This window comes from Pseudomonas taeanensis MS-3, assembly GCF_000498575.2.
Lineage (GTDB): Bacteria > Pseudomonadota > Gammaproteobacteria > Pseudomonadales > Pseudomonadaceae > Aquipseudomonas > Aquipseudomonas taeanensis.
The window spans coordinates 113875-171545 of record NZ_AWSQ01000001.1; the positions used below are offsets into that span (position 1 = coordinate 113875).

Consider the following 57671-nt stretch of genomic DNA (forward strand, 5'->3'; position numbering starts at 1 on the left):
GTCGGCGCCGGTGGCCATGCCGTTGAGGATCGGGTGCACACCCTTGCTGGCGACGTAATATTCGCTGGTGGAGCCGGCCCGGGTCCAGATGGCGATGCCGATGTACAGCGCGAAGGTCGCGCCGACGAACAGATAGATCAGAGTTTGGGTATCCATGTTCGCCGCCTTATTCTTCGTGGACGTCGTGTTTGCGGTCGTACTGATTCATCTTCCAGACGTAGAAGAAAATCATTAGGACAAACACATAGATTGACCCCTGCTGAGCAAACCAGAAGCCCAGAGGGAACCCGAAGAACTGAATATGGTTGAGCTGCTCGACGAACAGAATTCCGGCGCCGAATGACACTGCGAACCAGATGGCCAGCAGCGTCAACATCAGCCGCAGGTTATCTTTCCAGTAGGCTTTTGCAGCCTCTTGCTTGGAAGCGGACATGTGAGGGACTCCTCATTGTTTTTGTAGTTTTGACCATTGGAACTTAGCAGTCCCACGCTCAACTACCAGTGCGACCTTGGTCGAATGCAGCTCTATGAGGCTCCCGCGAAGTCAGGCTATAGCGCAGAAACAGGGGCCTGCAGGCGCTAGTTCCTGAAGCCGCGCAGAACGCCGCCCTCGACCAAGGTCGAATGCGCAAACCGCGATCACAGGGAAATCGTCGGCGCCGCCGACATTACATCCCTGGGTGACTATGCTGAATATCCGGACCAGCCCTTCGTCATCAGCCCCCTGCCCGGTTGTGGAGACCGCTCATGAGCCACCCTCTCGCCCTCTGTCTAACCTTGCTGCTCAGCCTTACGGGCCTGCCGACCCTGGCCGCTCAGGTGCAGTACTACCCACTGCCGCCGGGCTCTGGCCCGCATGACGTGGCTCCGGCAGCCGATGGCCGGGTGTGGTACACCGCCCAGCGCCAGGGCGCACTGGGCCGCCTCGACCCACAGACCGGCCAGGCCGAACAGGTGCCACTGGGTACCGGCTCGGCGCCGCATGGCGTGATAGTCGGTCCGCAAGGCGCGGCCTGGGTCACCGACAGCGGCCTCAACGCCCTGGTCCGGGTGGACGCCGATAGTCTCGAAGTCACGCGTTTCCCGCTGCCCGCCCATGCCGCCAATGCCAACCTGAATACCGCAGTATTCGACCCTCACGGCCAGCTGTGGTTTACCGGGCAGAACGGCGTCTACGGGCGCCTCGACCCCGCCACACAGCTGGTCGAAACCTGGGCGGCGCCGCTCGGACGCGGCCCCTACGGAATTGCCGTGACCCCGGACGGCGCAGTCTGGTACGCCTCGCTGGCCTCCAGCCACATCGCCCGGATCGACCCCATCAGCGGCGCGGCCACGGTGATCCACCCCCCCACTGCCGACCAGGGCGCACGACGCATCTGGAGCGACTCGCACGGCGCGCTCTGGGTCAGCGAATGGAACAGCGGTCAGCTCAGCCGCTACCACCCTAGTGAACAGCGCTGGCAAAGCTGGTCGCTGCCCGGTGAGCGGCCAAGCCCCTATGCGCTCTATGTCGACGAGCAGGATCAAGTCTGGCTGTCGGATTTCTCGAGCAACGCCATCCTGCGTTTCGACCCTGAGCGCGAGCAGTTCGAGCGCTTTCCCAGTGACCGGAGCAATGCCAATGTGCGGCAGATCCTCGGCCGCCGCGGCGAGCTCTGGGGCGCCGAGTCGGGGACTGATAGGCTGGTGGTCATTCGTTACTGAGGAGGCACTATGCCCAGCGCCAGCATGACCCTGTTCCACTCCCCCATGTCGCCCTTCGCCCGCAAGGTCCGGGTGCTGCTGCACGAGACCGGGCAGCTCGACCGCGTCGCCCTCAAGGAGGTGCAGCTGACGCCCGTCAACCCGAGCGCCGAGCTGAACGCGCAGAATCCTGCCGGCAAAATCCCCGCCCTGCGTCTGGCCGACGGCAATGTGTTGTTCGACAGCCGGGTGATTCTCGACTATCTCGACCAGCAGCACGTCGGCGAGCCGCTGATCCCCGCGAGCGGTAGCCCACGCTGGCGACGCCTGACCCTGGCCGCGTTGGCCGATGCGATTCTCGATGCCGCCGTATCGATGCGCTACGAGTCTGCACTACGCCCCGAGGACAAGCGCTGGCCTGAGTGGCAGCACGCCCAGCGGGAGAAGATCGAGCGCAGCCTGCAACAGTTCGAGGAGCAGGCCATCGCCGAGCTGAGTTGCCACTTCGATATCGCCGCCATCGGCCTGGCCTGCGCCCTCGGCTACCTGGATTTGCGCCAGGCCGAACTGGGCTGGCGCCAGCGCTACCCGCAACTGGCCGGCTGGTATGCCGAGGTCAGCCAGCGGCCGTCGATGCTCAGCACCCAGCCGCCGGTTTAAGCGCAGCGCTCAGGCCACCTGCAGACGTGTGGGCGGGCCGGGCTTGCTCACGCTGGCGCGGGAACAGTCGGGCAATCCGCAACGCCAGCCGCGCACCGGTCCGGGCGTCCTCGCGCAGTCCGACATGCCCGCTCATCGCCGATACCACAGACGATAGAAGCCCGCCGCCAACAGCAGCGCGCACTGCCCCAGGCCGGCGCACAGCGACAGGAAGGAATGCAGCGCAGCACTCTGCGCTGCATCCGCCAGGCCGCTCAGCGCGACCCAGAAGGGCTCCGGCAACAGGATCAGGCTGAGGTGTGCCAACGGCTTACCGCTGAGCAGCAGGCCGTCGATCACGTCGAACAGGCCGAAAAACATCAGGGCAATCAGGGCCAACACGGCGACCACCAGGCCCAAGGCGAAGCAGGCACCAAACCGCAGTAATACTCGCATCCTCTTCCCCTCCAGAGCGGGCGTGCTGGCCACGCCCGCTACTCTCATGTGTGGACTCACTGACTGTCGCTGACTGGCATGACGCCGGGCTTGCCGACGCCGTACCAGTCGAGTTTGCGGGTCAGCACCATCACACTGCCGAGCACGCCGAAGACCAGCAGCGAGCCCATCAGCAAGGCGTAGTCCTCGGCGCTGAGCAGGCCGAACAGCAGACCGTAGAGCGCTGCCAACAAGGCGCCGAAAGCGCTGCCGCGCAGCCAGCTGTGCAACACATGGCTGACGTAGAAGCCGATCAGCGCCACGCTGGCGAGCGCCGAGATGGCATAGGCCGTGGCAAAATCCAGGTGTTCGGACAGCGACAGCAACAGCAGGTAGAACAGCGCCAGCGACATCCCCACCAGGCCGTACTGCACCGGGTGCACCGCCAGGCGTTTGAGTACCTCGAAAAGGAAGAACACCGCGAAGGTCAGGCCGATAAACAGCAATGCATATTTGATCGCCCGTTCGGTCTTCAGGTACTGATCCACCGGGTCGACGAAACTCACCCCGAAGTTACGCGCCGTCAGCCCCTGGCAACTGTTCTTGCGCACGCAGTCCTGCAGCGCCTGTTCCAGGTTGGTAGCGAAGAAGCTGGTCTGCCAGTGCGCCTTGAACCCTTGCGCGCTGACTTCACGCTGGCTCGGCAGGTATTCACCGACGAAGCTGGGGTGCGGCCAGTCGGAGCTCAACTCGACGCGGCTGTCGCGGCCCACCGGGGTCACGCTGAGCTGCTCGGTGCCCTGCAACTTGAGGTCGAAGGCGAACTCCAGCACTTGTCCGCCCTGGCTATCCAGCGCCGGCAGAGGCGCATGCACGCCGCTGCCGAAACGTTCATCGCCCGAGCCCGGAGCGAAGCTCAGGGTCGTGCCATTCAGGCGCAACTGCAGGTCATTGCTGATGCCACGCACATCGCTGATGCCCACCGAGAGAAAAGGCGCCTGAAAACGGTAAAAACCCAGGTCATCGCCCAGGCCCAGGCGCGCGGGCAACTTGAACGCGCCACTGACCTGGTTATCGCTGCGATAGAGCAACGCCTGGTAAATCCCGCGCGCACGCAACTCGGTCGCGACCTTGCCATTGAGCACGAAGCGCTCCGGCAAGAAGTACAGGCGCCCGCGAGACTGCCGCTCCTCCTGATAACGTTCGCCGGTCTTGTCGTGGGTTTTCCATTCATGCCAGACCTTGGTGTAAGGCATCACCAGAATCGGCCCGGTGAGCTGCTGGCGATAGCTGGAGCTGCGGGCAATATCCTGCAGCACGCCCTCACGCTGAGACTGCCGCTCGCTGACCAGGCCACCGATCATCGACAGGGGAATCAGCAACAACAGAATCAACAAGGCAATAGCGCCCAACTTGAAAACCAGGATGCGGTTCATGGGATGACTCTCCATTTCGACTGAACATGGCAAGAGTCTGCGCGGCCGCCATGGGGACTTGATGGAGGGACTGTGGGAATTGGATGGAGATTGAGCGCTGCGCCAGACGGGCCGCCCGCTCGGAGCAGCCGTTACTCAGCCCAGAGGCGCCACGGCCATGCACGAACACCGAGTGGCGGACCGGGGCTCAACCGACAGGATGGCCGGGCGCCCCTGGCGCCGCAGCAGCGGCCTGCCCCTGAGCTACTCGCCGCGGATGTACTGTTCCAGTTGCTGGATCAGGCCAGCCTGCTCGGCGATGGTTTCCTTGACCAGGTCGCCGATCGACAACAGGCCGATCAACTCGCCCTCGGCCAGTACCGGCAGGTGGCGCAGATGGCGGTCGGTCATCAGTTGCAGGCAATGCTGGGAAGTGTCACGCGGGCCGATGGTGATCACTTCAGCGGTCATAATGTCGCTGACCTTGGCGCTGAAGGCCGAGCGCTCCAGCAGCTCTACTTTGCGTACGTAGTCACGCTCACTGACGATGCCCGCCAGACGATTGCCGTCCAGCACCACCAGCGCCCCGATACCCTTTTCGGCCATCAGGCTAATCGCATCGAGTACCGATGCGGAGGGGCTGACACTGTAGACGGCGGCGTGCTGCTTGGATCTCAGGATCTCGGCGACTGTTTTCATGCAATGGCTCCTGCGCTGGTGATTCGGACTAAGGTGGACACGTCGCACTACAGCATCATTGAGGATAGCCGAGGGGGCATGAATTTCTGGCTAACCGGCCAATTGGCGGGCAACTGCCCACTTGACCGCAGCCCCCCGGACTCGCAGGCTGGCAGCAGCACAACGAACTGAGTCGATGCGCACAACCTGCGTCAGCCTCGCCTGGCTCCTGAGTCTGTTGTAACCCACCCTGTCTCTTGCACTACCCTGGCCACTATGAATTCGACCGACCCTGACGCTCGCCACACCGAAGACGCCCGTTCCCGCACCGACAGCGAACAGATCATCCAGGCGATCCAAACCGGGAAAAACAAGCGCGCGCGCAAACTGCTGAGCCGCATGCATCCGGCCAAGATCTCCGCCATGCTCGAGTTGCTCGACGTCGAACAGCGCATGGCGCTATGGCAACAGATTGATCCGGCACTCGAAGGGCGCATCCTGCCACACCTGAACGTCCGGCTGATTGGCCAACTGGTGGGCGATTCGGCGGAGATAGCGCAACCCCAGCCAGAGCCCGGACAGGAGCCAGGCCTGAGCAATCTCAATCACCTGGAAGCCATCCGCATCGCCCTGAGCCACAAGAAGCTCAAGCGCGTGGGTAAAATTCTGCACCGCATGCACCCGGCCAAGGTCGCCGGCCTGCTCGAGGCACTGCCGCCGGTGGAGCGCCTGAGCGTCTGGAGCATGGTCGAGACCGAGCGCGCCGGCAGAATCCTGACCTATCTTCACGATGAGATCCGGGTCGCCCTGGCGCTCGAGCTTGATCTCGAAGACCTGATCGCCTCGGCCCAGCACCTGGAGTTGGATGACCGCGTCGACCTGATCCAGACCTTACCCAGTGACCTGGGCAATAAACTGTTGCGCGCCAGCAGCGCCAGCCAGCGCAAACAACTTGAGTCGATGCTGGCCTACCCGGAGGACTCGGCCGGCGGCTTGATGGACGCCGACGCCATCCAGATCCGTGCCGACGTCAAAGTCAGCACCGTGCTGCGCTATCTGCGCTTGCTGGAAACGCTGCCGGCGCACACCGACATGCTCATGGTGGTCGACCGCAAAGGCCATTATCAGGGCGGACTACGCCTGAGCACCCTGGTCACCGCCGACCTGGATCGCGCCGTCGCCGACGTGCTGGATGCCGATATCGCCGGCATTGCGGTCACCACCGAGGGCAGCGATGTAGCCCGGCTGTTCCAGGACCACGACCTGCTCTCCGCCCCGGTGGTGGATGAACACAACCGGGTGATTGGCCGTATCACCGTGGATGACGTGGTCGACCTGATTCGCGAAGACTCGGATCGCGCCCTGATGCACATGGCCGGTCTCGATGACGAAGCCGACATGTTCGCCCCCGTGCTGGTCAGCTCACGCCGGCGCGCGGTATGGCTGGGCATCAACCTGATCACCGCCTTCAGCGCCGCCTGGGTGATCGGCCTGTTCCAGGCCACCCTCGAGCAACTGGTCGCGCTCGCCGTGCTGATGCCCATAGTGGCGAGCATGGGCGGCATCGCCGGCAGCCAGACCCTGACCCTGGTCATCCGTGGCCTGGCCCTGGGTCAGGTGCAGAAAGGCAACATCCGCATCCTGCTCAACCGCGAGCTGGGGGTTTCTATCCTCAATGGCCTGTTGTGGGCCGTGGTCATCGCCTTGCTGGCCGTGGCCTGGTTCGGCAACTGGGGATTGGGCGCAGTGCTGGGCAGCGCGATTCTGATCAACCTGCTCTGCGCCGCACTCGCGGGCTGGGCCATCCCGCTGATTCTCGACCGCATGGGCATCGACCCGGCCCTGGCCGGCAGCGTGATTCTCACCACGGTGACCGATATCGTCGGTTTCTTCGCCTTCCTCGGCCTGGCCAGCGTGTTGCTGCTGTAAGGCCTGAGTGAGGCGCCGACTTGGGCAAGCCGCAGCCAAGCGTCGTGGCCCTGCTCAAGCGCTGCAGTGTCGGCCGCAGTGCTTGCCAAACAACATCGCCGCGCGGCACATTCGCACCCAGCACAACCATGGACGGTACTATGAAAAAAATCGCACTCCCGCTGATCACATTGATCGCCTTCTGCGCCTACACCCTCCACGTCATGCTGCAGGCCGAACAGTCCCTGCTGCAGTTCGGCCTGCAGCTGATGGCCAGCGCCGATACCGCCCAGGTAGTGATCGACCTGTACATTATGGCGACCCTGGCCTGCGTCTGGATGTATGCCGATGCCAAGGCGCGCGGCAAGTCGCTGACCTACCTGCTGCCGTTCCTGCTGCTGACCGCGGTGTTCGTGTCCGTCGGCCCGCTGCTCTATCTGGTGGTCAAAGCCCTGAGCAAGGACGGCCCTGTCCCCGTCAGCTCGGCCGCCACTGCGAAAACACCATGAGCACTGCCAGCTTGCTGACTTCCCTGCTGCACTACAACGCCTGGGCCAACCGGGAGTTGCTCAGCGAACTGCAACGGCTCGATCCGCACGCCCAGCAAGCCGAACTGCATGCTGCCCTGCGCATCCTCAACCATATCCATGTGGTCGAGCGCATCTTCGTCGCCAACCTGCAGGGCCTGCCGCACGCGTACACGGCCACCAATACCGAGCAAACACCAACCCTCGAGGCGCTGCAGCAGGCGGTGCAGAGCACCGACCGCTGGTATCTGGACTATGTCGCCGGCTTGAGCGCCGAGCAGCTAGGCGAAATCATTGCCTTCACCTTTGTCGACGGCGACAGCGGGCGCATGAGCCGCGAGGAGATGCTGATGCATATAGTCACCCACAGTGGTTACCACCGCGGCGCGGTAGGCAGGATCATGGCGCAGCTGTCACTGGCGCCACCGCGAGATATCTACAGCCGCTTTGTGCATGAGGTCGAACCTGAACGCCATCAACCGGCCTGAGCACCCGCGCATCCGACGCCGCACACCAAGGCGTTGGAAGCCGGCATACGCGAAAAACGACCCCGGACGGCTCAACATTTGGAGTGTCAGCCATGCGCATTGCTGCCGCACAGTCACCCTCGGTTCCCGGCGACCTCGCCACCAACCTCGAGATTCACTGCCGCTTTATCCAGGCGGCGGCCGAGGCCGCTGTCGATATTCTGGTGTTTCCCGAGCTATCGCTCAGCGGCTATGAGCTGGCGCAACTAAGCAATTGCACGGTGCAACCTGACGATGGGCTGCTAGCCCCGATTCGCCACCTTGCCCGCGCCCACAGCATGACGGTGGTGCTCGGCGCGCCCATCATCAGCGACTCGCCGCTACCCTATATCGGCGCCATCAGCTGCTTCCCCGATGGCCGCGTAACGGTTTATTGCAAGCAGTACCTGGACGCCAGCGAAGTTGCCTTCGCGACTCAAGGAGACCGCGGAGCCAAACTCCATCGAGTGAAGGGCGAGTCGTTCAGTTTGGCGATCTGCGCCGACACCACCCACGAACAGCACGCCCGTGATGCTGCCAACGCGGGCGCCTCCCTGTATCTGGCTGGCGTGTTGCTGTCCCAGGCCGGCTATCCGCAGGACTCCGCCAACCTGCAGCGTTATGCAGCCCGCTACTGCATGACCACGCTGATGGCCAACCACGCCGGGCCTGCCGGGCCTTACGTGTCGGCAGGACGAAGTGCGATCTGGTCCGCCGATGGGTCGCTGGTAGTTGAAGCTCCCGGTGCGGGCAGTTATCTGGTGATGGCGACAAAAGACCCGCACGGCTGGACAGGGCAACTGATGGCCGTCGAAGCCTGATGCATCAACTCAGTGAGATGCCGGAAAAATCAAATCACACCTGCGGCGGCCGATCGATAAAACGGCTATACCGATTACCCATCAGCCACTACCCCACCCGGAAATTCACCACTCTGGCACTCTGAGTGGCTGTGGCTGAGGCAAATTCAAAGGCCGCCGAACCCTGACTAGCAGTCTAACCCGCGTGATGCACTACGCAGTAACGGCTCAACTCGAGTACTTGCCCAGATGAACGTCGAAATACAAGCCATTGAATTCAACCACCAAGCGCAGCAGTTACTCGCGGCCTGTCACTTGCCAACAGAAGATCTTCAGGCCCCTGTGACCTCCCTGCACCTGTTTGGCTGTCAGGTTGACGGCCGCCTTGCAGGTCTCGTGGGTGTCGAAATGCATGGGCCGGATGCACTGTTGCGTTCTCTCGCCGTGGCCGACTTCGCGCGGGGTAAGGCGCTGGGCGACGCATTGCTGGTGTATGCCGAACAGTTTGCCGTGGCTCATGGCGTGCAAGCCGTCTACCTACTGACAACAACGGCCGAGGGCTTTTTTGCACAACGCGGCTACTGCCTCGCCGAACGCGAAGCGGCCCCAGCCGCGATCGCCGCGACCCAACAGTTTTCCGGGCTTTGCCCGGCGACCGCAGCGTTTATGCTCAAGCGACTAAATGAACCCGCAGGGTAGGCATGCCGCAGGTCTATCTGGCAGTTGCCAGCCCGGATGCAGTCCGGGACCTGGCAGCGCCTGGCCTACTTCCCCGGATTGCATCCGGGCTACTTTGATTAAGCGCGCGGTAGGCTGAGGCGCACTTCAACGCCGCCCTCGACATTACTCAGCGCCAACTCGCCGCTGTGCAACAGGGCCACCTCCCGGACGAAGTTCAGCCCCAGGCCAGTGCTCTTGCGCCCACTGGCCGGACGCGGCAGCGAGTAGAAGCGCTCGCACAGGCGGCCCAGGGCGTAGTCGGGAATCGGCTCGCCCTGGTTGAATACTCGAACGTCGATCAGCTCGCCGCTGGCATTGGCAGCAAGGCGGATCAGGCCGCCACGCGGGGTGAAGTCGAGGGCGTTATCCAGCAGGTTGCTCAGGGCCTGACGCAGCAGGAAGCGTTCGCCACGAACGGATAAAGTTTGAGGAATCAGGTTCTCGACCCGTAGCCCGGCGCGCTCGATACGCGCCATTTGCCCCTGCAAGAGAGACTCGACCAGCGGCTGCAGCGCTACAGCCACCTGCTCGTCCAGGCCCTGGCGCTGCTCGACCTGGGCCAGGTGCAGCAGGCGCTCGATCAGCTGCTGCAGACGCGCGCTTTCCTGCTCGATATTGCCGACGAAACGCTGCCGCTGCTCTTCCGGCATGTCGCCGCCGAGCAGTTCGGCGGCGCCGCGAATAGCCGCCAGCGGGCTCTTCAGCTCATGGGTCAGGGTGTGTACGTAGCGCTCGACATAGGCCTTGCCCTCCAGCTCGGTGCGCATGCGTTCGACCGCCTCGGCCAGGTGCGTCAGCTCGCCGCCACTCAGGGCCGGCAATTCGGCGCGCTGCCCGGCACTTACCGCCTGGGCATAGCGGGTCAGGCGCCGCAACGAGGCGCTGAGCCACCAGGACAAAACGCCGCCGAGCAGCAGGCCGAGGCCGATCAGGCCGCCACCGAGCCAGCCCAGGCGTTGCTGCGAACGTTCGATATAGGGCTGCAGGGTGCGGTTCGGCTTGGCCACCGAGACCACGCCGATGATCTGCTGGCCCTGCATGATCGGCGCCGCCACGTACATCACAGAGGAGTCCTCATCGTTCGGGTCCTCGCGGGTCGATCGCGCGCCGTACTCACCGCGCAGGGTGCGGTAGACGTCGTTCCAACGTGAGTAGTCCTGGCCCACGGCGCCACCGCTGGAGTCGAGCAGGACGATGCCCTCGGCATCGGTGACATAGATGCGATGGTTGACCTGGGTCTTCTGCACGCCCCAGATATCGGCCTGCGGCTGGCGTTGGCCATAGGCCTTGAGCAGCTCGGGCAGACGACTCTGTGCCAGGCGGCCGTCCCTGAGATCGTCACGGAGGATTTCCGCCAGCAGGTTGGCGGTATCCACCAGGGTTTCCTCGGTGGACTGGCGCACGCCGGGGCGGATCTCATCCATCACCGTGCTCAGCACGAACCAGCCGGCCAGGCCGACGAAGAGGAAATACACCAGGAAAATACGAATGCCGAGCGGCATTAAACCAGCCTCAGGCTGTAGCCCAGGCCGCGATGGGTCTGGATCGGCTCGGCATCGACGGCCACCGCGCGCAACTTGGCGCGCAAGCTCTTGATATGGCTGTCGATATTGCGCTCATAACCGACATCGGCGGCCACCCCCAGACCGTCCAGCAATTGCTCGCGGCTGAACACGCGTTCGGGCTGGGCGAGCAGGGTCTGCAACAAACGAAACTCATGGCGGGTGAGGCCGAGCAACTGGCCGTGGTAGTGAATCTGTACCCGCTCGCCATCCAGCTGGAAAGGCCCACTCGGCTCGGCCACGAGGGCGGCGCGCGGCACTACGCGCTTGAGGATGGCCTTGACCCGCGCCGCCACTTCGCGCGGGCTGAACGGCTTGACCACATAGTCGTCGGCGCCGATCTCCAAGCCCACTACCCGGTCGATCTCAGCATCGCGCGCGGTGAGGAAGATCACCGGTACCTCGGAAAAACGGCGCAGGCGTTTACAGGCCTCGAACCCGCTGATATCCGGCAGGCCGACATCGAGAATCAGCAGGTCCACCGGCTGCTGCTGCAGATAATCCAGACCGGCTTGCGCCAGACCCAACCAGTGGGTGCTGAACCCCTCGGCCTGCAGGGCGTAGATCAGGGTGTCGGCAATCGCGGCTTCGTCTTCGACGATCAATATATGAGGCATGGGCATCCTGCAGGTGAGCGGCTCGCCGAGGAGCCTGCGGCAGGGCACTCGTAGCGTCAAGGGCGCTTAGCTCAGAGGATGAGGCCTGCAAAACGTAGCCTGGATGAAATCCAGGAATTCACTCGCACGGTGGACGTCCGCCCCGGATTGCATCCGGGCTACGGATGCCCTCGGGGGCTTCATCAGGCCATCAACCCAACTGGAAGCGCCCGGTGTTTTGCGTCAGTCCCTCACTGCCTCGGCGCAGTTGCTCGGCGGCGGCGCTGACCGCCTGGGCGCCATCGAGCAGATGACCGGCGCTCTGGTCGACCTGCTGGATATTGCCGCTGACCTCATCGGCGGTCGCCGCCTGTTGCTCGGCAGCGGTGGCGATCTGTGCCAGGCGATCGCTGACCCGCTGCACCGACTCGACGATGCCCGCCAGGTCTTCGCCCATCGCCAGTACGCTGCCGACATCGCCCTCGGCTTGACTGACCGCCTCTTCCATCAGGCTGACGGACTGGCCGACCACCTTGTGCAGATCGGCGACGGTCTGGGCGATTTCCGCGGTGGAGTTCTGCGTGCGCTGCGACAGGCTACGCACTTCGTCGGCGACCACGGCAAAGCCGCGGCCCTGCTCGCCGGCACGCGCTGCCTCGATGGCCGCATTGAGTGCCAACAGGTTGGTTTGCTCGGCGATGCCCTTGATCACATCGACCACCCGGGTGATCTGTTCGGTCTGCACGCGCAGCTGCTGCAAGGTGGCCGCGCTGTCGCCCAAGCGACTGCTCAGCTGACGCATGCTGGCGCTGGTGCGCACGCTGCGCTGGTTGCTCTGCGTGGCGATTTCACGGGTTTGCCCGGCCTCCACCGCCGCCTGCTCGCAGCTTTGCGCGACGCTCTGCGCGGTGGCGGCCATTTGCGTCGCCGCAGTGGCGATCTGGCTCATCTGCGCCTGCTGCTGTTCCACTTCATTCAGCGCCTCGCTGGCCTGAGCACTGAGGGTTTGCACGGTACCGTCGAGCTGCTGGCTCTCCTGATTGACCCCGAGCATGGAGCCGCGCAGCTGCTCGACCGCAGCGTTCAGGGCGCTGGCGATAGCCGCCAGATCATCCTCGCCATGCACCTGCATGCGCACCCGCAGGTCGCCATCGCGCAGGCCTTGGGCCGCTGCAATGATGCCGGCGGTGCTGCGACTGATCGAAGCGTTGAGACACAGCAGCACATACAGCGCCAACAGGGTGAGCACGGCAAAGGCGCCGATTACCTCGGTCATATCGAGTACCCGGCTCTGCCGATAGGCGCCCAGGCTCAAGGCGAACTGTTGGTAAAGCGCTTGCTGCAGCGCGCGCAATTTTCCACCTAGAGCGTCAGTGCGCTGAATCAGTTGTTCTGTACTGACTGTCATCGGGCTAGCCTCGAACATGTCGCGATCGATCTCGGCCAGCGACAGTTCAAGGCCCTTCCTGGCCTCGGCGAAGGGCCCCTGCAGCTGCACCATCACCTGCGGCGACTCTTGCGCCAAGGTGGTTTGCGCCTTAATCAATTGATTGAGCGACTCCTCCAGGCCACGGCGTAACTCGCCGATTTGCAAGCGGCTTTGCAAGGTAAACCGCTGGGATAACACGGCGCCATAGCCATGCGCGACAAAGCTACCGAGGCGCTCCAGCATCAGCGGCAGGGTAACGCTCAGATTCTCTACGAGCAGCGAGGTGTCGAGGTGCGAGTCGAGGGTCAAGCCGCTGTCGGTGACCAGCTGCTCACGCAACACCGTCAACTGCATCAGGGATTTTTGGTAACGCTGCACGGCATCCGGTAACGCCAGCTGACCGACCGAGGCCACACTCAACTCAGGACGTAACGCTTGCAAGGCAGTGAATTTTTCCACCGCCATAGGGCTCGACGAGCTATTTTTCAGCACCGCACCGGCCCGTTTCAGCGCCTCGTCCAGGCCTGCAGCACGTTGATGCAAGAGTTTTTCGGCCTGCTCGTCGGTGCCTTTCCAACGCGCGATCAAGGTCTGCTGCTCAAGCAGTTCCTGTTGCACCGCCCCCAGCGCCTGCACCCCGCGCATACCCTCAAGCTCTCGGTCTATCAGGCTCAACCGCGACAATTGATCAGCGGTGATCATCCACAGTGCATAGCCCAGCGGCAGCACGAACAACACGAACAACAGCTGAAACTTACGCGCGAAGCTGAATCGCTCCAATACACGTACACCCGGTTTGAGTACTCCAGTCATAGCGACACCTCAACGAGTCCAGCGCGCCCCCTGAGAGGGGCGGCAAAGAACATCATCAAGCAATAACTACGCCGACTACTCGCGCGGCCCGCTGCCGGTCATTCCAGCAACGGCGCGCAGATAACACCGGAGGTTTCAGCACTGCGGACGAGCAACGCTGTAGCGGTCCGCCGGATCAATCGCCGCATCGAAATCGCGCAAGGCACTGGCACCGATCAACAGCGGGTAGTTGAAGTGACTGCGGTCGGTGAGGTTGACCTCGATGGTGCGCGCCTGATTGCCCAGACAGACCTCCATGTCGACCACCGGGCGCTTGGCCACGGTCGCGCTGCTGGCCGAGCCGCCCTCTTCGGCACGCGACTTGATCTCACCGATGCGCGCGATGGGTTGCTCGAACAAGGTGTCGCTGGCGTTCTCGGTGGCCAGGCGAAAACGCACCCAGTCCTCACCGTTGCGCTCGAAGCGCTCGATATCCTTGGCCGACAGCGACGCGGTCATCGCGCCGGTGTCCATCTTGGCTTTCAGGGTCTGGCCGATTTGCGGCAGGTGGATGTATTCGTAACGTCCGTAGAGGGTCGGTTGATTGGCCATCGCCGGCAGGGCAACCAGAGCCAATAAAGCAGCAATAATCTTCACGTCGAGCGTTCCTCCGTCAAAAAACTCACGGACTAGGACTGGCTCGGCTGCCGATGGTTCAGCAAAAAAGGTTGGGCGCTAGCGAGCGGGCTGCCCGCTCCACATCTCGTCCAGATTGCGAAAACCCCAGGTGGCGGCGGATTCCCGCGCGACGATCTTGTCACGGCCAACCCATTTGGCCAGGTCGATGATCTCCTGGGCAATCGGCACCTTGCTAGTGGCCGAAAAGAACACCTTGACCCTCGGCGTCAGCAGCGACTGCCCATGCTGTTCCAGGACCACGCCGAGCCGGCCGCTCTGCAGGCGTACCAGCGAACCGGTGGGGTAGATGCCGATAGCCCTGACGAAGGCCTGGAACACGGCCTCGTCGAAGTGCCCCTTGCTCCACTCGGCCATCTTGCGGATCGACTCGGCGGGCTCCCAGCCGGCCTTGTAGGGACGATTGGAGGTGATCGCGTCATACACGTCACAGACCGCGCCCATCTTCGCGAACAGGCTGATTTGTTTACCACTGAGTCGGTGCGGATAACCTGTGCCGTCGACCTTTTCATGGTGATGCAGACACACGTCCAGCACCAGCGCACTGACCTGATGACAGTCCAGGAGAATCTTGCCCCCGGCTTCCGGGTGGCCGCGGACCAGCTCGAACTCAGCGTCACTGAGTTTGCCTGGCTTGTTCAGCACTTCCTGCGGCACTGCCATCTTGCCGATGTCGTGCAGCAAGCCCGCCATGCCCGCCTCGCGGACCTGTTCATCGCTCAACTCGAGCTGACGCGCCAGGGCGATCATCAAGGCGCAGACCGCGACCGAGTGCATGTAAGTGTACTCGTCCGCGTGTTTGAGCCGCGCCAGGCTGATCAAGGCATTCGGCTGGCGTAGGATCGAGGCGGATATCTCGTCGACCAGTTCGGCCACGTGCGCTACGTCGATCGCCCGGCCCATGCGCGCATCGCCGAACATCGTCATCACCGCGGCCTTGGAGCTGTCGCAGAGCTTGGCCGCGCGCTCGATTTCCTCATCCAGCGCCAGTCGCTCGACTTTCTTCGTCGACTCGGCGGCGAGCAGCAGCGTCTCGGTCTCGACATTCACTTGCTCGACCGTCTGCCCGCTCGGCACATTCAGGCCTTTGTCGATATCGATCCACACCTCGCGAATACCGCTGTCGCGAATGCGTTGCAGATCCTTGGGATTGTCCAGCAGGAACCGGGTTTTCCAGAACGGATGCTCCATCCACGAACCGCACAGCTCATGGATGTACATGCCCTGGAGCAACTCGGAGACGGGAATGCGTTTAAGCACGAAGGTGACCACAGCGGCGACGGATGAACGCTCTAAGCATAATCCATCCATCGCCGGTGACCGTTTCACTTCAGACAAATATTTACCTGGCCCCGCCCTATCAGACGCTGACGTTGAGGCAGCGGAGCAACCCTACCTGAGCACCACTTGACGCACGCTCTCAGCCAGCGCTTGAACCCTGGATAGTGGCCGTAACAGGATCAAGTGGGTAGATATCGCTCAGCCCACTGCTCCGCCGCCACGCCCTGCTCGATCATCTGCTCGATGTCCGCGGCAGCACAGCCCAACTGCTGGAGCACTGCTCGAGTGTGGCTCCCATATTTGGGCATGACGCTCGGCAGCTTGACGCGAGCCCGTTGCAGACGGATCGAGTTGGGCGCGATCAGCGCCACACTGTGACCACAGGGATGCTCGGGGTACTCAATGAAGGCCACGGTCTTGGCTCCGTGCAGATCGATACCGCTGGCCTCATTCATCAGCGACGCTTCGCGCAACTGGCTCATGCGGCCCAACGGCTGGCAGCCTATGTCGAGCGGAGCCAGCAGCGCCTGCCAGTGATTCATTGTCTGGCTGGCGAAAAGCCTCTCGAGACGCTGCTCGGCCGCCGAGTTGTCGGCGGACTCGAGCCCGGACAGGTCCAGTACCCGCCCCAGGGCAGCCTGCTGAGTCTGTCGATTCAGCGCCAGGAACAGCCAACCATCCAGCGTCTGGTAGCAGCGATAGAACGCATTAGCCCCCTTAACCTCCCGCCCACTGGGCTCATCGAAGGGGCCGCGTCCGGCGTAGTCGTACATGAATGGCACCTGAATCAACTGCCCCGCAGCCACCAGCGAGCTACGCGCCAGTGAACCTCCATGGCCATGCGCACGCTTGACCAGCGCGACCCCGATGGCCTGCGCGGCACAATACCCGCCCAGCACATCAATCGTACCGAAGTGTGCATGCTCCTCGGGTGTCTGCATGCCGCCACCGAAGCGCGCCATGATGCCGGTGGTGGCTTGAACCAGATCGTCATAGCCCGGCTGGTCACTGCGCGGCCCCCTCTTTGGCCCACCGTAGGCATCGAACTGACAGAGGATCAGCTCGGGGTTTATCCGCTGCAGTCGTTCGACCGACAGGCCCAGCCGCGCCAACTGGGTATCACTGCCGTTGATCGTGATGACGTCGACGTGCATCAGCAACTTGTCCAGCACCGCTTGGCCCTGCTGGCTTTGAAGATCCAGCAAGACACTCTGCTTGCCCTGATTGGCCTGCATGCCGAACACCGACGTGTTCCAAGGATCCAGCGCCGGTTTTGCTGGATCGATACTGATAATTTCGGCGCCAAAGCGGGCCAGGGTACAGGCAATGGTAGGCCCGGCAATCACATTGGTCAGGTCGAGAATCTTAATACCGTCAAGCCAGCCTCTGGCTGCCGGTGCCTCACCGGCTGCTGGCTGTGGAACGGCCCGCTCACGCCAACTGGCCAATAGCTTCAGCACGCCAGCTCGATCGGTGGTGGGTGACTGCGCCGGCTGTTTCTCGGTAACAGCCTCATCACCTTGCAGCCAACAGATATTGCCCAGCTGGCGCATGGTTCCGAAACGCGGGTCTTCAACCTCCAGCACACTTGCCGACTGCAAGGCATGCTCGCTGGCCAGCCATTCGCTGGTTAGCTGGTGCGCACAACCCGGCACACCGGCCTCGCCGAATAGACGCTGCCATTCGTAGGCAGGCTTGGTTTGGAATGCCGCTTTCATCTTGCTGGAAACCAGCTCTGCCCATTCCCGCGACAGCGGATAGGACAAGAGCGTGCAGTCGGCGCCATCCGGCCAATCCGCGACATCCAGGTAGGGACTGTGGGTCGGTATGCCCGCCGCTCTGACTTCGTCCCAGAGCCCCAATACCTTCAGGCAGCCGATCGGATGGCGGCTGTGGGAACAGCAGACGGCGTAGAAAGGACGGCCGTCCTGGCAAACATAGGTGCGGTAGAAGGGGTCGAGGAACTCCTGCAGATCTGCATAGTGCAGGTTCAGCGGCAGGTCATTGGTACGACGACGCTCGATCTCGCGCTCACGCAGCGACTTGTAGCGCTCGGGCAGCCCCTCAATGTGCATGGAGTTGTAGGCCAGGCCTTCCATGAGCGCAGCGGCGATCGGCACTTCGATCCTTTCACCCTGCCCCGTTTTGACCCTATCAAACAGTGCCAAGGTCACCGCGGTAGCGCCGAGCACCGAGGCATAAGCGGATGCCAGGGGCAGCGGTGAGAACGACGGGCTGATCCCCATCAACACTCGGCTAAGGCCCATGTCGGTGAACTGCCCGACTGCCGCGGCGATAATCCCTTCCCAGGCAGGTAGCGCTGCATGTTCTGCGTCTTTCTCGGCAAACCCTGGCAGGGACAGGTAGACCAGCGACGGATTGATCACCTTCACCTGCTCGGGCCCCAGACCCAGCCGGGCCATCACCCCTGGGCGGAAATTCTCGATCAGCACATCGGCGTTTCTGATCAGCTCCAGCGCCAGCTTCCGGTCTTGCTCGCCGTGCAGGTCCAGGCTGATCCGCTGCTTGCCCCGATTGAGTATCGCGTCCGCCGGGTTATCCCAACGCGGGCCCTGGGGCGGGTCTATGTGGACCACCTCGGCCCCCTGGTCGGCCAACATCATCGCCACGGCCGGCCCGGCAATGTACTGACCGAAGTCGACAACCCGGTATCCGCTCAATGGGCGCTGCTGAATCGCTTTCATATACACCTGCCGCTATTGATGAATTGAATAGCTGCGAGCCTAAGAAATCGCTGCCGGGAGGCATATCGGATAGTTTCGGACTGAGTGTTCGATTTTTTTGTACACTCCAACACAGCCAATTTCGCAGACCAGCAAGCAGTCGATACCAGGGGGCTCCGTTGGACCTGCAAGCAATCAAGACCTTCCTCACCCTGGCCGACCTGAAACGCTTGAGTCTGTGCGCCGAACAACTCTGCCTGACCAAGTCGGCAGTCAGTTCGCGGATCAAGCAGCTTGAAGAACAGCTGGATCAAGCGTTATTCGTCCGCAGCAATGAAGGCATGTCATTAACCCCGGCCGGGCGCCAGTTCTATCAACATGCCATCGCCATGCAGCAGCGCTGGCAACGTGCCAAGCGCGAACTCGCCCAGCAGCAAACCAGCAGCGGTCGACTGCGCCTCGGTGCGCACCCCAGCCTGGCCGGCGATCTACTGTTTCGTTGGGGCAGCGTCCTGCACCAATACGACCCACACCTGAACATCCACCTGGAGGCCGATTATTCGGGAGCCATCGTCCGCCAGATCGCCGCGGGAGCGTTGGATATCGGCATTATCTTCGTCGCCGACACTACGGCCGGCCTAGTGGTCGAGCAGGCTGCAGAAGACCGGTTGCTGATGGTGTCCAGCCGCGCCACGTCGCTGGACCAAGTAACCGCCGACAACTACCTGTATATCGACTGGGGCTGGGGCTATAACGCGGCGCACTCGGAGCGCTTGCCGCAGCTGCAGAGCAGCAGACTGACCTGCGGCTTTGCTGCGCTGGGATTGCCCTGGCTGCAGCGCAACGGGGGGTGCGCCTACCTGCCTGAGCGTCAGGTGACGCCACTCCTGAATTCAGGCGAGCTGCACCGGGTGGCGGATGCGCCGGAGTTCCGACGGCCCATCTACGTCACCTATGCCAGCGATGCGCAGAACCCACGGCTACTGCAGGTGGCCCTGAGCAGCTTGAGCGAGGTTCTGGCGCAGCCCTGAAACGGCACGGGCCTCCCAAAGGAGGCCCGTGCCTTGCAGCGCAGCGCTAAGGACGCTTAGGCGTTATCCGTCTGGACCTTGACGTCTGCGCCTGCGACTTCGCCCGAGTCCATGATCAGCGACTTGAGCACGCCAAGGGTCATCAGCAGTATCACCACACTGAGCGGTAGTGCCGCTGCGATATTGGCGGTCTGCAGCGCACTGAGGCCGCCGGCGACCAGCAATACCCCGGCGACGAAACCGATCACTGTGCCCCAGAAGATGCGGAAGATCTTCGGCGGCTCCTCGTTACCCAGGGACAGGATGGTGGTCAGCACCAGGGTGCCGGAGTCGGACGAGGTGACGAACCAGCTGAGCAGCAGGAACACCAGCATGGCCGACAGCAGCCAACCCATGACGCCGGTACCGGCGATGCCGTCTGCCGCGGTGAACAGCGCGGCAGGCAGGTTCCAGGCGTTCACCAACTGGACCAACTCGCCGGTGCCGGCGCCGCCCGCGGCGTTCAACTCCTGATACAGCGCCGAACCGCCGAAGATGCCCAGCCAGACGAAGATGATGAAGGTCGGCACAAACAGCACGCCGAGGACGAACTCACGCAGGGTGCGGCCGCGCGAGATGCGCGCGATGAACAGGCCGACAAACGGAGCCCAGGCCAGCCACCAGCCCCAGTAGAACACGGTCCAGCCGTTCTGCCAGGCCGCCGGGCCTTCCTCTTTCGGGAACCACAACCCCATCGGCATGAAATTGGCCAGGTAGCTGCCGAGCGACTCACCAAACATGCTCAGCAGCCAGGTAGTCGGCCCGCCGAACAGGAAGAAGGCCACCACCAGAGCGGAGATGATGATGTTCCATTCAGAAATGATCTTGATGCCGCGACCCACACCGGACAGGGCGGACATGATCGATACGATGGAGATCAGACCGATCAGCACCAGTTGCGTGGTGGTGCCCGGATCGACACCGATCAGGCGCTCCAGTCCCACGGCCATCTGGCTGACGCCCAGGCCCAGGGAGGTGGCGATGCCGAACACGCAGCCGAGCACGCCGAACAGGTCGACGACATGACCGATCGGACCGTAGATGCGATCGCCGATGAAGGGATGCAGCGCCGAGCGCAGGGCCAGCGGCAGCTTCTTGCGGTAGGCGAAATAGGCCAGCGACAGGCCGACGATGGCGTACACCGCCCAGCCATGAAAGCCCCAGTGAAAATAGGTGACCCGCAGGGCATCCACCGCCCGTGCATGACCAATGGCAGTGGCGCCAGCCAGGTCGGCATAGGGGTTGTTCGGGTAGCCGAAGGCGCCGCTGTTATCCAGGTAGAAGATCGGCTCGGCGACACCGAAGAACAGGATGCCGATGCCGATGCCGGCGGAGAACAGCATGGAGAACCAGGCAAAATTGCTGAACTCCGGCCTACTGTCATCGTCGCCGAGGCGCACGCTGCCGTAGCGGGTGAACACCAGCACGAAGCAGACCGCGATGAAGAACACCATAGCCACCAGGTAGTACCAGCCGAAAATCCCTTCGATCCAGCTGCGAGTGGCGCCGAACAGCTTCCCGGCCAATTCGGTATTGAATCCGGCAAACAGCACGAACGCCAAAACCATGACTGCGGACACAATAGTCATGCCCTTGTGCATGCCTTTGAACAGGCCGGTTTTACACAGCAAATCTTCTTTGAACACGGTAGTGCCAGGGGCGCCACCGAACTTATCTTTTATTGTCGACATTTACGTGTTCTCCACGGGGAGCTACGGCTAATTTTTGTACTTCTTATGCGTGTCGCTATTTCTCCAATTCACTGGAGAAACTCTTCTCGCGCCAGCTGATCTGCCTGGCACCAAACTTTCGCCTCACAAATTGTTCATCGTTCAGCAGTCCCTGGCGCCGATCGACGCGTTCCACTGCAGTTTGAACAATCACTCATCACTTACGAGGCATAGGCGCTAGTCACGCTTGTGCGTGGTTTGCGTAATCCGATTCTCAAGTCAGCGGCTTCAGCTGAAGCGGCCGCATCACGAAAAATTCGGCAAAACCGATACGAAAAGCATTGTCATGAAGAGGAAAAGTCAGCGACAGCAATAAAAACACTGCCTTTGCCCTCGGTATATTTATGCGTTTCTGCCCAGTTTCATAAACGGGCGGCGTTATGTCTGACTGGCGCGTTATCGCCCTAGCGTTGCAGCACATGAATCCGCGAGAGCAGTTCGTCCCGATCGACATAGCAGCCCTTGAAATGCCGCGCCCCGCTGGCCGGGTCAAATTCAGTGCGAGCATGCAGGGTGCGGCGGTTGTCGAAGCACCAGAGTTGTCCCGCATCCAGCCTGCGCTGCACACGGAAACGCGGTTCGCGGGTCATGGCGATAAAGCGGCGGTAGGCGCTATACAGCGCTGGCATGCGCTCGACCGGTGCATCGAAGGCGCCCCGCAGGAAGTTGCCCATGCGGATCTCACTGACCACGCCATAAGCATCCAGGGCGATGATCGGTGCCAGACGGTGGTAATCGCTGTTGCGGCTCCTGTTGCGGAACTCGATGGGCGTTTCACACAGGGTATGGAACAGCTCAGGCGCCTCCTGATGTAAGGCCTCGGCAATCGCGAAGCCGTCGACGAAGACACTCTCGCCGCCCGTGGCATCGTTGACCAGGCAATGCAGAAACTGCAGGCCCGGCTGCAGCTCGCGGGTCGGCAGGTCGGTGTGCAGCGGCAGGTTGAAGGAGGTGTAGGCATTGCTGTCGGCGTCGGCCTTGGACTGCACGTCGAACAGCACGCCGAAGTTGCTCTCGCGGATAAAGGAGATGCGCTTGGCGAGCGCCGGCAACACGTCCTCGGTGGTCGGCACACCGCGTAGCTGGGTCAGGCCGATGTCGCGCACCGCAAGCAGCCACTGCAGCAGCGCATCGTCATCCGCCATCACCGCCTGGTAGTCGAACTGCGGCAGCTGCTCGCTCATCTCGGCGCCCCACAGCTGGCTCTGCGGACGCTGCGCGCGGCGCTCGGCGCGCGAAACCTCATCGTAGGCGTGGGCGCGCAGCCAACCGGGGTGAAAGCGGCTGTGATGGCCGTCCTGCCAATCGATCAGTAGATGGCCTTGCTCGTCGATGCGGGTGCGCTGGGGATGCAGCTGCTCCGGCACATCGACGATCTCGAACAGCTGCTCGCGGGTCACGCTGTACACGCACTGGCCGCAGGCGCAGTTGTCGCGCAACCACTGATAGTGGAAGGGACTGACCCGCCCGTCGCTCCAGTGCGTGTCCAGCGCATCGCTCGCAGGGACCAGATTGACCAGGTCGGCGCTAATCGGATAACTGCGCCAATCGGCGATAGGCGCAGCGTCTAGGGAGGAATCTACAGCGTTCATGGCGATCTCCTTATTATTGCTTGCGGAAACACACAACGCGTCAGCCAACCAGCCAATCAGCCGCGCATACAGCCTATCCACTTCAGCCACCCGCCCCAGACCGCGCAGGCAGCCATGCACCAACCCATGCCCAGGCTCAAACAGCACCGCAACGCCATCAGCGGCCAGACGTTCGGCATAGAGCACGCCATCGTCACGCAACGGATCGAACTCCGCGACAGCGACAAAGGCCGCCGGTAAGCCAGAGAAATTATCTGAAGCCAGCGGTAGGGCGAGAGGGTTCCAACGCTGGTGCTGGTCTGCCAGATACATATCCAGGCAGGCCTGCAGATCATCCTGCGAAAGCAGGGGCGCATCAGCGCAACTCAGGTGCGAAGCCAGGAGCTGCGGACTCAGGCCTGGATAGATCAGCACCTGGGCGCAGGGCTGGCGCTGACCCGTCTCGCGTAATGCCAGACACAGCGCGACAGCGAGATTACCGCCGGCACTGTCGCCCGCCACAGCCAACAATTCCTGGTTCAATGGCACGCCGAGCAGGCCGGAGCGCAACGCCTGCCAAACGCTGCGGCAATCGTCGAGCGCTGCGGGAAAAGGCTGCTCCGGGGCCAGGCGGTAAGCGACTGCAACCACGACCACGCCAAGCTGCTGCGCCAAGTAGGCGCAGATGAAGTCGTGGGAATCAAGATCGCCAAGCACCCAGCCGCCACCATGCAGATAGAGCAGTCCAGGCCAACCTTCAGGCGGCGCTGTCCGCGCCGGTACATAGCGGCGTGTCGCCACCCCGGCGATAGGCGCATCGATGACTTCGAGTTCAGTCGGACGCTCCGGGGTAAACGCCGCGCACAACGCCCGATAAACCTCGCGCTGTGCGGCCAGCGAGTTGTCCGGCGAGTTAAACGCCAGGCAGTCGGCAACGAAATCCTTCATCTGTGCAGAAAGCGGGTAGTTACCAGACATCGACACTCCAGAGGGCCGAGCAGACCCGTTGTTCAACACATAAGTGACAAGCGTCCAGGGCCTGTTGGCAACGCCACGCATTGCCAGCGCGAGCGCCCGCTTAACTCGCGCGAGCAGGCAGGCCGATCAATCGGCCAACATAGGCTGAGGGGGGCAGGAGCCTATGTGCTTCGCCCAGCTGAACCACACGTGACTCCACCTCGGCGGCAAATACTGCGGGACGCCCCGTTTGGCTATCCATATTCATCAGCATCTGCTCGCTAGCGGCCAGTAGTTCATCTCCCCCGGGGTAATAAAGACCGTGGTGGATGTGCAGACGCTTGCGATCGTGGGCCAGCACCTGAGTACGCACTTCCACCTCGGCACCGAGCTTTACCTCGGCCAGGTAATTCAGATGGCACTCCAGGGTGTACAGGGTGTGCCCGGTGCGAGCGCGACCCGCCTCATCCAGGCCGAGGTGATCCATCAGCGAATCGGTGGCGAAACTGAAAATCAGCAGGTAGAAGGCATCGCGCAGATGGCCGTTGTAGTCCACCCATTCGGGCAGGACCGGGGTCTGGTAGGTAGTGAGGGCTGTCGGCGTGGGCATGGGGCAATACCTGCAATCATCTGTTCTGGAAGGCCTACGCCCCAACCTTACCGTTCGCACGGCAAAGCTGGGCGAGTGTCCACGTTAGCAATAGCTCAGTCGGCGAAGTCGAAGCCGTGCTTGGCCTTGGTTGCCTTGATCGCGTCCATCACCGCCATCAGGCAATCGTCACGGTAGCGTTCCAGCTCGGCGATGCTGCGCTCGCCCTGTTGCTCTGTAGTGCCGTCCACCACGCTGTCGATCAGGCCGTCGGTGAGTTCCGGCGCCTCGAGGTAGGTCCAGGGCAGTTTCAGCGCCGGGCCGAACTGCGACATGAAGTGGCGCATGCCGGCATTGCCGCCCGCCAGGGTATAGGTCAGGAAGCTGCCCATGAACGACCAGCGCAAGCCGGCACCGAAGCGGATCGCATCGTCGATCTCACCGGTGGTGGCCACACCGTCATTGACCAGGTGCAGCGACTCGCGCCACAGCGCCTCGAGCAGGCGGTCGGCGATGAAGCCCGGTACTTCCTTGCGCACGTGCAGCGGGCGCATGCCCAGGGAGGTATAGACCTGAATGGCTGCCTGCACCGCTTCCGGCGCGGTCTTCTCGCCACCCACAACTTCCACCAACGGCAACAGGTACACCGGGTTGAACGGGTGACCGACCACGCAGCGCTCGGGGTGCACGGCGTCGGCGTAGAACTCGCTGGGCAGCAGGCCCGAGGTGCTCGAACCGATCAGCACGTTGGGACGCGCCGCGGCGCTGATCTTGGCATGCAGGTCGAGCTTGAGCTCCAGGCGCTCGGGAGCGCTTTCCTGGATGAAGTCGGCGTCCTTCACACAGCCCTCGATGGTCGCCTCGAAACGCAGCCTTTGTTGCGATGCGCCGGGCGCCAAACCCTGCTGTTCCAAAGCCGGCCAGGCGTTGGCGATGCGCTCACGCAGCGCCGCTTCGGCGCCAGGTGCCGGGTCCCAGGCCACTACGTCGAGGCCATGGGCCAGGGCGCGGGCGATCCAGCCAGCGCCAATCACGCCTGTGCCGAGGGCGGCGAAAGTTTTTAGTTCGGTGATAAAGGCCATGGCGGCTCCTGCTTGGGTAGCCCGGATGTCATCCGGGCTGGTCATTCGATCTGTCCCGGATTGCATCCGGGCTACCGACGGCTTGAGTAGGGGTGAACGCTCAGCCGCGGGGCTTGAGGTTCATCTTGGCGCGGCCTTCGGCCGGGGTCAGGACGCGACCGCCGAGGCGCTCGATGATCTCCACCGCGCGCTGGACCAGGCTGCCATTGGTGGCCGGTACGCCCTTGTCCAGCCAGATGTTGTCTTCCAGACCGACCCGCACGTGACCGCCGAGCAGCATGGCCTGGGCAAGCATCGGCATCTGCAGACGACCGATGCCGAAGCCGGCCCAGGTGGCGCCAGCCGGCAGGTTGTCGGCCATGGCCTTCATGGTGGTGGTGTCGGCCGGGGCGCCCCATGGGATGCCCAGGCAGATCTGGAAGATCGGATCGTCGAGCAGGCCTTCCTTCATCATCTGTTTGGCGAACCACAGGTGACCGGTGTCGAAGATTTCCAGTTCGGCCTTAACGCCCAGCTCGGTGATGCGCTTGGCACCGGCACGCAGCTGCGCCGGAGTGGCGACGTAGATGTAGTCACCGTCACCGAAGTTCAGGGTGCCGCAGTCCAGGGTGCAGATTTCCGGGCGCAGTTCCTCGATATGCGCCAGGCGGGTCAACGGGCCGACCAGGTCGGAACCGGTGCCAAACTCCATGGGCTGCTCGCCCGGGCCGATCTCCAGATCGCCGCCCATGCCGGCGGTGAGGTTGATGATCACGTCGGTGTCGCTCTCGCGGATGCGCTCGACCACCTCGCGGTACAGCGCCACGTCACGGCTGCCCTTGCCAGTCTTGGGGTCGCGCACATGGCAGTGGGCGACGGTGGCACCGGCCTTGGCGGCTTCGATGGCGGCGTCGGCGATCTGCTTGGGGGTCACCGGAATAGCCGGATGACGGCCCACAGTGTCGCCTGCACCGGTCACAGCACAGGTGACGATGATTTCGTAGTTCATGGATGTCTCTTCCTTAATCAGGGCGAGTGGGTGCCGTACGCCTGCATGGGCGTACGGCAGAGTTTGGGTTCGGGAAATCAGAAGGCGCGGAGTGGCTTACTTGAGCGCGGCCTGCACGGCAGCAGCGCCATCCTTGCCATCGAAGGTGGTCACTCCAGCCAGAAACCGACTCAGCTCCTGAGGGTTGTCCTTCAGCCATTGGCGTGCCACGTCCTTTGGCTCCTTGCGGTCCATAATCGGCTTCATCATCTCGCTTTCCTGAGCGGAGCTGAAACTCAGATTGCCTAGCAGGCGGTCGACATTCGGGCAGCGCTCGGCGTAGGTTGGTGCTGCAACAGTCCAGACGGTGGCGGCACCCTCATTCGCGCCGAATACATCCTGGCTGCCGGTCAGGTAGGTCAGCTCCATTTGAAGATTCATCGGGTGCGGCTTCCAGCCGACAAACACAATCGGACGTTCACGCTTAACCGCACGACTGACGGCAGCCAGCATTGCCGCCTCACTGGACTCAATCAGCTTGAAACCACCGAGGCCGAACTGGTTGCTGTCGATCATCTTCTGGATGTTAGTGTTGGCACCAGTGCCTGGCTCAATACCGTAGATCTTGCCGTCCAGCTGATCCTTGAACTTGGCGATATCGGCGAAAGTCTTCAGCCCTGCTTCAGCGGCATAGCTGGGTACCGCCAGCGTGGCGATGGCATCTGCAAGGCTGGGCTCGGCCGAGACTTTAACCACGCCCTTGTCGAGGAACGGTTTGATATTGTCGTCCATCGCCGGCTTCCAGTAGCCGAGGAAGAAGTCGATCTGGTTCTTGCTGATACCGGAAAACACGATTTGCTGCGAAGCGGTGGTCTGGGTGGTTGTATAGCCCAGGCCATCGAGTAGAGTGCTGGCCACGGCGGTGGTAGCGACCACGTCAGTCCAGCCAACCAGGCCGATACGTGCCTTTTGGCAGCTGGCATCCTCTGCTGCCAGGAGCGACGAGCTGAACAAACCGAGCAAACAGCAACCGGCGACTAGCTTTAGACTTTTCATCAATACGCCCTCGTGTGGCATTTGGATTTTCCTTGTTGTTGTCCCAGAGCGCGAGGCCCCATCGCATACTCGGGCCTCAGTTCACTCGCTGGAGTAACATTACTAAGCGCCGCCAGGCGACAATCAAACTAAAGCGACCTTCTGTTGACCTGCCCCGACCTCATTGATCAGGATGACCGCCAGCGCATCCATCAGCCGCTCAGTACTCATTTCCGCTCACGGCCAGAGCGAATTGTTCCCAGGATGTTCGCGCCCGAGCCAGGAGCGAGGCTGCCATGCCCCAAGACGTGTTTTTTTTGCTGCTACCCAAGTTCTCCATGATGGGCTTCCTCTCCGCCGTGGAGCCGCTGCGCGTGGCCAACCGCTTCGGTGGCGAGCTCTATCGCTGGCATGTACTGAGCCTGGACGGCGGGCCGGTGCAGGCCAGTAACGGTATGTCGTTGAACGTCGACGCAGGCCTGGACACCCCCGGCGCCAATAGCCTGCTGTTCGTGGTCGCCGGTTTCGAGCCGCTGGCCAGTTACGACGCCCGGCTGGCGGCCTGGCTGCACCGCGCCGAACGCCAGGGCGCGACGCTCGGCGGCATCGACACCGGCAGCTTCGTCCTGGCCGAGGCGGGGCTATTCGGTGAACAACGCCTGACCCTGCACTGGGAGGCCATCGAAGCCTTCAAGGAGCGCTACCCACGGCTGCAGGTGACCCAGGAACTGTTCGAGATCGATGGGCGGCGCATCACCAGCGCCGGCGGCACCGCGAGCCTCGACCTGATGCTCAGCCTGGTTGGCAACGCTCACGGCGAGGAGCTGGCCGTGGCCGCCTCCGAGCAGTTCGTGCTGGGGCGCATCCGTACCCGCCAGGACCACCAACGCATGCAGATCGCCAGCCGCTTCGGCATCCACAACAAGAAGCTGGTGCAGGTGATTGGCGAGATGGAGCGGCACTGCGAGCAACCGCTCGGCTCGCAGCAACTGGCCGAAGCGATCAACGTCACCCCGCGCCAACTGGAGCGGCTGTTTCGCCAGCACCTGCAGGAAACCCCGTCGAACTTCTACCTGGCCCTGCGCCTGGACAAGGCCCGCCAGTTGCTGCGGCAGACCGACATGAGCGTGCTCGAAGTGGGCCTGGCCTGCGGCTTCGAGTCGGCCTCCTACTTCTCGCGCTGCTACCGCAGCCGCTTCGCCCTGTGCCCCAGCGCCGACCGTCACGAAGCCAGCCCCTCGACCACTGCGGTCTAGCGGGCCGTTAAAAACACCTGCTCTCGGCTATGCGGCGTCGATCGCCCCGCGCGCTGCCTCGCCCGCAGAAAAACCATAAAAAAAGGGAGCCCAGAGGCTCCCAATCGAGGGTAACGCTACCTCCGCTGCACCAGGGCAGCGGAGGCATGAGATGCATCAAGCAGCGCTGAACAGCTTGTGCGGGTCGATGACGAATTTCTTCGGTACGCCGGCGTCGAACTCGTGGTAGCCATTCGGCGCGTCGTCCAGGCTGATCACCTGTACGCCAACCACTTCGGCGATGTTGATGCGGTCCCACATGATCGCCTGCATCAGCTGGCGGTTGTACTTCATCACCGGAGTCTGGCCGGTGTGGAAGCTGTGCGACTTGGCCCAGCCGAGGCCGAAGCGGATGCTCAGTGCACCCTTCTTGGCTGCCGCGTCGACCGCACCTGGATCGTCGGTGACGTACAGGCCGGGGATGCCGATCTTGCCGGCGACGCGGACCACGCCCATCAGCGAGTTGAGCACGGTGGCCGGAGCCTCGTGCTGCACGCCTTCGTGACCATGACCGCGGGCTTCGAAGCCCACCGCGTCGATGGCGCAATCGACTTCCGGCTCACCCAGCAGGGCGGCAATCTGTTCGTGCAGCGGGGTGTCCAGCGACAGGTCGGCGATCTCGAAGCCCTGANNGCGGCCAGACCGACCGGACCGGCACCGGCGATGTACACCGAGGTACCTGGGCCGACGCCTGCGGTGACGGCACCGTGGTAGCCAGTCGGCAGGATGTCGGACAGGCAAGTCAGGTCGCGGATCTTCTCCATCGCCTTGTCGCGATTCGGCAGCTTGAGCAGGTTGAAGTCGGCGTACGGCACCATGGCGTACTCGGCCTGGCCACCGGTCCAGTCGCCCATGTCGACGTAGCCGTAGGCGCCGCCGGGACGAGCCGGGTTGACCGACAGGCAGACGCCGGTGTGTTGTTCCTTGCAGCTGCGGCAGCGGCCGCAAGCGACGTTGAACGGTACCGAGACCAGGTCGCCGATCTGCAGGTTCTCGACGTCGCGACCCTTCTCGATCACTTCACCGGTGATTTCGTGGCCTAGCACCAGACCGGTTTGTGCGGTAGTACGGCCGCGCACCATGTGCTGGTCCGAACCACAGATGTTGGTCGATACCACGCGCAGAATGACCGCGTGCTCGATCTTCTTGCCGCGCGGATCCTGCATTTTCGGATAGTCAATTTTCTGTACCTCGACCTTACCCGCGCCGAGATATACGACACCACGATTACCAGACATGCGTTGTTCTCCTTTGTTGTTGAAATACAAAGGCGCAGCCAGCGGCCACGCGGCCTTGCATTGGAGCTGTATACGTCTGTTGCTAAAACCGGCGAGGCGCGCCAATTGGCAGAGCGCTACTGCCCTCACCGGCTGGTTTGGTGCTACGCGTGCAGCACCACGGTTCGATTGGCGTTGAGGAACACCCGCCGCTCGATGTGATAGCCGATCGCCTTGGCCAGGGTCAGGCACTCGATGTCGCGGCCCTTGGCGATCAGGTCTTCCGGATAATGGGCATGGTCCACCGACTCCACGCCCTGGGCGATGATCGGCCCCTCATCCAGATCGTTGTTGATGTAGTGGGCGGTGGCACCGACCATCTTGACGCCCTTCTGGTACGCCTGATGATAGGGCTTGGCACCCTTGAAGCCGGGTAGCAGCGAGTGATGGATATTGATCGCCCGGCCGTCCAGCTTGCGGCACAGCTCAGGCGACAGCACCTGCATATAGCGGGCGAGCACCACCAGTTCGGCGCCGCTGTCCTCGATCACCTGCAACACCTTGCGCTCTTGCGCCGGCTTGTCATTGGGGTCGAGGGGAAAATGGTAATAGGGAATGTTGTGCCAGCTCGCCAACGGCTCCAGATCCGGGTGGTTGGATACCACCGCCACCACGTCCATGGCCAACTGACCGATGCGCTGGCGATAGAGCAGGTCGTTCAGGCAATGGTCGGCCTTGGACACCATCAGCACCACCTTGGCCCGGTAGCCCGGCGGGGTCAGCTCGGTGCGCATGTCGAAGGGCGACAGGCGTTCGTTGAGACCGGCGCGGAAGGCTTGCTCGTCGAAACCCTCAGACACGCGAAATTCCACGCGAATGAAGAAGCGCGCCGACAGGCGATCATCGAACGAGTGATGCTCGGTGACGTAGCAGTTCTGCTCGAACAGGAAGCGGGTCACCGCGTCCACGGTGCCGAGCACGCTCGGGCAATGGGCGGTGAGAATCCAGGTGTCGGGGGTGCGGCTCATATCATTCTCCAATACGGAGTGACCGTGGGTTGGGGCGGGCCGCGCAGGTTGAGCGAAGCGCTACCCAACAGTCTTTTGGCGGACTTTCAGCGGATTTCGGGAACGCAGCGCTGGGTATCGTCGCTGCGCTCCTCGACCCAACCTACGCCTTGATCGCCAGGCCGTATTCGGCGCTGGCATCCTGCAGCCACAGCCAGATGTAGTCGGAGAAACTGCGGCGCACCAGCAGCTCCCAGGTTTCTTCGTCGGTGCGGCGAATCACCAGTTGGGTCTTGGCGAAGGTAGTGCCAACCGCCTTGCCGACCGGGAAGTTGCGTGGATGCACGTCGTAGGTCGACGACTTCATCAGCAGCTCGCGGACTTTCGGCCCAGTCAGTTCGAGGATGGTCTGCCCACCGCTGACGTTGACCACCTGGTGGTGCTGACCGGCCAGCGCTTCGCGCAGGCTCTTTTCGGCGGCGAACTCTTCGCCGCTCGGCACGATCAGCAGCCACTCGTCCGGGCCCAGCCACTGCAGCGAGGTCTCACCCTTGACCACCAGGCCCAACGCGCCCGGCAGTTCCAGGCCAGTGGCCTTGTGCACGGCGCCGGCAAAGGCGGCGTCGTGGCCATCGCCACGCAGGGTCAGGTGACCCAGCAGTTTTCTCTCGCGCAGGCTGACGCCCGCGGTGCTCTTGCCCTTGCCCACCAGCTCATGCAGGCCGGCGTGAAACAGCGGGGACTCGGCGTGCGCCGCATCGGGACGCTGCTTGTAAACGTTTACTGTGCTCATGTTGTTCCGCCTGTCGTAGGTACGTCAGCGCTAATTCGTGGCTCGCCAGGCTCCAGCTTGCTGGGGCCTGGCGAGCGGTCGTGGTCTCAGACGTTCTGCTGCTCGCCTTTCGGGTCGAAGAACACCGAACTGACGATCTCGGCTTCGATCACCGTGCCGTCTGCCAGCGGGGCGAAAACCTTCTCGCCCATGCGCTTCAAGCCGCCCTTGACCAGAGCCAGGGCAAAGCTGAAGCCCATGCTGGTGCTGTAGTAGCTGGAGGTCACGTGACCGACCATGCTCATCGGAATCGCCTGCTTGGCGTCGAACACCAGCTGTGCGCCTTCCGGCAGCACCGCGCTGGTGTTGACCGGCTTGAGGCCGACCAGTTGCTTGCGGTTTTCCTTGACGCAGTCTTCACGGTTCATCCCGCGCCAGCCGATCCAGGAGAACGGCTTAGTGCGACCGACACACCAGCCCATGTTGAGGTCGTCCGGGGTCACCGAACCGTCGGTCTCCTGACCGACGATGATGAAGCCCTTCTCGGCCCGCAGCACGTGCATGGTCTCGGTGCCGTACGGGGTCAGGTTGTACTTCTTGCCCGCCTCGACGATCTTTTCCAGCACGCCCATGGCGTAGTCGGCCTGCACGTTGACTTCGTACGACAGCTCACCGGTGAAGGAGATGCGGAACACCCGCGCCGGCACGCCGCCGACCTTGCCTTCCTTCCAGGTCATGAACGGGAAGGCGTCCTTGTCCAGGTCGATGTCGGTGACCTCACTCAGCAGCTTGCGGCTGTTGGGGCCGGACAGGGTCATGGTCGCCCAGTGGTCGGTGACCGAGGTGAAGTACACCTTGAGTTCCGGCCATTCGGTCTGGTGATAGATTTCCATCCACTGCATGACGCGCGCGGCGCCGCCGGTGGTAGTGGTCATCAGGAAGTGGTTATCGGCCAGACAGGCGGTTACGCCGTCGTCGAAGACCATACCGTCTTCCTTGCACATCAGGCCGTAACGGGCCTTGCCCACGTCCAGCTTGGTCCAGGCGTTGGTGTAAATGCGATTGAGGAACTCGCGCGCATCCGGGCCCTGGATGTCGATCTTGCCCAGGGTCGAGGCATCGAGCAGGCCGACGCTGTCGCGTACCGCCTTGCACTCGCGGCCGACGGCGGCGTGCATGTCTTCACCGGCCTTGGGGAAGTACCAGGGGCGCTTCCACTGACCGACGTCCTCGAACTCGGCGCCATTTTTCAGGTGCCAGCTGTGCAGCGCGGTGTAGCGCACCGGGTCGAACAACGCACCGCAGTTGCGTCCGGCCACGGCGCCGAAGGTCACCGGGGTGTAGTTCGGACGGAACATGGTGGTGCCCATCTGCGGGATGCTGATGCCCATCGAACGCGCGGCAATCGCCAGACCGTTGATGTTGCCCAGCTTGCCCTGATCGGTACCGAAGCCCAGCGCGGTGTAGCGCTTGACGTGCTCGACCGACTCGAAGCCCTCGCGGGTGGCCAGTTCGATACCGGCCGCGGTGACGTCGTTCTGCTGGTCGACGAATTGCTTCGGCGCCCGTGCGGTCGGCTTCTCGTGCGGTACCTGGAACAGCGCGATGCTTGGCTCTTCGTGACGGCCGAAGACTTTCGGCAGTTCGCCCGAGACCGGCTTGAAGCCCGCCTCAGTGGCGGCCTTGACGCCGGCTTCGAAACCGTCGGCCAGTACATCGCCAAGGGCGAACACGCCATTCATGGCACCGGCGCAGACACGCGCCTGGAAACCTTCACCCGGCACGAAACCGAGAATGTCTTCGCGCCAGGTCGGCTTGCCGCCCAGGTGCGAGGCCAGGTGCACCACCGGGCTGTAACCGCCGGAGCTGGCGACCAGGTCGCACTCCAGCCACTCGCCGGGGCTGGTGACTTTATGCGCCTGCGGATCGATCGCCGCGACGCGCGCCGCGCTGACGCGCTTGCTGCCACGTACTTCGATCACCGCACTGCCGGTCAGGACGCGCAGGCCCTTGGCCCGTGCTTCCTCGACCCAGGCGCCCTTGGGATTGGAACGGGCGTCGGCGATGGCGACCACCTTGATTCCGGCTTCCAGACAATCCAGCGCTACGCGGTAGGCGTAATCGTTGGTGGTCGACAGCACCAGTTGCTTGCCCGGGGCCACGCCGTAACGGCGCACGTAGGTGGACACCGCGCCGGCCAGCATGTTGCCGGGCACATCGTTGTTGCCATAGACCAGCGGACGCTCGTGGGCGCCGGCGGCCAGGACTACGCGCTTGGCACGCACACGGTGCAGGCGCTGACGCACCTCGCCCATCGGCGCGGCATCACCGAGGTGATCGGTGCGACGCTCGTGGATGGTGAGGAAGTTGTGATCGTGGTAACCGTGCACGGTCGAGCGCGGCAACAGGGTCACTTCCGGCATCTTCTGCAGCTCGGCAACGGCCTTGGCCACCCAGTCGGCGGCTGGCTTGCCGTCAAGGCTTTCGCGGCTGTCGAGCAGATGACCGCCGAACTCTTCCTGCTCGTCGGCGAGGATCACCCGCGCACCGCTACGACCGGCAGCCAATGCGGCGGCCAGACCGGCGGCACCGCCACCGACGACCAGCACGTCGCAGTGCTGGTTCAGGTAGTCGTAGCTGTCCGGATCGTTTTCCTTCGGCGCGCGGCCCAGACCAGCCGCCTTACGGATGTACTTCTCGTAAGTCAGCCAGAGGTTCTGCGGGTACATGAAGGTCTTGTAGTAGAAGCCCGGCGCCATCATGCCGCCGCCGACCTTGCCGAGAATGCCCATCAGGTCATTGTTGACGCTCGGCCAGCCGTTCACGCTGTTGGCCACCAGGCCGCTGTACAGGGCCTGCTGGGTGGCGCGCACGTTGGGGATCTGGGTCGCTTCGGTAGCACCGATCTGCAGCACCGCGTTCGGTTCTTCGGCGCCGGCGGCAACGATGCCGCGCGGACGCGAGTACTTGAAGCTGCGGCCGACGACGTCGACGCCGTTGGCCAGCAACGCGGCGGCCAGGGTGTCGCCGCTGAAACCCTGATAGCTTTCACCGTTGAAGGTGAAGGTCAAAGGCTGGTTGCGGTTGATCCGGCCACCCTTGCTCAGGCGATTGATCTGACTCATGCCTTTTCTCCTGCCGCACGGCTGGGCTGCTTCGCACTGTTCGGCTTAGCGGTCACGCTCGGCTTTTCGCCAATCTTGTAGGTTTCGAAAATTTCGTAGCTGATGGTGTCGCGCGTGGCATTGAAGTACTGCCGGCAACCGGCCGCGTGAATCCACAGCTCGTGGTGAATACCGCGCGGGTTGTCGCGGAAGAACAGGTACTCGCCCCACTCCGCATCGGTGCAGGCATTCGGGTCCAGCGGGCGCGGGATGTGCGCCTGGCCGGCCGAGTGGAATTCCTCTTCGGAGCGCAGCTCGCCACAATGGGGACAGAAGATGTTCAGCATGTCGGATTTCTCCTGTTAGTGGGCGACGCCGGCGGCGCCGTGCTCGTCGATCAGGGCACCGTTATAGAAACGGTCCATGGCGAAGGGTTTAGCCAGTTCATGCATTTCGCCTTTGGCCAGGCTGGCGGCGAATACGTGACCGGAACCCGGGGTGGCCTTGAAGCCACCGGTACCCCAACCGCAGTTGAAGAACAGGTTCTGCACCGGGGTCTTGCTGATGATCGGGCAAGCATCCGGCGTGGTGTCGACGATACCGCCCCACTGACGGTTCATGCGCACGCGCGAGAGCACCGGGAACAGCTCGACGATCGCCTGCAGGGTGTGCTCGATGGTCGGGTAGGAGCCGCGCTGGCCGTAACCGACGTAACCGTCGATACCGGCACCGATGACCAGGTCACCCTTGTCCGACTGGCTGATATAGCCGTGTACCGCGTTGGACATGATCACGCTGTCGATGATCGGCTTGATCGGCTCGGATACCAGCGCCTGCAGCGGATGCGACTCGATCGGCATGCGGAAGCCGGCCAGTTTAGCCATGTGCCCGGAGTTACCGGCGGTGACCACACCGACGCGCTTGCCGCCGATGAAGCCCTTGTTGGTTTCCACACCGATGACCACACCGTTTTCCTTGCGGAAGCCGGTCACTTCGGTCTGCTGAATCAGGTCGACGCCCAGGGCGTCGGCGGCGCGGGCATAGCCCCAGGCCACGGCATCGTGACGGGCCACGCCGCCGCGACGCTGCAGGGAAGCGCCCATCACCGGGTAACGGGTGTTCTTGCTGCAATCCATGAACGGGATCAGGTCTGAGACCTGCTGGGCATTGAGCACTTCGCCGTCGATACCGTTGAGGCGGTTGGCACTCACCCGGCGCTCGATGTCGCGCATGTCCTGCAGGGTGTGACCGAGGTTGAACACCCCGCGCTGGGAGAACATCACGTTGTAGTTGATGTCCTGCGACAGGCCTTCCCACAGCTTCATGGCGTGCTCGTAGAGCATGGCCGACTCGTCCCACAGATAGTTGGAACGTACGATGGTGGTGTTGCGCGCGGTGTTACCGCCGCCCAGCCAACCCTTCTCGACCACCGCGACGTTCTTCACGCCGAATTCTTTGGCCAGGTAGTAGGCCGTGGCCAGACCGTGGCCGCCACCGCCGACGATGATCACGTCGTATACCGGCTTCGGCTTGGGGTTGCGCCACATGCGCTGCCAGTTTTCGTTGTGGCTGAGCGAGTGCTTGAACAGGCCGAAGCCGGAATAACGTTGCATCAGTGGATACTCCTGATACGAAAGACTAAGACCTTAGCGGTAAACCGGATAATCCGCGCACAGACCGGCTGCCAGGGTGGCGACCTGCGCCTCGACGTCGGCATCGCCGAGGTGATCGAGGATGTCGCAGATCCAGCCAGCCAGCTCGATGCTCTGCTGCTCCTTGAAACCGCGGGTGGTGATCGCCGGGGTACCGATGCGCAGGCCCGAGGTGACGAACGGCGACTGCGGGTCATTCGGTACGGAGTTCTTGTTCACCGTGATACCGGCACGACCGAGGGCGGCGTCGGCGTCTTTGCCGGTCAGGCCCTGACGGATCAGGCTGACCAGGAACAGGTGGTTATCGGTACCACCGGAGACCACGTCGAAACCGCGATCGATGAACACCTTGGCCATGGCCTGGGCGTTCTTGATCACCTGCGCCTGGTACTCCTTGAAGCCTGGTTCCAGCGCTTCCTTGAAGCACNNGGACGAGCTGACCTTGGAACCATGGGTCAGGTGGCCGCCATGGGCCAGGCTCATGCCCAGGATGGTGTCGCCGGCGTTGATCAGCGCCAGGTACACCGCGCTGTTGGCCGAGGAGCCGGAGTGCGGCTGCACGTTGGCGAAATCGGCGCCGAACAGTTGCTTGGCACGATCGATGGCCAGCTGCTCGACCACGTCGACGTGCTCGCAACCACCGTAGTAACGCTTGCCCGGATAGCCTTCGGCGTACTTGTTGGTCAGGCCGCTGCCCTGAGCTTCCATTACCCGCTGGCTGGTGTAGTTCTCCGAGGCGATCAGCTCGATGTGATGCTCCTGACGCGCTTCTTCGGCATCCATCGCCGCCAACAGTTCGTCGTCATAGCCTTTAATTTGGTCTTGTTTGCTGAACATCGCTGATCTCCTGCGGCAACCTGATGTTGCCTGTGTTGTTTGGGGCCGCCCCTGGCTCGAACTGAGCTGGGCGGGCCGGTCGTCCCCTCGTTGCCTGGTGGCATCTCCGCGAGTCGCTGACTGCGGTTTGCGGCGAAGGGATGACGCTACCGACTCGGGTCTCTCGGACTGAGCCTGTTGCAATCGATTGTGCGAAATACCCATAGCCGCCGTATGCCTGTTTACGACGTTAAAATGCCCAAACCAACCTAACGCCGAGCGAAAAATCCGCGCAGTGCCCCATCCGCTCGCCCGCCCTTCCCTTCTCCTCGCCGCGTGACTACTCTGGCAACCCTGCAGGCGATGCCAGCCCTCGCTGCCGGGGGCTTTGCATGGGAGTAGACTGGTGGTCAGCGCACACCCATCCCGCGCCGATATAACAACTATTAGCGACACGACTGTCTTACGCCTTGGTCCGCGCCATACGCGCTAAAAGCGACAAGCGGAAGCAGTGGAGGAACATCAAGATGGCAGTTGCACACCCGCCAGCGGCACCCGTTGCCGAGCCGCACACCCCACCTCAGGCGACGCCGGTGAAGACCTTTGGTTTTCTGCTGATTCCCGACTTCACCACCATCGGTTTCGCCTCGGCGGTCGAAAGCCTGCGCATGGCCAATCTGGTGGCCAAGCAGACGCTGTATAAAACCTTGGTGATCGCCGCCGATGAACAGCCGGTGCGCGCCAGCAACGGCATGCGCGTGCTGCCCGACCACACGATTACCGACGCGCCCAAGCTGGATGCGCTGTTCGTGGTCGGCTCCAATCCGATCAACCCGAAAAATGACCGGACTATGCTCAACTGGCTGCGCGACCTGGCCCATGAGCAGATTCCCCTGGGCGGGATCTGCACCGGCAGCTACCTGCTGGCCTGCGCCAACCTGCTCAAGGGCTACCGCTGCACCATCCACTGGGAAGACATCGAGCAACTGAAAGACAAATTTCCGGGAATCATCATCTCCAACCAGCTGTTCGAGCTGGATCGCGACCGCTACACCTGCTCTGGCGGTACGGCCTCGATGGACATGACCCTGCAACTGATCGCTCGTGAACCGAATGGCGTGGAGATCGCCACCCGCGCCGCCGAGCTGCTGCTGTGCGACCGCATGCGTGGCGCCCGCGAGCAGCAACGCGTGCCGCTGCGGCAGAAGCTCGGCCATTCGCAACCGAAGTTGAGCCAGGTCGTCGGCCTGATGGAAGCCAACCTGGAAGAACCGCTGGAGCTGGAGGAGATCGCCCAGCTCAACGAGGTCACCGTGCGTCAGCTCGAACGGCTGTTCCACAAGTACCTGCAGCGCACGCCCAGCCAGTACTACCTGGAACTGCGCCTGACCCGTGCGCGCGAACTGCTGCTGCGCAGCGACTCGCAGGTGCGCGACATCGCCCTGTCCTGCGGCTTCGCCTCGCCGGCGCATTTTTCCAAGTGTTACAGCCGCTTCTTCGGCCACTCGCCACGCGGCGAGCGCCAGCAGAGCGCGCTGGGCTAAACACGCCCTCTACCTCGGCGGTACGTCGAAGTAGAGGGCCACACGGCTGCAGCGCAACAGCCGGATTAACAGCGCTTATACCTTGAACTGCCCCAACAAACGATCCTGCCGCCCCACCTGCTCGACCATCGCCGCGCACTGAAGTACCTGCTGCTCGGCACCGCCGGCCACGGCATCGCTGATATCGCGGATGTTGGTGGTATTACGGTTGATCTCTTCGCTGGTGGCACTTTGCTCTTCGGCGGCAGTCGCGATCTGCAGGTTCATGTCGTTGATCCGGCCGATAGACTCGCGGATGCGCGCCAGCATATCGTTGGCAGCACTGGCGTCGTCGGCTGTCTGGCTGGCGCTGTCGCGGTTCTGCTGCATGCGCGACTCGACCTGTTTCACTCCGCTCTGCAACTGGTCGATCATCTGGCGGATTTCCTGGGTGGAATGTTGGGTGCGCGAGGCCAGCGAACGCACCTCATCGGCCACCACGGCAAACCCCCGTCCCGACTCCCCGGCGCGTGCCGCCTCGATAGCGGCGTTGAGCGCGAGCAGATTGGTCTGCTCGGCGATGCTGGTGATCACCGAGAGGATCGACTCGATATTGGCACTGACCCTAGCCAGCTCGTTGACCGCCTGGCTGGTGTCATCCATTTCAGCGGCCAGGCGTTTGATCGCCTCGCTGGACTGCGAGACCAGACTGACGCCAGTCTCGGTTGCCTCACTGGCGGCGCTGGCTGCCTGGGCCGCGGCCTGGGCATTGCACGCAACATCCTCCGCGGTGCTGGCCATCTCCTGCATGGCGGTGGCCAGCTGATCCAATTCCTGCAATTGCTGCTGCAGACGACTGGCGGTTTGACTGGCTTCGCTGGAGGTATCCCGGCTGCTGGCGCGAACCTGTTGGGAACTGCCCATCACGTCGCCAATCAATCCCTGCAGGCTCTGCAGAAAGCGGTTGAACTCCTCGCCGACCTGGGCAACTTCATCGTTGCCCTGGATCGGCAGGCGCTGGGTCAGGTCACCCTGGCCGCCGTTGACCTCACGCAGCGAAGTCCTCAACTGCAACAGCGGCCGTAACAGGCGCCGCATCAGTACACCAAGCACCAGCAGCGTCAGTATCACGCCGATGGCGGTACCGGCCGCCGCACGCCAACTGAGGGCGTTTGCTTCAGCCATGACCTTGCTCTCATCGAGCACCACCCCGATATACCAGCTCATGCCGCCAAGGTTGCTCAGCGGGATAAAGGACACCAGCAGGTCCTGGCCATCGGCCTGAACCGCGCTGAGCGCCGGCACCAGGGCCGGGCTCTGACCACCGAACAGGTCACTCACGGTCTTACCGTTCAGTTCGCCATTGGGGTGCGAGATGATCTGACCGCTGCCCGCGAGCAGGAACGCATAGCCGGCACCATTGAAGCTGAAGGTATTGATCGATTCGGCGATGCTCTTGAGGCTGATGTCGCCGCCGAAGGCGCCCTTGAACTGACCTTGATCGCTGAACTGGGTCACCGCAGAGATCAGGATGTCACCGCTGCCGGCCACCGCGTAGGGTTCGGTCAGCACGGCATGGGATGCAGCCTTGGCCTGAGGATACCAAGGCCGCTGGCGGGCATCCCAGTCGGCCGCGGGGTGCCATGTCGGGTCGTTAGTGATGGCCTGGCCGCCCGTAGCCTCCAGACCGCCGAACATCGAGAGAAACTGCGCACCCAGAACAGGGTCGGCGAACACTTGCTGAATCTGTTCGTCGCCGAAGTTACGGTCTATCTGCTGCGCAGCCAGGTCGATCAACTGCAACTTGCCGTTCAACCAGTTTTCGATTTGCCGAGCCAGCGCCTGGCTCGACTCGGCGATGCTCGCCTGCGCCTGCTCGCGCAATGTCTCGCGAATCTGGCCGATTTGCAGCAGGGACAGCAGACCACTGCTGATGACCAGAACCAGAGCGGCCACCATTCCAACTTTATTGCTTATTTTCATCGTGCTTGAACTCCCGATGACGCTGAAGCCGCTTGTCGTCCGGCGTTGCGTCGAACTGCCATTCGCACAGCAAAGAGCCACGGACTCTCTCGAGTCCGTGGCTCTGTTTATTCGCTCAGACTGATTAGCCGCGTTGCACCGCTGGCACTCGAGCGCGAGTGAGCATAGAAACCGTCACATAGCAGAAGGACGAAGCCAGGCAGCCAATCAGCGGCCCCTCGACCCAACCGATGTCGGTGGTCAACAGCAGGCCACCGCTGGTGAAGAACCCCACCAGCATGGCTGTCAGACAACCGGCGACGTTGCCCTGCCAGAAGGTCGAGATGAACACCGGACCGATCATCGCCGCCAGCAGCGTGCCGGAGCCGAGAATGCCCAACCAGGACAGCATGAACGGCGGCGCATACATCATCATCAGCAGACCCAGCAGGCCCAACGCAACGACTGCGACGCGGTTGATGGTCAACGCGTGCGCGGAGTCCACCTTGGCGTGCTTGTTCAAGGCCAGACGCAGGTCATGCGAGGTCGCCGAGGCCACGGTGTGCAGCATCGAGTTGGCGGTGGACTTCATGGCGAAGATGATGAACAGGGTGATCAGACCCTGCAGCGCCGGATGCATGAAGGTCTGCAGGTACATCGGCATGGCATTGTCCGGGTCGGTCAGTTCCGGGCCGAAGGCGCGCATGTACAGGCCGACGATCGGGATCAGACTCAGCAGTGCACCGAGGATGGCCACATAGACACCGACCTTGTGCATCTTCACCTTTGGCTTGAAGGCCAGGAAGCGAATCGCCATGTACGGCAGCACCGCCGCGAACAGGAAGGCATAAGGCAGCACCAGGAATACCGAGGCCTTGCTGTTGCCATAAGGCGCAGCGGTGGTCGGGTTGAGCAGGTTCGGGTCGATGGTATTGAGGGTGGTGTGCCACAGGCCCAGATCGACGCTGGTGAACATCTGGATCATGATCGCAATCGCCGCCAATGCCATGCCGCAGACCATTACGGTGTCGGTCCAGGCCACTGCGGCCAAGCCGCCGAGCATGGTGTAGAGGATGATGACCGAGATCATCAGCCAGGCACTGCTGGTCATCTCGATATTCAACCAGGAGGCGCCAAGGATGCCGACCGCCTTGATCTGGCTGACCAGGAACACCATCAGCAGGATGATGGTCATCAGCGCCGCCACGCCCTGCAACAGACGCCCGCCGCTACCACTGCCGTGGATCTGGCCGATGTACTCGGGGATGGTGTTGCTGCCCATGGTCAGCGCGCGTTTCTGCATGTGATTGGCGAAAAACAGCACCGCGATCATCATCGCCGGGGCGAAGAAGAAGTTGCCCAGCAACTCGATGGCGCCGAACTCGTAAGCCACCGAGGGGGAGCCCATGAAGCCCCAGCCGCTGAATCCGGTGGCGACGATAGTACTGGCGCCGACGAAAGCGCCGAGACTGCGACCGGCCAGCAAGAAGCCACCTTCGTCGCTGTCTTTGACTTTGCGTGAGGAGAGAAAGCCGATCCCGATCATCACCCCGAAGGTAACGATCAACAGGCTCCAGTTGAACCATTCATAGAAGTCCATGGCGCTTACTCCGTCTGTCCGGCGTTTTCTTTGGCGGAACGGCACAGATAGGTTCCGGCCGCGATCAGGAGCATGACGATGTTTAGCGAAATGAAGAGCGTGAGTACCCAGGAGGTCATGATTTAAGCCTCTGTAATTGTTCTTGTAGGAGTTTTTTGACTGGTGACTGAGGGTGTGCCGGCCGCCCAAGCTGGCGGCCGGCGATGCCTTAACCCGCAGCCTGGGCTTCTGCCCGGACAGGGACCAGCGCCACCGGAGCCTCTTCGTGCAGCGCCTTGATCAAGCTCAGGCACATCAGCAGCATGATGAAAGAGAATGGCAAGGCACTGGCGATGGCCGCCGTCTGCAGGGTGGCCAAGGACGCTGCGCCACCGACAACCAGCAGCACGCCGGCGACTACGCCCTGCATCCCGCCCCAAAACACCCGGTGACGCTTGGCTGGGTGGATAGCACCATGGGACATGATGGTGGTCAGTACTAACGTCGCGGAGTCGGCCGAGGTGATGAAGTAGGTGGCCACCAGCAGGGTGCCCAACCACAGCGCCACGGTGCCAAGGCCGCCGAGGTTCATGGAGTCAACCGTCACGAAGAAGGCGCTGGCGACATCCTTGGTCGCCGCAGCGGAGATGCCAGCCTCGCCGAACAACTCGTTACTCACGGCGGTGCCACCGAAGGCGACGATCCAGATGAAGGTCAACACTGTGGGGACCAGGATCACGCCCAGAATGAACTCACGAATGGTGCGGCCACGGGATACTCGTGCGATAAACACGCCGACAAAGGGTGCCCACGACAGCCACCAGCCCCAATAGAACACGGTCCACCAGCCCTGCCAGCTCGACTTCCAACCTTCCCAGGCGGACGGATCCTGCTTGCTGGCGTCGGTCCAGAAGCTCATCTCGATGACGTTCGCGAGATAATCGCCCGTGGCATCGACCAGCGACATGATCAAGTAGCGGCTCGGGCCCCAGACGAAGAAGAACACGATCAGAACGATGGTCAGGATGATGTTCAGCTCGCTGAGCATCTTCACTCCGCGATTGACCCCGGACACCGCAGAGAACACGGCGACCAGAGTAATCACTGCGATCAAGCCCAACTGCACCAGCGCCGAGCTTTCCAAGCCAACCAGGCGCTCAAGACCGGCATTGATCTGCTGCGCACCCAAACCCAGCGAAGTGGCCACGCCAAAGATGGTCGCCAGGATCGCCAAAATGTCTACTGCATGCCCCCATGGGCCATCCATGGCGCGACCGAACAGAGGACGCAAGGTAGAGCGGATGGTTAGCGGCAGGCCCTTGCGAAAGGCCGCATAAGCCAACGCCAGGGCGACGATGCAGTAGATCGACCAGGCATGCAGGCCCCAGTGGAAGAAGCTGATGCGCATCGCGGTTTCCGCCGCTTCAGCGCTCATGCTGGTTGCGCTGAAGGGGTTGCCCTGCATATGGAACATCGGCTCTGCGATACTCCAGAAGATCAGGCCGATACCCTGGCCTGCGGAAAACACCATGGCGAACCAGGCAAAGTAACCGAACTCTGGTCGTTCATCCTCGCGACCCAGGCGAATGCGGCCGAAGCGGCTACAGGCCAGCCAGCCGTTGAAGAACAGGAACAGCGCGGCGATCAGCACGTAATACCAGCTGAACGCATAGGTGATACCACTGCGCACTTGGTCGAACAGCGCCGCGGCTTGCTCCTGATACATCAGCAGACCCAGCATTACACCGGCGATAACCAACAGCGAGCCCACCGTTACCACCGGGTTCAGGCCCTTTAGCCAGGTACTCTGGGAAATAGCCACACGCGACTCATGCGGCTCCCCTCCTGTATGAATCGATGCGGCAGGCGCCGCGCTCTGTCCCGTACTCATATCGTTAGCCTCTCGATCATTCTTATATTTGTCAGAATCATTGGGCAAAACACTGCATGACGCTGGCAGTGCTCAGGAGGGTGGGTTGAAGACTTCCTCGACGGCGCTAGCAATACCCTCCACGCAGACTCGAAGAATCAACTCGCCCTTCTCGCGGCTGGCGCCGACAGCGGAGGACAAGGTGCCGGGGGCCGGCGTGCGTTCGGGAATAATGGGAAAGACGTCATAGGGCGGGAAGCTGGCTGGCGGGTGATCGACGACCCGCTCCATGTCGACTCGCTCAGGGTAGAGCGCCAACATCAGCGAGGTTTCAAATACCCCGCCATGCTCGATATCCCAGCCGAGAAAACCGTCCGGGTAGAGTTGGGCGATCACTTCTGGATCTTTGATGAAGTCCCAGTAGGACAGCACCACTACCCGGAAGTCGTTGATGCCTGCATAGCGCAGTTCGCGCAATGCCAGATCGATACCCTCGACGATGAACATCGAGTTCTCGTAGTGCCCGTTCATCAGCACCAGGCGGCGCACGCCGTGACGTGCCAACTCACGAATGATGTCCTGAACGCTGTGGGTCAGCGTGGCCCCGTCCAGGCTGGTGGTACCGGGGAAGTGGTTGCCCCCACCGGACTTTTGCTGCGACTTGTAACCGTAATGCAAGGCTGGCATAACCAGCGCATCGATGCGCTGAGCCACACGCTGGCTGACAGCTGTGGGCAGTAGCACATCCACGTCCATGCACATGTGATGGCCGTGCTGCTCAAGCGCGCCGACCGGCAGGAACAACACCCGCTCACCACCGGCAATAGAGGCTTCGTACTCCTTCCATGTGAGCTCGCCTACAAAGACACTTTTATTCATTGTTTCTGCCCTCTAACGAATCTGCCATTGTGCAGGATCGTTGCTGCGCCATCTGTCCGCCGAAGAGATCAGGTCTCTGACCTAGGTGCGGAGGAAACTGAAGGAGTGCGATAGCTTCATCCGGAAGTACGGCATGCCAGGTAGCGGCGATCCACGAACACAGGCGCCGACATGCACCAGCCCCTACTGTCCACGGGCTCCGAATGAAGTCCCAGCGAAACCAATTGCCACCTGTATTCACGCTGCTGCCTCCTGGCCTGGCGGCCTAGGTACGAGACAATGGCCGTAGCGCAGCGGTGCTTTCCCCCGCTGCGCTACGGCCTGGCATTACTTGCGGATGATGTTGTGCTCCGGGCCGTACGGGAACTTGGTGATGTTCTCCGAACCCTGCTCATTGACGATCAGGATGTCGTGCTCGCGGTAACCGCCCGCGCCCGGACGCCCTTCCGGCAGCATGATCATCGGCTCGATGGAGACCACCATGCCTGGCTCGAGAACTGTGTCGATGTCTTCACGCAGTTCCAGACCGGCTTCGCGACCGTAGTAGTGGCTGAGGGTACCGAACGAGTGGCCGTAGCCGAAAGTGCGGTACTGCAGCAGGTCGTGCTGCAGGAAGATCTCGTTCAGCTCGTGGGCGATATCGCTGCAGCGCATGCCCGGTTTGATCAGCTTGAGACCGGCTTCGTGCACTTCGACGTTGGCTTCCCACAGACGCAGGTGTTCGTCGGAGCAATGGTCGAGGAACAGGGTGCGCTCGAGCGCGGTGTAGTAACCGGCGATCATCGGGAAGCAGTTCAGGCTGAGGATGTCGCCCTTGTTCACCTTGCGGCTGGTCACCGGGTTGTGCGCGCCGTCGGTGTTGATGCCGGACTGGAACCAGGTCCAGGTGTCCATCAGCTCGCCTTCTGGGAAGGTGCGCGCGATTTCGCGAACCATCGCCTGAGTGGCGTGCAGCGCTACTTCGTATTCAGGTACCTGATCACGCAGGGCTTCAATCACTGCTGCACCACCGATGTCGGCAATGCGTGCGCCGTGACGAATGATCGCGTGCTCCTCGGCGGACTTGACCAGGCGCATCTTCATGCAAGGAGCGGCGACGTCGACCAGCTCGGCGGACGGATAGCGCGCGGCCAGCTTGTCGCGGTTCTGCAGGTTCAGGTGATCGAACTCGATACCGATACGCCCGGCTTTAGGCGCAGCCTGCTGGATGGCGACGAAGAAGTTATCGCGCTGCCAGTCGGAGTAAACGATGTTGTCGGTGCCGACGGTACGGCGCCAGGGCTGGCCACCGTCGATGTTGGCAGTGATGGTTACTACGTCATCCTGGGTCACTACCACTGCATAGGGGCGACCGAAGGCGCAGTAGACGAAGTCGGTGTAATAGTTGACGTTGTGATACGAAGTGAAGATCGCCGCGTCGATATTTTCTGCCGCCATGTGGGCGCGCAGCTTGGCCTGGCGAGTGGCGTATTCCTGCGCCGAGAAGGTCGATTTTACTTTCTGGCCGTTTTGGATCCGGAGCGTCTGGGGCATTTGCATGGCGAGAACCCTTGTTGTTTTCCAGTGACTCGACACACCGGCTTGGTGGGTCGTTGGAATCCATTGCACCAGATGCCGACGCTCAACTTTTGTACGATTCCGACCTGTACTTGGTCATATTCGCTCCCTCCGTCTGTCGCCAAAGTCGCCCGGACGATCGTGCTGCCAGCCCCGACAGCACGCCAACACGCAAGGCCCAGGAGGCCGCCGGCGAAGCTCATTCACCCCGCAGGATCAGTGCAGACTCAGCATCCCACTCAGCAAAAACATGCTGGCCACTGCGTATGCCGAGCTGGTCGTAATCGGCATGCATTTTCTGCACCTGCAGCTCGAGCCCACCCACGGCCTCGAGATGGATGTTGACCATGGAGCCGATGAACTCCTCCCCCACCACGGTACAAGCCAGGCGGTTGGGCCGGCTCGACTGCGCGCAGAGGTCTACATGTTCGGCGCTCAGGCAAACAGTGACCTGATCGCCAGGGACGACCGTCTTGCCGTCCGGCAGCCGTGCCTGAAACTCGCCATGCTCCGAGCTGAGATTAACCAGGCCTGCATCGTCGAAACCCGTGACGCTGCCGGTGAGGATGTTCTTACCGCCGACGAACTCGGCGACAAAGCGGTTATGCGGCTCGCGGAAAACCTCCTGCGGCGAGCCGATCTGCTCGACCCGCCCGCGACTCATGATCACCACACGATCGGCCATGGCGAAGGCTTCGGACTGACTGTGGGTGACGTAGACGAAAGTGATGCCAAGATCCTTCTGCAGCCCGGTCAACACGCTCTGCATGCGTACGCTCAGGTTGGCATCGAGTGCACTCAGCGGCTCGTCGAGCAGCAGGATCGGCGGCTCGGTAACCAGCGAACGGGCCAGCGCCACGCGTTGTTTCTGGCCGCCTGAGAGCTGGCTAATGTCGCGCTCGGCGAACTCCTCCAGGTCCAGCCGCCCGAGCCAATGCAACGCCTTCTTGCGCCGCTCGGCCTTGGCCATGCCGCGCATCTTCAGGCCGAACTCGACGTTCTCGATTACGTTGAGAAACGGGAACAGCGCCAGGTTCTGCCACACCAGCGGAGTCTCCCGCTCCCAGGAGTAGAGGTCATTGATCCGCTCGCCCTTCAGGCGTATCTCGCCGTCGCTCGGCTTCTCCAGGCCCGCGAGCATGCGCAGCGTCGTCGTCTTGCCGCAGCCGCTGGAGCCCATGATCGCGACAAACTCGCCCTCGTAGATCTCCAGATTCATGCATTCGACGGCTTGGAAGCTGCCGAAGTGCTTGACCACGTTGTCAAATACCACCAGCGGTTGAGTCATGGCTGAAATCCTTCGGATTCGGGTGTTTGGCGGGAGGCTGTCAGGCGTCCGTCGGCTTCTGCCGGCGCATCAGCAACAGCTGGGCGACGACCACCAGGGTCATGGTGGTAATGAAGACGATAGTGCCGATCGCGTTGATGGTCGGGCTCACCTGCCCTTGCAATGTGTTGAGGATGCGCACTGGCACCGTCTCGTTGAGCCCCGAAACGAACCAGGCGACGGCGAACTCATCGAAGGAAACGGCCATGGTCACAAACAGCGCGGAGAAGATGCTCGGTGCCGCGAACGGCAGGATCACATGGCGCATGGCCTTCCATTGACTGGCGCCGAGGTTCCACGCAGCCGCCTCGATGTTTGCATCCATCTGCGCCAAGCGCATGCGGATGACCGCCATGGCGAACGGCGTGCACATCACGATGTGGCTGATCATCACCGAGTGGAGATCGCCGGAGAGGCCGACCCGCGACAAGAACGCCAGCATCGCCAGCCCCATGATCACCACCGGAATGGTCGGCGGCAGCAGCGCGAGCGCCATGTAGATGGACTTGCCAAAGAAGTGATAGCGAAAGTCGGTATAGGCCGCCGTGAAACCCAGCAGGGTCGACACCAGCGACACCACCACCCCCACCACCAGGCTGTTTCTGAACGCCTCCCACACCGACGAGTCGGCGGCAATGGCCTCGTACCAGCGCAGACTGAAGCCACCCAACGGTAAGGACGGGAAGCGGTCGACGTTGAACGAAAAGACAAAGCTGCCGGCGATCGGCGTAAAGATGAAGATGAACACCAGCACGACGTAACTGCGCAGCAAGAAGTTGATCAGGCGATGCTCATTCATGCGCGCCTCCGGTAAGCGAAGCTGATCGAAGCGAAGGCTGTGATCAGTAACGTCACTATCATCATCGTGGCGATCACCGCCGCGCGTGGCCACTGCTGACCCGACTTGGTGGTGTCGGTAATCAGCGTACTCAAGGTCGGCGGCTGGCCACCGCCCAGGTAGAGCGGGCTGACGAAGTCGCCGAAGGTCAGGATGAAGCAGAACAGCGCCGCGACGACGATACCGATTCGCGCCGTCGGCACCACCACCTGGAACACCGTTCGCACGCGCCCACAGCCGAGGTTGTGCGCCGCCTCGATCAACGAGCGGTCGATGTACATCAGACTGAACAACTGCAGCAGCACCACCAGTGGCAGGCACAGCGTGAAGTAGCCGACATAGGTGCCGAACGTGGAGTTCAGCATCGGAAACGGCCCCAGCCCGAACTGGCCGAACGCCGCGTTAAGGATGCCGTTGTCGCTGAGGAATACCTGCCATGAGTAGGTGCGCACCAGATAGCTGGTGAAGAATGGCGTAACCAGCAATAGCACAATCAGCTGTTTGAGCGATTCGCGGAACTTGAAGGCGATCGTATAGGCGCAGGGGAAGGCCACCAAGCTCACCAGCACAGTGGCCCCCGCCGCCATGCCGAGCGTGTGTAGATAGGCGTCCCAGAAGAACCCGCGACTGAGCATATAGCTCCAGTTCAGCCACTCGAACGTCGGCACCATCCGATAGTTGCGCACGATCCAGAAGCTGATCGCCACCAGGAACGCCAGCGGAAAGACGAAGAAAATCAGCTGCCAGACCAGGATCGGCATCGAGAGACTGAGGCCGTACCAAGGCAGGCGGAAGGTTTTCTTGCCGACACCGGCTGACATGGGCGGCTTCGCGCCGCTCATGTCAGCCGGTGTCGGCGGGTCATGCCTATTGCTTGAAGCCATTACGACCACCCCGCCGCTTATCGTCAGGCACTCTTGTATTCCGACCAGAAGTCGTTCCACTGCTCCAGACTCTGCTGGACCGGGAGCTCACGGTACTGGATGCGACCGTCGCGGATATCATCCATGACGTTGCGCTGGCCGATCACCATACTCTGGCGTTGAGCTTCGACGGGATCGACCTTATTCAGCAGCTCCCAGCCCTTCTTGCTCGGAATCAGCGCAGGGTAGGCGGCCATCTTCGCTGACTTGACCTGGCCTTCCGGCGCAGTGATGTACTGGATGAACTTCTTCGCCAGCTCGGGACTGTGCGCGTTCTTGGCGATGCAGTAGGACTCGGTCCATTGCAATCCACCTTCTTCCGGCACCACCGTCTTAACCGGCGCGCCGGAACGTTGCAGGACGCCGGTGATCCAGTCGCCGATGCCGCACATCGCATGGATCTGACCGTTCTTCAGCGATGAGAAGGTGCCGCCGTAATCGAAGAAACCGCCGATCTGCGGACGCAAGCTCATGATTTTCTCCTGGACGGCTTGCCAATGCGCCTCATCGATATCGTACGGGCGCGAATTGCCGTTGAGCAGACTGATCTGCCCCAGGTTCGGCAGGTGCCAGTCGAAATGCCCGACCTTGCCCTTGAGGCTTTCGTCCCAGAACACGTCATAGCTGCGCACCTTGGCCTCGGAAACCAGCTGGGTGTTGTAGGCGATGCCGAGAAAGCCAAAGCGGATCAGTACGGAGTACAGCTGGCCGTCCTGCCAGTGCCCGGGAAACTTCTGGAATTCGGGGAAGAAGTCGTCGAAAGGGTAATCGGCGGGGTCGAGCCGCTCGATGAAGCCGCCGGCGTTGAGTTGCTGCACGTATTCGGCGTCAGACAGAATCAGGTCAAAGGTGCCGGGCGGGGACTGCGAAATCAGTCCCAGCATGTTGTCGCCGCCCGTATAGTACTTGGCCTTTACCTTGACCCCGAACTGGCGTTCGAAGTCGCCGACGATATCCTGCTCGGCGTGCCCGGCCCACGCCAGGATGACCAGCTCTTTGTCCGCTGCGGCAAAGCTTCTCAGGGGCAAGACTCCAGCCAGGGCCGCGCTACCCGCCAGGAGACCGGTGGTCTTCAGAAACGTGCGTCGTGAAAGGTCGATGCGATTTTTCATTATTGCCTCACCTCGATGATGGAAAGGTGCTTCTGTCCTTGTAGCTCTGCCACTTGCTCTTCCACCGCGCTGCAACTTAAAGCTTAGTTACTGGAGTGCCGCGCGGATGAAATCGAGCAGCCCGACTCACGGCCCAGGATTGCGGCGTGGCATCGGCGCTGCACGGGATTGCGACAACGAGTTGCGACGTCATGTACCGGGGTCGGATCTACTCGACGGAACGCAACACGCATTCATCCCCACTTACGGATAGTGGTTTCCTCAGGACAGCCTGGGGCTGCCGTACGCGCGGCCGTAGCCGCAGGAGCAATACAGAAATCGCTGCAAGAGTTGGCGTTGAGGTGAGGAGAAAAGATCGCCGCATCAATATTTTCTGCCGCCCTGTGGGCGCACAGCTTGAACTGGCGAGCGGCGTATTCCTCGGCCGAGAAAGTCGAATTGATTTTCTGGCCGCTCTGAATGCGAAGCATCGTGGACATGTGCATGGCGAGAATTCTTATAGTTATATCGTGACTCGGCACACTGATTTGGCAGGTGGCTGAAATCATTCGAACAGATGCCGGCACTCAACTTTTGTACATTTCCGACCCGAAGATGGCCATACGCGACCCCAAAATCGCCACCCAGAACGCCTGAAAACCCGAATCAGAGACAAAAAAAGGCCCGAGCCGTGCTGCCACACGGTCGGGCCTGAAGGTGGTGTCTGGGCTGTTGACGGTGGAATCAGTGCAGCGCGGCCAGGCACAAGCGCGGTTTGTTCAAACGCTCACTACGCGGCGCGATGCCGAAATACTCGCGATAGCACTTGGAAAAATTCGGCGACGAGCGAAAGCCGCAGTTCGACGCCACATCGAGGATCGGCAGCGCGGTCTGCTTGAGCAGCTGGCGGGCGCGGATCAGACGCAGCTTCAGGTAGTACCGCGACGGCGAACAACACAGGTACTCACGAAACAGGCGCTCGAGCTGGCGCCGTGACAGCTCGATGAAACTGGCCAGGACGTCGAGATCCAGCGGCTCCTCCAGGTTGTTCTCCATCAGCACCAGCGCCTCCTGCAACTTCGGCTGCGAGCAGCCCAAGGCCTGATGCAGTGGCATCTGCGCCGTCGGCTCGGCCTGCAACCCTTGGTAACCCAGGGTGTCACGGATGGCGGCGAGCAACTGCGGGCCATGACTGCGGCCGATCAACTGCAGCATCATCTGCAATCCGGCGGTGCCACCGACGGCGGTATAACGGTCGCGATCGAGCACATAGGCTTCAGTGCCGCCGACGACCCGTGGAAACGCCTCACGCAGATCCACCCGGTATTCCCAGCTCACGCTGCAACCGTAGCCGTCGAGCAAACCGGCTTGCGCCAGCACCCAGCTGCCGGAGCCCAGCGCGCCCAGGTGCACGCCCCCGCTAGCCTGGCTCTGCAACCAACGGGTCTGCTCCGGATCGGAGCGATACTGGCCGCCCTCGCCACCGCAGAGCAGCAACGCATCCAAGGTTGATGCCCCTTGCGCGGCCGCGTCCGGGGTCACCTGCATGCCGTTGCTGGCCCGCACCGGGCGACCGCCCAATGTCAGGGTCTGCCAGCGATAGAGCGTGCGCCCCGAAAGCTGGTTGGCCAGGCGCAGAGGCTCGGTGGCCGCCGCCAGGGCAATCAGGCTGAAGTGGTCGACTAGCAGGAAGCCAATCGACTCCAGTACATGCTCGGCTGGCGGCTGCAGGGCCTCGAAAGCAGACATGGTTGCCTCTCCTCGGTCAAGGCTTGGCGCCGAGACCTGAGCGGGCCCGGCGCGCACTGCAGGCCTTTGAAAAATGTAGCGCGCGATGACTAGGCAAGGCGAAATCAGCCGAGAAAGCGCAGTGTACGAGTTGTACATGAGCACTTTGAGACGCCGCGTCCCGGGCTGATTTCAACGCTGCATAGTCGAGCGCAGTAGTTTTTCAACGGTCTGCAAGACAGTTAGGTTCACCCCACGATGTCGTTGGGCTCTTTGCGAGGATGATTGTCTGCCGAGGAGCGGGGCCGGGGCTGTCTAACTCCGACCCAAAAATGTACTCAGCCACCGCGCCAGGCTCGGCCCGACAGCCCACGCCTAAACGGATGGCCGCCTGTTCCGGCGTGGTTTTCGAGGCTAGCGAAGCGGGCCAGCGAACAGGCTTGCCGAGAACGCCGTCCGGCTCGGTGCATACCGGAAACCGCAGTCCCGGCGACGGGGCTCAAGACTGCGGCGTGGCGGCCCTCCTCGCCGCGTCCACTCAGCATCAAAAGGCCAGACACAGTGCTACCACGCCCTGCTATCCAGGCCCCGGCCAGGCGAGGCCTGGATTAACCTGGACAGGCCGCAAACACCTGCCCATCGATGGCGACAGGCAGGCGCTGGATGCTCACACCTTGAACTGCCCGACCACCGCCTGCAGTTCGCTGGCCATGCGCGTCAGGTCCGCACTGGCGGTGGCGGTCTCTTCGGCGCCTTCGGCGGTCTGGTTGGTCATGCCACTGATCTTGACGATGTTGCTGTTGATTTCCTCCGCCACCGCGCCCTGCTGCTCCGACGCGCTGGCGATCTGGGACGACATTTCGTTGATTTGCTCGACCGCCTGAGTAATGGCCTCAAGCGCAATGCCGGCCTGTGTCGCGAATTGCACGGTGGAACCGACCTGCTCCCGGCTGCGCTCCATGACCTCTACCGCCAAGCGCGAGCGCACTTGCAGCTGCGCGATCATTTCATTGATTTCGTTGGTTGATTGCTGGGTGCGTCCCGCCAGGGCACGCACTTCATCCGCCACCACCGCAAAACCGCGGCCCTGCTCGCCGGCCCGCGCCGCCTCGATTGCCGCATTCAGGGCCAGCAGGTTGGTCTGATCGGCGATGCCTTTGATCACGTCGAGCACGGCGCTGATGGTCTCGCTGTGCTGCTCCACCTCACCAATCGTTTGCGCCGACTCCTCCACCGCCTCGGTCAGCTTATTGATCTGCTCGATGGTCTGCTGCACGACCCGGCTACCGTCGCTCGCCTGCTCGCTTGCGTCACCGGCCGAACTGGAGGTGTGGGAAATACTCACGGCTATCTGCTGAGCGGTCGTGGCCATCTCGTTCATCGCCGTGGCCACCTGTTCGGTCTCCTTGCGCTGTTCCTGAATGGTCTGGCTGGTCTGGCTGGTGACCACCGACATTTGTTCCGCCGCCGAGGCCAACTGGGCAGTCGTTCCGGAAATGGTGCTGAGCATCTCGAGCAACTTGTGGCGCATGCCATTCATGGCACTGAGCAACTCCCCCACCTCATCCTGACTGTCTATCTCAATGGCCTGAGTCAGGTCGCCCGATGCCGTCACTATGGCCTTGCGAATCGCCTTGACGATGGTGTTGGCCAAGAACCAGCTGACCAGCAGGCCAAGCACAAGGCTTACGGCCGTGATGACACTGAGCAGGAAAATCGCGGCATGCTCGTGTTCCACAGCCCGCTGCGCACTGGTCGCGGTAAAGTGGCTGATCTCCGTCAATAACGTTGTCAGCTCTTTATTCATCGTCGTGGCTTCCTGCTCCACGCTTTGTGCCAGTTGTTCGGCGGCATGCGCCTGACCCTGGTTAAAGGCTGCAAACACCTTATGGGCATGCTCCACAAATTCCTTGTGTTCTATTTCAATACGCTTCAGTGCATTGCCGACCGACTCGAACTCTTTACGCGCCTCTAACGAAGCACTGTTCATTGCCGCTGCGGCTATGGTTTCGCCTTCGATGATTTCACGTTCGATGCGCTCGGTGCCGGCATCGAATGTCTTTATCGCTTGACGAAAAAGAGCGGGCGCATCTTCCTTCTGCTGCAGAATGGCCCCGTAATACAAGGCGCGTTCAAACTGGATGGTCTGCTGCAGCTGATGCGTGGTAATCGCGGTCACTTTCTCCGTGAGCGGAATATCCTGCTTAGCGATTGCTGACAATTCAGTGCCTATGCTCATCATGGCGTAAATGGCATAACCACTACTCAGCATCAGCAGGGCCAGGAGAATCCCGGAATTTCCGACCAACTTGGTCCTTAACGACAAATTATTCAGCATATTTTTCATTGCCAACTCCCCCAACAACTCTTGTTTTATTCTGAGTGGCAGCACTGGCGTGCCAATACTGCCGGGTAACGGCTGGGCATATATCAATCAGTCTGTCGAAGCGCGCGACTTGCCTAGCCGGCACTTCTAGCGGCGCCGCTATCACAAGTCTATTGAGACTATCGCTGCTTACCGGGCTGGCTGGCGATCCGCTGCAATGGACAATTTGCGGGCAACGGACGGCAACTATTCGGCACTGACAGTTATGCCCTATACGACGTTGATCTCATCGATGCGACTGGGACATGTTTGAGTACCTGTTGCAGGGTTGGATTTTCCTTACCTCGATTGGGCCGCTCACCCATCACTGCCAGACGACCGCCGGCAGACCTATACAGCCGATAAACCTCCATTAGTTAAGGTTCTCCCTCGCGAGCGGACTCCCTGAGGGGCAAACAATGAATGGGGACAGCGTGCATGCGTCGTCATCACCCGGCAGCGAAACGCCGTCCCATTCAGGCTTTATCGGCACTGAATAGGACTGCCTTGAATACCGGGGATCTTCCTTTATTAATCTGCTGATAGTGTTCTGCAGCGCATGGCCAATACTGAGCCCACGCCGGATAGACCGGAATTGCAGAGGGTTCAGTTCAACAAACCGTCCATTCAAGGCGCCCATCGGGAGCCGGTACCTGCCAGCACGACACACGCTGTACGCCTTTGACGCCCTGCTCCAGGGGCGCGGATACTCCGAGCCGATATATCCACAGTGCACGGCAGAGCCTTCTGCTGCATGCCCAGCAGAGACTGAAGTGACGTCCATGATCGGTCGTGTAATGAGGGCTGCCCTGCCCAATATAGAAGAGGGGTGTTTCGGGATGGAGACGAGCATGGGCTGATCTTTTTGTTCTTATTCTTCAGCTCACCATAGGCACGATGGTGCCAAGCCGCAAGCGCAGCCTGCTTCAGGACGCTCAGGAAGAACGCGCCACGCCACCTTTTTCCTGCCCCCCGCACAGCCCTGTGTGGCAGCCGCATGGCTATCGAGCCAAAGCAACTCACTGTGTTCGGCCTCACGCAGCGCAGGCGGATAAATGTGTATATCGAGCAGCAAAAAGATCTCGCCTCGGACGAAAATCCGTAGTCCATCCGACGTAAAGTAACGCCCTATACGCCTGCCCAGCTCCGGGCCACCAGGCGCACGGCCAGAAGGACTTCGAGATGACCGACCCGACCCAACAATTCGCCAGCGACAACTACTCCGGCATCTGTCCGGAAGCCTGGGCCGCCATGGCCGAGGCCAATCACGGCCACGACCGCGCCTACGGCGACGACCAGTGGACCGCACGCGCTGCCGACCACTTCCGCCAGTTGTTCGAGACCGACTGCGAGGTGTTCTTCGCCTTCAACGGCACTGCGGCCAACTCCCTGGCTCTGGCCGCCCTGTGCCAGAGCTACCACAGCGTGATCTGCTCGGAGACCGCCCACGTCGAGACCGACGAATGCGGCGCTCCGGAGTTCTTCTCCAACGGTTCCAAGCTGCTGCTGGCGCAGACCGAGAACGGCAAGCTGACCCCGGCGGCGATTCGCGAGATCGCCAGCAAGCGCCAGGACATCCACTACCCGAAACCGCGGGTGGTCACCCTGACCCAGGCCACCGAAGTCGGCACGGCCTACCGCCCCGAAGAAATCCGCGCGATCAGCGAAACCTGTCGCGAACTGGGCCTCAATCTGCACATGGACGGCGCGCGATTCTCCAATGCCTGCGCCTTTCTCGACTGCACACCGGCCGAACTGACCTGGAAGGCCGGTGTCGACGTGCTGTGCTTCGGCGGCACCAAGAACGGCATGGCGGTGGGCGAGGCGATCCTGTTCTTCAACAAGGCCCTGGCCGAGGACTTCGACTACCGCTGCAAGCAGGCCGGTCAGCTGGCCTCGAAGATGCGCTACCTCTCTGCTCCCTGGGTCGGCCTATTGCAGAACGACGCCTGGCTGTACTACGCCAATCACGCCAACCGCTGCGCGCAACTGCTCGCCGAGCTGGTCAACGACGTGCCGGGGGTCAGCCTGATGTTCCCGGTGGAGGCCAACGGGGTGTTCCTGCAGATGTCCGAGCCGGCCCTGGAAGCCCTGCGCAACAAGGGCTGGCGCTTCTACACCTTCATCGGCGCCGGCGGCGCACGCTTCATGTGTTCCTGGGATACCCAGGAAGAGCGCGTCAGGGAGCTGGCGGCGGATATTCGCCAAGTGATGCTCGCAAGCTGAGTTCACCCGGCCGTCCTACGAGCGCCGGCTCAGGCCACCCTGCCAGAGCCGCCGCAACCTCTGTTGACCCAGATCAATACCCTGGACCCGTCAGGCGCCTAGCGTGGAACTCATCACGTAGGGCGCGCCTCCCTGCTCGCCCGAGTGGAGGAGGTGACTCATGTCCGCCACACAGTCCGTGCCAAGGCTCGTCTGTTCACTCACGGCCGCACTGCTACTCACTAGCTGGACGTACAGCGTCTTCAGCGCGCCAGCACCCGCCGACCCTTACGACACCCGCCTGATGGACCTTGCACCCGTCCCGGCAACCCTCGGCGGCGAACGTCATGGCGGACCTTTTGCCCTGGGGGATGCGCTCAGCTTGGACGCGGTGCTGCAGCCGCTGGACCCGGCAGCGGTGAAGACCGTGCGCCTCGACGCCACGCACAAGATCATCGAAATCGCCCCTGGGGTGCATTTCAGTGCCTGGACCTTCGGCGACCAAGTGCCCGGCCCGACCATCCGCGCGCGGGTGGGCGACCGGATCAAGTTCAGCATGACCAACCGCAGCGACGAGCCGGTCCCCGCCGCGCAGATCACCGCCGCGCC

At 62.2% G+C, this 57671-nt stretch carries 47 protein-coding genes and 3 pseudogenes (2 of these 50 only partly in view); 12 read left to right on the forward strand and 38 right to left on the reverse strand.

What is annotated here, in order from left to right; translation table 11 throughout:
* On the reverse strand, positions 1-156 hold the start of the coding sequence (locus TMS3_RS00495) for a sodium:solute symporter family protein (protein ID WP_025163272.1). Its footprint begins 1611 nt before the window's first position; the window shows 156 of its 1767 coding nt (coding positions 1-156); it begins with the start codon at positions 154-156; the stop codon falls past the left edge of the window.
* Between the two features lie 10 nt (positions 157-166).
* On the reverse strand, positions 167-433 hold the full coding sequence (locus tag TMS3_RS00500; RefSeq protein ID WP_025163273.1) for a DUF4212 domain-containing protein: 267 nt from the start codon (positions 431-433) through the stop codon (positions 167-169).
* Between the two features lie 314 nt (positions 434-747).
* On the opposite strand from TMS3_RS00500, the gene TMS3_RS00505 reads away from it, so the two are divergent.
* Together TMS3_RS00505 and TMS3_RS00510 are read left to right on the forward strand one after the other, a co-directional pair.
* Complete coding sequence (locus TMS3_RS00505; protein WP_025163274.1) at positions 748-1704, forward strand: Vgb family protein; 957 nt, start codon at positions 748-750, stop codon at positions 1702-1704.
* 9 nt (positions 1705-1713) lie between these two features.
* Positions 1714-2343, forward strand: a complete 630-nt coding sequence (locus tag TMS3_RS00510) for a glutathione S-transferase (protein WP_025163275.1) — start codon at positions 1714-1716, stop codon at positions 2341-2343.
* Between the two features lie 132 nt (positions 2344-2475).
* On the opposite strand, the gene TMS3_RS00515 is transcribed toward TMS3_RS00510, so the two are convergent.
* The 3 genes from TMS3_RS00515 to TMS3_RS00525 all read right to left on the reverse strand — a co-directional run bounded on the left by TMS3_RS00515 (position 2476) and on the right by TMS3_RS00525 (position 4871).
* A complete protein-coding gene (locus tag TMS3_RS00515) occupies positions 2476-2778 on the reverse strand; it encodes a hypothetical protein (protein WP_025163276.1) in 303 nt (100 codons plus the stop codon).
* A gap of 56 nt (positions 2779-2834) precedes the next feature.
* Positions 2835-4193, reverse strand: a complete 1359-nt coding sequence (gene creD, locus TMS3_RS00520) for a cell envelope integrity protein CreD (protein WP_025163277.1) — start codon at positions 4191-4193, stop codon at positions 2835-2837.
* Between the two features lie 243 nt (positions 4194-4436).
* On the reverse strand, positions 4437-4871 hold the full coding sequence (locus TMS3_RS00525) for a CBS domain-containing protein (protein ID WP_025163278.1): 435 nt from the start codon (positions 4869-4871) through the stop codon (positions 4437-4439).
* A 255-nt stretch (positions 4872-5126) separates the two neighbouring features.
* On the opposite strand from TMS3_RS00525, the gene mgtE reads away from it, so the two are divergent.
* From mgtE to arsN2, 5 genes are all read left to right on the forward strand, one after another.
* A complete protein-coding gene (gene mgtE, locus TMS3_RS00530; RefSeq protein ID WP_025163279.1) occupies positions 5127-6779 on the forward strand; it encodes a magnesium transporter in 1653 nt (550 codons plus the stop codon).
* Positions 6780-6919: 140 nt separating this feature from the next.
* Positions 6920-7267 carry a DUF2834 domain-containing protein gene (locus TMS3_RS00535; RefSeq protein WP_025163280.1) on the forward strand — a complete coding sequence of 116 codons (348 nt, stop codon included), beginning with the start codon at positions 6920-6922 and terminating at the stop codon, positions 7265-7267.
* Positions 7264-7773, forward strand: a complete 510-nt coding sequence (locus tag TMS3_RS00540) for a DinB family protein (protein ID WP_025163281.1) — start codon at positions 7264-7266, stop codon at positions 7771-7773. The genes TMS3_RS00535 and TMS3_RS00540 overlap by 4 nt, the downstream gene beginning before the upstream one ends.
* Positions 7774-7865: 92 nt before the next feature.
* Complete coding sequence (locus tag TMS3_RS00545) at positions 7866-8612, forward strand: carbon-nitrogen hydrolase family protein (protein WP_043301762.1); 747 nt, start codon at positions 7866-7868, stop codon at positions 8610-8612.
* Between the two features lie 228 nt (positions 8613-8840).
* A complete protein-coding gene (gene arsN2, locus TMS3_RS00550; RefSeq protein WP_025163283.1) occupies positions 8841-9290 on the forward strand; it encodes an arsenic resistance N-acetyltransferase ArsN2 in 450 nt (149 codons plus the stop codon).
* A 98-nt stretch (positions 9291-9388) separates the two neighbouring features.
* Here arsN2 and creC read toward each other — a convergent pair whose 3' ends face one another.
* From creC to TMS3_RS00580, 6 genes are all read right to left on the reverse strand, one after another.
* The gene (gene creC, locus TMS3_RS00555; RefSeq protein ID WP_025163284.1) at positions 9389-10813 is read right to left on the reverse strand and encodes a two-component system sensor histidine kinase CreC; all 1425 of its coding nucleotides are present in this window, start codon (positions 10811-10813) and stop codon (positions 9389-9391) included.
* On the reverse strand, positions 10813-11490 hold the full coding sequence (creB, locus tag TMS3_RS00560) for a two-component system response regulator CreB (RefSeq protein ID WP_025163285.1): 678 nt from the start codon (positions 11488-11490) through the stop codon (positions 10813-10815). Before creB ends, creC begins: the two co-directional genes overlap by 1 nt.
* A 190-nt stretch (positions 11491-11680) precedes the next feature.
* Positions 11681-13711 (reverse strand): methyl-accepting chemotaxis protein, encoded by a 2031-nt coding sequence (locus TMS3_RS00565; RefSeq protein WP_025163286.1) that lies wholly within the window; start codon positions 13709-13711, stop codon positions 11681-11683.
* 135 nt (positions 13712-13846) lie between these two features.
* Entirely contained in the window at positions 13847-14347 is a 501-nt protein-coding gene (rloA2, locus tag TMS3_RS00570) for a retropepsin-like aspartic peptidase RloA2 (protein ID WP_025163287.1), read from the reverse strand.
* Between the two features lie 78 nt (positions 14348-14425).
* Positions 14426-15646 (reverse strand): HD-GYP domain-containing protein, encoded by a 1221-nt coding sequence (locus TMS3_RS00575; RefSeq protein WP_025163288.1) that lies wholly within the window; start codon positions 15644-15646, stop codon positions 14426-14428.
* Between the two features lie 200 nt (positions 15647-15846).
* Positions 15847-18372 (reverse strand): CoA transferase, encoded by a 2526-nt coding sequence (locus TMS3_RS00580; protein WP_029866026.1) that lies wholly within the window; start codon positions 18370-18372, stop codon positions 15847-15849.
* A gap of 158 nt (positions 18373-18530) precedes the next feature.
* On the opposite strand from TMS3_RS00580, the gene TMS3_RS00585 reads away from it, so the two are divergent.
* Complete coding sequence (locus TMS3_RS00585) at positions 18531-19382, forward strand: LysR family transcriptional regulator (RefSeq protein ID WP_025163290.1); 852 nt, start codon at positions 18531-18533, stop codon at positions 19380-19382.
* 56 nt (positions 19383-19438) lie between these two features.
* On the opposite strand, the gene TMS3_RS00590 is transcribed toward TMS3_RS00585, so the two are convergent.
* The 7 genes and pseudogenes from TMS3_RS00590 to choX form a co-directional block, all read right to left on the reverse strand.
* Positions 19439-21112, reverse strand: coding sequence for a BCCT family transporter (locus tag TMS3_RS00590; RefSeq protein ID WP_083491676.1), 1674 nt, complete (start codon positions 21110-21112; stop codon positions 19439-19441).
* Between the two features lie 443 nt (positions 21113-21555).
* Complete coding sequence (locus TMS3_RS00595; protein WP_025163292.1) at positions 21556-22743, reverse strand: gamma-butyrobetaine dioxygenase; 1188 nt, start codon at positions 22741-22743, stop codon at positions 21556-21558.
* 39 nt (positions 22744-22782) lie between these two features.
* A pseudogene (locus TMS3_RS24395) lies at positions 22783-23700 on the reverse strand (alpha/beta hydrolase); the annotation flags it as partial.
* A gap of 100 nt (positions 23701-23800) precedes the next feature.
* Positions 23801-24289 (reverse strand): thioesterase family protein, encoded by a 489-nt coding sequence (locus tag TMS3_RS00600; RefSeq protein ID WP_025163293.1) that lies wholly within the window; start codon positions 24287-24289, stop codon positions 23801-23803.
* 95 nt (positions 24290-24384) lie between these two features.
* A complete protein-coding gene (locus tag TMS3_RS00605) occupies positions 24385-25350 on the reverse strand; it encodes an L-carnitine dehydrogenase (protein WP_025163294.1) in 966 nt (321 codons plus the stop codon).
* A 100-nt stretch (positions 25351-25450) separates the two neighbouring features.
* Complete coding sequence (locus tag TMS3_RS00610; protein WP_025163295.1) at positions 25451-26338, reverse strand: BKACE family enzyme; 888 nt, start codon at positions 26336-26338, stop codon at positions 25451-25453.
* Between the two features lie 96 nt (positions 26339-26434).
* Positions 26435-27373 (reverse strand): choline ABC transporter substrate-binding protein, encoded by a 939-nt coding sequence (choX, locus tag TMS3_RS00615; protein ID WP_025163296.1) that lies wholly within the window; start codon positions 27371-27373, stop codon positions 26435-26437.
* A 275-nt stretch (positions 27374-27648) separates the two neighbouring features.
* On the opposite strand from choX, the gene TMS3_RS00620 reads away from it, so the two are divergent.
* Positions 27649-28608: a GlxA family transcriptional regulator gene (locus TMS3_RS00620; protein ID WP_025163297.1), complete on the forward strand. Its 960-nt coding sequence runs from the start codon at positions 27649-27651 to the stop codon at positions 28606-28608.
* Positions 28609-28764: 156 nt separating this feature from the next.
* Here the strand turns inward: TMS3_RS00620 and TMS3_RS00625 are convergent.
* The 7 genes and pseudogenes from TMS3_RS00625 to TMS3_RS00655 form a co-directional block, all read right to left on the reverse strand.
* Positions 28765-29885: pseudogene (locus tag TMS3_RS00625) on the reverse strand (alcohol dehydrogenase catalytic domain-containing protein).
* A gap of 143 nt (positions 29886-30028) precedes the next feature.
* Positions 30029-30892, reverse strand: coding sequence for a formyltetrahydrofolate deformylase (gene purU / locus TMS3_RS00630; RefSeq protein WP_025163298.1), 864 nt, complete (start codon positions 30890-30892; stop codon positions 30029-30031).
* A 142-nt stretch (positions 30893-31034) separates the two neighbouring features.
* The gene (locus TMS3_RS00635) at positions 31035-31664 is read right to left on the reverse strand and encodes a sarcosine oxidase subunit gamma (RefSeq protein ID WP_025163299.1); all 630 of its coding nucleotides are present in this window, start codon (positions 31662-31664) and stop codon (positions 31035-31037) included.
* A gap of 86 nt (positions 31665-31750) precedes the next feature.
* Positions 31751-34768, reverse strand: coding sequence for a sarcosine oxidase subunit alpha (locus tag TMS3_RS00640; RefSeq protein ID WP_025163300.1), 3018 nt, complete (start codon positions 34766-34768; stop codon positions 31751-31753).
* Positions 34765-35094, reverse strand: coding sequence for a sarcosine oxidase subunit delta (locus TMS3_RS00645; protein WP_025163301.1), 330 nt, complete (start codon positions 35092-35094; stop codon positions 34765-34767). The genes TMS3_RS00640 and TMS3_RS00645 overlap by 4 nt, the downstream gene beginning before the upstream one ends.
* A gap of 15 nt (positions 35095-35109) precedes the next feature.
* Positions 35110-36360: a sarcosine oxidase subunit beta family protein gene (locus TMS3_RS00650; RefSeq protein ID WP_025163302.1), complete on the reverse strand. Its 1251-nt coding sequence runs from the start codon at positions 36358-36360 to the stop codon at positions 35110-35112.
* Positions 36361-36393: 33 nt separating this feature from the next.
* Positions 36394-37236, reverse strand: a complete 843-nt coding sequence (locus TMS3_RS00655) for a PLP-dependent aminotransferase family protein (RefSeq protein WP_025163303.1) — start codon at positions 37234-37236, stop codon at positions 36394-36396.
* Positions 37237-37742: 506 nt separating this feature from the next.
* Here TMS3_RS00655 and TMS3_RS00660 point away from each other — a divergent pair.
* Entirely contained in the window at positions 37743-38759 is a 1017-nt protein-coding gene (locus TMS3_RS00660) for a GlxA family transcriptional regulator (RefSeq protein WP_025163304.1), read from the forward strand.
* Between the two features lie 75 nt (positions 38760-38834).
* Here TMS3_RS00660 and TMS3_RS25820 read toward each other — a convergent pair whose 3' ends face one another.
* The 13 genes and pseudogenes from TMS3_RS25820 to TMS3_RS00720 all read right to left on the reverse strand — a co-directional run bounded on the left by TMS3_RS25820 (position 38835) and on the right by TMS3_RS00720 (position 54839).
* A complete protein-coding gene (locus TMS3_RS25820) occupies positions 38835-39662 on the reverse strand; it encodes a methyl-accepting chemotaxis protein (protein ID WP_407691599.1) in 828 nt (275 codons plus the stop codon).
* A gap of 30 nt (positions 39663-39692) precedes the next feature.
* Positions 39693-40721 (reverse strand): annotated as a pseudogene (locus TMS3_RS25825) (HAMP domain-containing protein); the annotation flags it as partial.
* Between the two features lie 124 nt (positions 40722-40845).
* A complete protein-coding gene (locus TMS3_RS00670; RefSeq protein ID WP_025163306.1) occupies positions 40846-42300 on the reverse strand; it encodes a sodium:solute symporter family protein in 1455 nt (484 codons plus the stop codon).
* Between the two features lie 208 nt (positions 42301-42508).
* Complete coding sequence (locus TMS3_RS00675; RefSeq protein WP_025163307.1) at positions 42509-44101, reverse strand: BCCT family transporter; 1593 nt, start codon at positions 44099-44101, stop codon at positions 42509-42511.
* Positions 44102-44242: 141 nt separating this feature from the next.
* The gene (locus TMS3_RS00680; RefSeq protein WP_025163308.1) at positions 44243-45028 is read right to left on the reverse strand and encodes a creatininase; all 786 of its coding nucleotides are present in this window, start codon (positions 45026-45028) and stop codon (positions 44243-44245) included.
* Positions 45029-45355: 327 nt separating this feature from the next.
* Complete coding sequence (locus tag TMS3_RS00685) at positions 45356-46567, reverse strand: M24 family metallopeptidase (RefSeq protein ID WP_025163309.1); 1212 nt, start codon at positions 46565-46567, stop codon at positions 45356-45358.
* 217 nt (positions 46568-46784) lie between these two features.
* The gene (locus TMS3_RS00690; protein ID WP_025163310.1) at positions 46785-47873 is read right to left on the reverse strand and encodes an ABC transporter ATP-binding protein; all 1089 of its coding nucleotides are present in this window, start codon (positions 47871-47873) and stop codon (positions 46785-46787) included.
* Between the two features lie 40 nt (positions 47874-47913).
* The gene (locus tag TMS3_RS00695) at positions 47914-48711 is read right to left on the reverse strand and encodes an ABC transporter permease (protein ID WP_025163311.1); all 798 of its coding nucleotides are present in this window, start codon (positions 48709-48711) and stop codon (positions 47914-47916) included.
* On the reverse strand, positions 48708-49571 hold the full coding sequence (locus TMS3_RS00700) for an ABC transporter permease (protein WP_025163312.1): 864 nt from the start codon (positions 49569-49571) through the stop codon (positions 48708-48710). The genes TMS3_RS00695 and TMS3_RS00700 overlap by 4 nt, the downstream gene beginning before the upstream one ends.
* Positions 49572-49657: 86 nt before the next feature.
* A complete protein-coding gene (locus TMS3_RS00705) occupies positions 49658-50785 on the reverse strand; it encodes an extracellular solute-binding protein (protein ID WP_025163313.1) in 1128 nt (375 codons plus the stop codon).
* A gap of 233 nt (positions 50786-51018) precedes the next feature.
* A complete protein-coding gene (locus tag TMS3_RS00710; protein WP_025163314.1) occupies positions 51019-51270 on the reverse strand; it encodes a hypothetical protein in 252 nt (83 codons plus the stop codon).
* A gap of 238 nt (positions 51271-51508) precedes the next feature.
* Positions 51509-52513, reverse strand: coding sequence for a GlxA family transcriptional regulator (locus tag TMS3_RS00715; protein ID WP_025163315.1), 1005 nt, complete (start codon positions 52511-52513; stop codon positions 51509-51511).
* A gap of 646 nt (positions 52514-53159) precedes the next feature.
* Positions 53160-54839, reverse strand: a complete 1680-nt coding sequence (locus TMS3_RS00720) for a methyl-accepting chemotaxis protein (protein WP_029866029.1) — start codon at positions 54837-54839, stop codon at positions 53160-53162.
* Between the two features lie 1200 nt (positions 54840-56039).
* Between TMS3_RS00720 and TMS3_RS00725 the strand changes: the two genes are divergently transcribed.
* Together TMS3_RS00725 and TMS3_RS00730 are read left to right on the forward strand one after the other, a co-directional pair.
* Complete coding sequence (locus TMS3_RS00725; protein WP_025163317.1) at positions 56040-57083, forward strand: threonine aldolase family protein; 1044 nt, start codon at positions 56040-56042, stop codon at positions 57081-57083.
* A gap of 160 nt (positions 57084-57243) precedes the next feature.
* On the forward strand, positions 57244-57671 hold the start of the coding sequence (locus tag TMS3_RS00730) for a multicopper oxidase domain-containing protein (RefSeq protein WP_025163318.1). The gene runs 1039 nt beyond the window's last position; 428 of the gene's 1467 nt are visible here — the first part of the coding sequence; the start codon lies at positions 57244-57246; its stop codon lies off the right edge, out of view.

What these genes read in the sequence shown, in the direction of transcription:
- TMS3_RS00525 (WP_025163278.1), bottom strand. Translation starts at nt 4,871, where the DNA reads ATGAAAACAGTCGCCGAGATCCTGAGATCCAAGCAGCACGCCGCCGTC.
- TMS3_RS00705 (WP_025163313.1), bottom strand. Translation starts at nt 50,785, where the DNA reads ATGAAAAATCGCATCGACCTTTCACGACGCACGTTTCTGAAGACCACC.
- mgtE (WP_025163279.1), top strand. Translation starts at nt 5,127, where the DNA reads ATGAATTCGACCGACCCTGACGCTCGCCACACCGAAGACGCCCGTTCC.
- TMS3_RS00680 (WP_025163308.1), bottom strand. Translation starts at nt 45,028, where the DNA reads ATGAATAAAAGTGTCTTTGTAGGCGAGCTCACATGGAAGGAGTACGAA.
- TMS3_RS00535 (WP_025163280.1), top strand. Translation starts at nt 6,920, where the DNA reads ATGAAAAAAATCGCACTCCCGCTGATCACATTGATCGCCTTCTGCGCC.
- TMS3_RS00540 (WP_025163281.1), top strand. Translation starts at nt 7,264, where the DNA reads ATGAGCACTGCCAGCTTGCTGACTTCCCTGCTGCACTACAACGCCTGG.
- TMS3_RS00515 (WP_025163276.1), bottom strand. Translation starts at nt 2,778, where the DNA reads ATGCGAGTATTACTGCGGTTTGGTGCCTGCTTCGCCTTGGGCCTGGTG.
- TMS3_RS00610 (WP_025163295.1), bottom strand. Translation starts at nt 26,338, where the DNA reads ATGAACTACGAAATCATCGTCACCTGTGCTGTGACCGGTGCAGGCGAC.
- TMS3_RS00660 (WP_025163304.1), top strand. Translation starts at nt 37,743, where the DNA reads ATGGCAGTTGCACACCCGCCAGCGGCACCCGTTGCCGAGCCGCACACC.
- TMS3_RS00510 (WP_025163275.1), top strand. Translation starts at nt 1,714, where the DNA reads ATGCCCAGCGCCAGCATGACCCTGTTCCACTCCCCCATGTCGCCCTTC.
- TMS3_RS00595 (WP_025163292.1), bottom strand. Translation starts at nt 22,743, where the DNA reads ATGAACGCTGTAGATTCCTCCCTAGACGCTGCGCCTATCGCCGATTGG.
- arsN2 (WP_025163283.1), top strand. Translation starts at nt 8,841, where the DNA reads ATGAACGTCGAAATACAAGCCATTGAATTCAACCACCAAGCGCAGCAG.
- TMS3_RS00710 (WP_025163314.1), bottom strand. Translation starts at nt 51,270, where the DNA reads ATGCACATGTCCACGATGCTTCGCATTCAGAGCGGCCAGAAAATCAAT.
- TMS3_RS00500 (WP_025163273.1), bottom strand. Translation starts at nt 433, where the DNA reads ATGTCCGCTTCCAAGCAAGAGGCTGCAAAAGCCTACTGGAAAGATAAC.
- TMS3_RS25820 (WP_407691599.1), bottom strand. Translation starts at nt 39,662, where the DNA reads ATGGGCAGTTCCCAACAGGTTCGCGCCAGCAGCCGGGATACCTCCAGC.
- TMS3_RS00580 (WP_029866026.1), bottom strand. Translation starts at nt 18,372, where the DNA reads ATGAAAGCGATTCAGCAGCGCCCATTGAGCGGATACCGGGTTGTCGAC.
- creC (WP_025163284.1), bottom strand. Translation starts at nt 10,813, where the DNA reads ATGCCGCTCGGCATTCGTATTTTCCTGGTGTATTTCCTCTTCGTCGGC.
- TMS3_RS00565 (WP_025163286.1), bottom strand. Translation starts at nt 13,711, where the DNA reads ATGACTGGAGTACTCAAACCGGGTGTACGTGTATTGGAGCGATTCAGC.
- TMS3_RS00725 (WP_025163317.1), top strand. Translation starts at nt 56,040, where the DNA reads ATGACCGACCCGACCCAACAATTCGCCAGCGACAACTACTCCGGCATC.
- TMS3_RS00690 (WP_025163310.1), bottom strand. Translation starts at nt 47,873, where the DNA reads ATGACTCAACCGCTGGTGGTATTTGACAACGTGGTCAAGCACTTCGGC.
- TMS3_RS00670 (WP_025163306.1), bottom strand. Translation starts at nt 42,300, where the DNA reads ATGGACTTCTATGAATGGTTCAACTGGAGCCTGTTGATCGTTACCTTC.
- TMS3_RS00635 (WP_025163299.1), bottom strand. Translation starts at nt 31,664, where the DNA reads ATGAGCACAGTAAACGTTTACAAGCAGCGTCCCGATGCGGCGCACGCC.
- creD (WP_025163277.1), bottom strand. Translation starts at nt 4,193, where the DNA reads ATGAACCGCATCCTGGTTTTCAAGTTGGGCGCTATTGCCTTGTTGATT.
- TMS3_RS00650 (WP_025163302.1), bottom strand. Translation starts at nt 36,360, where the DNA reads ATGCAACGTTATTCCGGCTTCGGCCTGTTCAAGCACTCGCTCAGCCAC.
- creB (WP_025163285.1), bottom strand. Translation starts at nt 11,490, where the DNA reads ATGCCTCATATATTGATCGTCGAAGACGAAGCCGCGATTGCCGACACC.
- TMS3_RS00600 (WP_025163293.1), bottom strand. Translation starts at nt 24,289, where the DNA reads ATGCCCACGCCGACAGCCCTCACTACCTACCAGACCCCGGTCCTGCCC.
- TMS3_RS00545 (WP_043301762.1), top strand. Translation starts at nt 7,866, where the DNA reads ATGCGCATTGCTGCCGCACAGTCACCCTCGGTTCCCGGCGACCTCGCC.
- purU (WP_025163298.1), bottom strand. Translation starts at nt 30,892, where the DNA reads ATGAGCCGCACCCCCGACACCTGGATTCTCACCGCCCATTGCCCGAGC.
- TMS3_RS00720 (WP_029866029.1), bottom strand. Translation starts at nt 54,839, where the DNA reads ATGAAAAATATGCTGAATAATTTGTCGTTAAGGACCAAGTTGGTCGGA.
- TMS3_RS00620 (WP_025163297.1), top strand. Translation starts at nt 27,649, where the DNA reads ATGCCCCAAGACGTGTTTTTTTTGCTGCTACCCAAGTTCTCCATGATG.
- TMS3_RS00695 (WP_025163311.1), bottom strand. Translation starts at nt 48,711, where the DNA reads ATGAATGAGCATCGCCTGATCAACTTCTTGCTGCGCAGTTACGTCGTG.
- TMS3_RS00640 (WP_025163300.1), bottom strand. Translation starts at nt 34,768, where the DNA reads ATGAGTCAGATCAATCGCCTGAGCAAGGGTGGCCGGATCAACCGCAAC.
- TMS3_RS00505 (WP_025163274.1), top strand. Translation starts at nt 748, where the DNA reads ATGAGCCACCCTCTCGCCCTCTGTCTAACCTTGCTGCTCAGCCTTACG.
- TMS3_RS00605 (WP_025163294.1), bottom strand. Translation starts at nt 25,350, where the DNA reads ATGGCCTTTATCACCGAACTAAAAACTTTCGCCGCCCTCGGCACAGGC.
- TMS3_RS00715 (WP_025163315.1), bottom strand. Translation starts at nt 52,513, where the DNA reads ATGTCTGCTTTCGAGGCCCTGCAGCCGCCAGCCGAGCATGTACTGGAG.
- TMS3_RS00700 (WP_025163312.1), bottom strand. Translation starts at nt 49,571, where the DNA reads ATGTCAGCCGGTGTCGGCAAGAAAACCTTCCGCCTGCCTTGGTACGGC.
- choX (WP_025163296.1), bottom strand. Translation starts at nt 27,373, where the DNA reads ATGAAAAGTCTAAAGCTAGTCGCCGGTTGCTGTTTGCTCGGTTTGTTC.
- TMS3_RS00685 (WP_025163309.1), bottom strand. Translation starts at nt 46,567, where the DNA reads ATGCAAATGCCCCAGACGCTCCGGATCCAAAACGGCCAGAAAGTAAAA.
- TMS3_RS00590 (WP_083491676.1), bottom strand. Translation starts at nt 21,112, where the DNA reads ATGTCGACAATAAAAGATAAGTTCGGTGGCGCCCCTGGCACTACCGTG.
- TMS3_RS00645 (WP_025163301.1), bottom strand. Translation starts at nt 35,094, where the DNA reads ATGCTGAACATCTTCTGTCCCCATTGTGGCGAGCTGCGCTCCGAAGAG.